Annotated in this window: 54 protein-coding genes and 1 tRNA gene (1 of these 55 only partly in view); 25 read left to right on the top strand and 30 right to left on the bottom strand. The window is 51.1% G+C overall.

The genetic code is table 11. From position 1 onward, the window contains the following. Positions 1 to 164 carry the end of an FG-GAP repeat protein gene (locus ABWW03_RS01355; protein ID WP_353405885.1) on the top strand. It extends 1,060 nt beyond the left edge of the window, so the window shows 164 of its 1,224 coding nt (coding positions 1,061-1,224); the start codon falls outside the window, past its left edge; its stop codon occupies positions 162 to 164. 13 nt (positions 165 to 177) lie between these two features. Here the strand turns inward: ABWW03_RS01355 and ABWW03_RS01350 are convergent, their stop codons facing one another. The 5 genes from ABWW03_RS01350 to ABWW03_RS01330 form a co-directional block, all read right to left on the bottom strand. Beyond that, positions 178 to 540: a VOC family protein gene (locus tag ABWW03_RS01350; protein WP_353405884.1), complete on the bottom strand. Its 363-nt coding sequence runs from the start codon at positions 538 to 540 to the stop codon at positions 178 to 180. A gap of 126 nt (positions 541 to 666) precedes the next feature. Further along, positions 667 to 990, bottom strand: coding sequence for a hypothetical protein (locus ABWW03_RS01345; protein ID WP_353405883.1), 324 nt, complete (start codon positions 988 to 990; stop codon positions 667 to 669). 9 nt (positions 991 to 999) lie between these two features. Further along, complete coding sequence (locus ABWW03_RS01340; RefSeq protein WP_353405882.1) at positions 1,000 to 1,917, bottom strand: winged helix-turn-helix transcriptional regulator; 918 nt, start codon at positions 1,915 to 1,917, stop codon at positions 1,000 to 1,002. Between the two features lie 11 nt (positions 1,918 to 1,928). After that, positions 1,929 to 2,999 carry a DUF3549 family protein gene (locus ABWW03_RS01335; RefSeq protein WP_353405881.1) on the bottom strand — a complete coding sequence of 357 codons (1,071 nt, stop codon included), beginning with the start codon at positions 2,997 to 2,999 and terminating at the stop codon, positions 1,929 to 1,931. Positions 3,000 to 3,030: 31 nt separating this feature from the next. Next, entirely contained in the window at positions 3,031 to 3,501 is a 471-nt protein-coding gene (locus ABWW03_RS01330; RefSeq protein ID WP_353405880.1) for a YchJ family protein, read from the bottom strand. A gap of 181 nt (positions 3,502 to 3,682) precedes the next feature. On the opposite strand from ABWW03_RS01330, the gene ABWW03_RS01325 reads away from it, so the two are divergent. From ABWW03_RS01325 to ppnN, 6 genes are all read left to right on the top strand, one after another. Then, the gene (locus ABWW03_RS01325; RefSeq protein WP_353405879.1) at positions 3,683 to 4,831 is read left to right on the top strand and encodes a 1-acyl-sn-glycerol-3-phosphate acyltransferase; all 1,149 of its coding nucleotides are present in this window, start codon (positions 3,683 to 3,685) and stop codon (positions 4,829 to 4,831) included. Between the two features lie 274 nt (positions 4,832 to 5,105). Continuing rightward, positions 5,106 to 7,235 carry an ATP-dependent DNA helicase DinG gene (gene dinG / locus ABWW03_RS01320; RefSeq protein ID WP_353405878.1) on the top strand — a complete coding sequence of 710 codons (2,130 nt, stop codon included), beginning with the start codon at positions 5,106 to 5,108 and terminating at the stop codon, positions 7,233 to 7,235. A 24-nt stretch (positions 7,236 to 7,259) separates the two neighbouring features. Beyond that, positions 7,260 to 7,613, top strand: a complete 354-nt coding sequence (locus ABWW03_RS01315; protein WP_353405877.1) for a YqcC family protein — start codon at positions 7,260 to 7,262, stop codon at positions 7,611 to 7,613. Beyond that, the gene (locus ABWW03_RS01310) at positions 7,613 to 8,791 is read left to right on the top strand and encodes an MFS transporter (RefSeq protein ID WP_353405876.1); all 1,179 of its coding nucleotides are present in this window, start codon (positions 7,613 to 7,615) and stop codon (positions 8,789 to 8,791) included. The genes ABWW03_RS01315 and ABWW03_RS01310 overlap by 1 nt, the downstream gene beginning before the upstream one ends. Positions 8,792 to 8,815: 24 nt before the next feature. Further along, a complete protein-coding gene (locus ABWW03_RS01305) occupies positions 8,816 to 10,036 on the top strand; it encodes a multidrug effflux MFS transporter (protein WP_353405875.1) in 1,221 nt (406 codons plus the stop codon). 114 nt (positions 10,037 to 10,150) lie between these two features. Then, on the top strand, positions 10,151 to 11,515 hold the full coding sequence (gene ppnN / locus ABWW03_RS01300; RefSeq protein WP_353405874.1) for a nucleotide 5'-monophosphate nucleosidase PpnN: 1,365 nt from the start codon (positions 10,151 to 10,153) through the stop codon (positions 11,513 to 11,515). A gap of 79 nt (positions 11,516 to 11,594) precedes the next feature. Here the strand turns inward: ppnN and rsgA are convergent, their stop codons facing one another. From rsgA to argS, 4 genes are all read right to left on the bottom strand, one after another. Continuing rightward, positions 11,595 to 12,638, bottom strand: a complete 1,044-nt coding sequence (gene rsgA / locus ABWW03_RS01295) for a ribosome small subunit-dependent GTPase A (RefSeq protein ID WP_353405873.1) — start codon at positions 12,636 to 12,638, stop codon at positions 11,595 to 11,597. Between the two features lie 380 nt (positions 12,639 to 13,018). Next, the gene (locus ABWW03_RS01290) at positions 13,019 to 13,435 is read right to left on the bottom strand and encodes a hypothetical protein (RefSeq protein ID WP_353405872.1); all 417 of its coding nucleotides are present in this window, start codon (positions 13,433 to 13,435) and stop codon (positions 13,019 to 13,021) included. Positions 13,436 to 13,743: 308 nt separating this feature from the next. Further along, positions 13,744 to 14,715 (bottom strand): NAD(P)H-dependent flavin oxidoreductase, encoded by a 972-nt coding sequence (locus ABWW03_RS01285; RefSeq protein ID WP_353405871.1) that lies wholly within the window; start codon positions 14,713 to 14,715, stop codon positions 13,744 to 13,746. 191 nt (positions 14,716 to 14,906) lie between these two features. Next, a complete protein-coding gene (gene argS / locus ABWW03_RS01280; RefSeq protein ID WP_353405870.1) occupies positions 14,907 to 16,634 on the bottom strand; it encodes an arginine--tRNA ligase in 1,728 nt (575 codons plus the stop codon). Positions 16,635 to 16,925: 291 nt separating this feature from the next. Between argS and ABWW03_RS01275 the strand changes: the two genes are divergently transcribed. The 3 genes from ABWW03_RS01275 (at position 16,926) to ABWW03_RS01265 (ending at position 21,903) form a co-directional block, all read left to right on the top strand. After that, on the top strand, positions 16,926 to 18,041 hold the full coding sequence (locus tag ABWW03_RS01275) for an efflux RND transporter periplasmic adaptor subunit (protein ID WP_353405869.1): 1,116 nt from the start codon (positions 16,926 to 16,928) through the stop codon (positions 18,039 to 18,041). After that, entirely contained in the window at positions 18,038 to 21,202 is a 3,165-nt protein-coding gene (locus ABWW03_RS01270) for an efflux RND transporter permease subunit (protein WP_353405868.1), read from the top strand. The genes ABWW03_RS01275 and ABWW03_RS01270 overlap by 4 nt, the downstream gene beginning before the upstream one ends. 110 nt (positions 21,203 to 21,312) lie before the next feature. Continuing rightward, a complete protein-coding gene (locus ABWW03_RS01265) occupies positions 21,313 to 21,903 on the top strand; it encodes a hypothetical protein (protein WP_353405867.1) in 591 nt (196 codons plus the stop codon). Positions 21,904 to 21,925: 22 nt separating this feature from the next. On the opposite strand, the gene ABWW03_RS01260 is transcribed toward ABWW03_RS01265, so the two are convergent. Continuing rightward, positions 21,926 to 23,176 carry a CaiB/BaiF CoA transferase family protein gene (locus ABWW03_RS01260; RefSeq protein WP_353405866.1) on the bottom strand — a complete coding sequence of 417 codons (1,251 nt, stop codon included), beginning with the start codon at positions 23,174 to 23,176 and terminating at the stop codon, positions 21,926 to 21,928. Positions 23,177 to 23,265: 89 nt separating this feature from the next. Then, positions 23,266 to 24,450, bottom strand: coding sequence for an acyl-CoA dehydrogenase (locus ABWW03_RS01255; RefSeq protein WP_353405865.1), 1,185 nt, complete (start codon positions 24,448 to 24,450; stop codon positions 23,266 to 23,268). Between the two features lie 187 nt (positions 24,451 to 24,637). Here ABWW03_RS01255 and ABWW03_RS01250 point away from each other — a divergent pair, with 187 nt between their 5' ends. Beyond that, on the top strand, positions 24,638 to 25,507 hold the full coding sequence (locus ABWW03_RS01250; protein ID WP_353405864.1) for a LysR family transcriptional regulator: 870 nt from the start codon (positions 24,638 to 24,640) through the stop codon (positions 25,505 to 25,507). Between the two features lie 95 nt (positions 25,508 to 25,602). Here ABWW03_RS01250 and ABWW03_RS01245 read toward each other — a convergent pair whose 3' ends face one another. Together ABWW03_RS01245 and ABWW03_RS01240 are read right to left on the bottom strand one after the other, a co-directional pair. After that, the gene (locus ABWW03_RS01245; RefSeq protein ID WP_353405863.1) at positions 25,603 to 26,454 is read right to left on the bottom strand and encodes a hypothetical protein; all 852 of its coding nucleotides are present in this window, start codon (positions 26,452 to 26,454) and stop codon (positions 25,603 to 25,605) included. 242 nt (positions 26,455 to 26,696) lie between these two features. Next, positions 26,697 to 27,104, bottom strand: coding sequence for a hypothetical protein (locus ABWW03_RS01240; protein ID WP_353405862.1), 408 nt, complete (start codon positions 27,102 to 27,104; stop codon positions 26,697 to 26,699). 168 nt (positions 27,105 to 27,272) lie between these two features. Between ABWW03_RS01240 and dinB the strand changes: the two genes are divergently transcribed. Both dinB and ABWW03_RS01230 read left to right on the top strand, forming a co-directional pair. Then, on the top strand, positions 27,273 to 28,340 hold the full coding sequence (gene dinB, locus ABWW03_RS01235; protein ID WP_353405861.1) for a DNA polymerase IV: 1,068 nt from the start codon (positions 27,273 to 27,275) through the stop codon (positions 28,338 to 28,340). Between the two features lie 207 nt (positions 28,341 to 28,547). Beyond that, positions 28,548 to 29,528 (top strand): hypothetical protein, encoded by a 981-nt coding sequence (locus ABWW03_RS01230; RefSeq protein WP_353405860.1) that lies wholly within the window; start codon positions 28,548 to 28,550, stop codon positions 29,526 to 29,528. Between the two features lie 71 nt (positions 29,529 to 29,599). Here the strand turns inward: ABWW03_RS01230 and ABWW03_RS01225 are convergent, their stop codons facing one another. Further along, entirely contained in the window at positions 29,600 to 31,036 is a 1,437-nt protein-coding gene (locus ABWW03_RS01225; RefSeq protein WP_353405859.1) for a coniferyl aldehyde dehydrogenase, read from the bottom strand. Positions 31,037 to 31,525: 489 nt separating this feature from the next. On the opposite strand from ABWW03_RS01225, the gene ABWW03_RS01220 reads away from it, so the two are divergent. Further along, entirely contained in the window at positions 31,526 to 31,948 is a 423-nt protein-coding gene (locus tag ABWW03_RS01220) for an ExbD/TolR family protein (RefSeq protein WP_353405858.1), read from the top strand. Between the two features lie 107 nt (positions 31,949 to 32,055). Beyond that, positions 32,056 to 32,622 carry an isochorismatase family protein gene (locus tag ABWW03_RS01215; protein WP_353405857.1) on the top strand — a complete coding sequence of 189 codons (567 nt, stop codon included), beginning with the start codon at positions 32,056 to 32,058 and terminating at the stop codon, positions 32,620 to 32,622. 38 nt (positions 32,623 to 32,660) lie between these two features. On the opposite strand, the gene ABWW03_RS01210 is transcribed toward ABWW03_RS01215, so the two are convergent. Continuing rightward, entirely contained in the window at positions 32,661 to 34,385 is a 1,725-nt protein-coding gene (locus ABWW03_RS01210; RefSeq protein ID WP_353405856.1) for an amidohydrolase, read from the bottom strand. A 285-nt stretch (positions 34,386 to 34,670) separates the two neighbouring features. On the opposite strand from ABWW03_RS01210, the gene ABWW03_RS01205 reads away from it, so the two are divergent. The 5 genes from ABWW03_RS01205 (at position 34,671) to ABWW03_RS01185 (ending at position 38,680) form a co-directional block, all read left to right on the top strand. Beyond that, entirely contained in the window at positions 34,671 to 35,360 is a 690-nt protein-coding gene (locus ABWW03_RS01205; RefSeq protein WP_353405855.1) for a nitroreductase, read from the top strand. A gap of 12 nt (positions 35,361 to 35,372) precedes the next feature. Beyond that, the gene (locus tag ABWW03_RS01200; protein WP_353405854.1) at positions 35,373 to 36,311 is read left to right on the top strand and encodes an AAA family ATPase; all 939 of its coding nucleotides are present in this window, start codon (positions 35,373 to 35,375) and stop codon (positions 36,309 to 36,311) included. 24 nt (positions 36,312 to 36,335) lie between these two features. Then, positions 36,336 to 37,820: a VWA domain-containing protein gene (locus ABWW03_RS01195; protein ID WP_353405853.1), complete on the top strand. Its 1,485-nt coding sequence runs from the start codon at positions 36,336 to 36,338 to the stop codon at positions 37,818 to 37,820. A gap of 79 nt (positions 37,821 to 37,899) precedes the next feature. After that, a complete protein-coding gene (locus ABWW03_RS01190) occupies positions 37,900 to 38,229 on the top strand; it encodes a glutaredoxin family protein (RefSeq protein WP_353405852.1) in 330 nt (109 codons plus the stop codon). 13 nt (positions 38,230 to 38,242) lie between these two features. After that, positions 38,243 to 38,680, top strand: coding sequence for a bifunctional diaminohydroxyphosphoribosylaminopyrimidine deaminase/5-amino-6-(5-phosphoribosylamino)uracil reductase RibD (locus ABWW03_RS01185; protein WP_353405851.1), 438 nt, complete (start codon positions 38,243 to 38,245; stop codon positions 38,678 to 38,680). A gap of 57 nt (positions 38,681 to 38,737) precedes the next feature. Here ABWW03_RS01185 and ABWW03_RS01180 read toward each other — a convergent pair whose 3' ends face one another. Beyond that, positions 38,738 to 39,544, bottom strand: a complete 807-nt coding sequence (locus ABWW03_RS01180) for an SDR family NAD(P)-dependent oxidoreductase (RefSeq protein ID WP_353405850.1) — start codon at positions 39,542 to 39,544, stop codon at positions 38,738 to 38,740. A 10-nt stretch (positions 39,545 to 39,554) separates the two neighbouring features. Then, on the bottom strand, positions 39,555 to 40,541 hold the full coding sequence (locus ABWW03_RS01175; protein WP_353405849.1) for a zinc-dependent alcohol dehydrogenase family protein: 987 nt from the start codon (positions 40,539 to 40,541) through the stop codon (positions 39,555 to 39,557). Between the two features lie 100 nt (positions 40,542 to 40,641). Here ABWW03_RS01175 and ABWW03_RS01170 point away from each other — a divergent pair, with 100 nt between their 5' ends. Next, complete coding sequence (locus ABWW03_RS01170; RefSeq protein ID WP_353405848.1) at positions 40,642 to 41,538, top strand: LysR family transcriptional regulator; 897 nt, start codon at positions 40,642 to 40,644, stop codon at positions 41,536 to 41,538. A 101-nt stretch (positions 41,539 to 41,639) separates the two neighbouring features. Here the strand turns inward: ABWW03_RS01170 and ABWW03_RS01165 are convergent, their stop codons facing one another. From ABWW03_RS01165 to ABWW03_RS01120, 10 genes are all read right to left on the bottom strand, one after another. Further along, positions 41,640 to 43,469, bottom strand: coding sequence for a M2 family metallopeptidase (locus ABWW03_RS01165; RefSeq protein WP_353405847.1), 1,830 nt, complete (start codon positions 43,467 to 43,469; stop codon positions 41,640 to 41,642). Between the two features lie 191 nt (positions 43,470 to 43,660). Further along, a complete protein-coding gene (pth, locus tag ABWW03_RS01160; protein ID WP_353405846.1) occupies positions 43,661 to 44,245 on the bottom strand; it encodes an aminoacyl-tRNA hydrolase in 585 nt (194 codons plus the stop codon). A 27-nt stretch (positions 44,246 to 44,272) separates the two neighbouring features. After that, a complete protein-coding gene (locus ABWW03_RS01155) occupies positions 44,273 to 44,539 on the bottom strand; it encodes a hypothetical protein (protein ID WP_353405845.1) in 267 nt (88 codons plus the stop codon). Next, positions 44,536 to 45,006: a nuclear transport factor 2 family protein gene (locus ABWW03_RS01150; protein WP_353405844.1), complete on the bottom strand. Its 471-nt coding sequence runs from the start codon at positions 45,004 to 45,006 to the stop codon at positions 44,536 to 44,538. The genes ABWW03_RS01155 and ABWW03_RS01150 overlap by 4 nt, the downstream gene beginning before the upstream one ends. A gap of 162 nt (positions 45,007 to 45,168) precedes the next feature. Next, on the bottom strand, positions 45,169 to 45,801 hold the full coding sequence (locus ABWW03_RS01145) for a 50S ribosomal protein L25/general stress protein Ctc (RefSeq protein WP_353405843.1): 633 nt from the start codon (positions 45,799 to 45,801) through the stop codon (positions 45,169 to 45,171). Positions 45,802 to 45,900: 99 nt separating this feature from the next. Further along, complete coding sequence (locus tag ABWW03_RS01140) at positions 45,901 to 46,830, bottom strand: ribose-phosphate pyrophosphokinase (RefSeq protein WP_353407106.1); 930 nt, start codon at positions 46,828 to 46,830, stop codon at positions 45,901 to 45,903. A gap of 158 nt (positions 46,831 to 46,988) precedes the next feature. After that, a tRNA-Gln gene (locus ABWW03_RS01135) sits at positions 46,989 to 47,063 on the bottom strand. 17 nt (positions 47,064 to 47,080) lie between these two features. Next, positions 47,081 to 47,929, bottom strand: a complete 849-nt coding sequence (gene ispE, locus ABWW03_RS01130) for a 4-(cytidine 5'-diphospho)-2-C-methyl-D-erythritol kinase (protein WP_353405842.1) — start codon at positions 47,927 to 47,929, stop codon at positions 47,081 to 47,083. A 15-nt stretch (positions 47,930 to 47,944) separates the two neighbouring features. Continuing rightward, complete coding sequence (lolB, locus tag ABWW03_RS01125; protein WP_353405841.1) at positions 47,945 to 48,556, bottom strand: lipoprotein insertase outer membrane protein LolB; 612 nt, start codon at positions 48,554 to 48,556, stop codon at positions 47,945 to 47,947. Between the two features lie 2 nt (positions 48,557 to 48,558). Continuing rightward, a complete protein-coding gene (locus ABWW03_RS01120; protein ID WP_353405840.1) occupies positions 48,559 to 50,295 on the bottom strand; it encodes a tetratricopeptide repeat protein in 1,737 nt (578 codons plus the stop codon). Positions 50,296 to 50,539: 244 nt separating this feature from the next. On the opposite strand from ABWW03_RS01120, the gene hemA reads away from it, so the two are divergent. The 4 genes from hemA (at position 50,540) to ABWW03_RS01100 (ending at position 54,622) form a co-directional block, all read left to right on the top strand. Then, complete coding sequence (gene hemA / locus ABWW03_RS01115) at positions 50,540 to 51,811, top strand: glutamyl-tRNA reductase (RefSeq protein ID WP_353405839.1); 1,272 nt, start codon at positions 50,540 to 50,542, stop codon at positions 51,809 to 51,811. A 79-nt stretch (positions 51,812 to 51,890) separates the two neighbouring features. Beyond that, complete coding sequence (gene prfA, locus ABWW03_RS01110) at positions 51,891 to 52,973, top strand: peptide chain release factor 1 (RefSeq protein ID WP_353405838.1); 1,083 nt, start codon at positions 51,891 to 51,893, stop codon at positions 52,971 to 52,973. An 18-nt stretch (positions 52,974 to 52,991) separates the two neighbouring features. Continuing rightward, positions 52,992 to 53,834, top strand: coding sequence for a peptide chain release factor N(5)-glutamine methyltransferase (gene prmC, locus ABWW03_RS01105; protein WP_353405837.1), 843 nt, complete (start codon positions 52,992 to 52,994; stop codon positions 53,832 to 53,834). Between the two features lie 47 nt (positions 53,835 to 53,881). Continuing rightward, positions 53,882 to 54,622, top strand: a complete 741-nt coding sequence (locus tag ABWW03_RS01100) for a HesA/MoeB/ThiF family protein (protein ID WP_353405836.1) — start codon at positions 53,882 to 53,884, stop codon at positions 54,620 to 54,622. 23 nt (positions 54,623 to 54,645) lie between these two features. Here the strand turns inward: ABWW03_RS01100 and ABWW03_RS01095 are convergent, their stop codons facing one another. The 3 genes from ABWW03_RS01095 to ABWW03_RS01085 are packed head-to-tail and all read right to left on the bottom strand — an operon-like array spanning position 54,646 to position 56,946. Beyond that, positions 54,646 to 55,323 (bottom strand): Crp/Fnr family transcriptional regulator, encoded by a 678-nt coding sequence (locus ABWW03_RS01095; RefSeq protein WP_353405835.1) that lies wholly within the window; start codon positions 55,321 to 55,323, stop codon positions 54,646 to 54,648. A gap of 2 nt (positions 55,324 to 55,325) precedes the next feature. Next, entirely contained in the window at positions 55,326 to 56,432 is a 1,107-nt protein-coding gene (locus ABWW03_RS01090; protein WP_353405834.1) for a S1C family serine protease, read from the bottom strand. Positions 56,433 to 56,460: 28 nt separating this feature from the next. Further along, complete coding sequence (locus ABWW03_RS01085; RefSeq protein WP_353405833.1) at positions 56,461 to 56,946, bottom strand: YhcB family protein; 486 nt, start codon at positions 56,944 to 56,946, stop codon at positions 56,461 to 56,463. Positions 56,947 to 57,160 lie beyond the last annotated feature (214 nt).

The raw sequence follows: 57,160 nt of genomic DNA, 5'->3' as shown, positions 1-57,160 counted from the left end.
CTTGGACGTATTCCTCAAAAGTTTTGGCCAATGATGGTGCTGTTGGTGACCGTTTGGGGGGGAATGTCGCACTTTCAGAAAATCATGCCATTATCGCTTCACCCAATCGAGCGGATAATGGCAAAAAATCTGGTGCCGTTTATATTCAGCGTCTGGTGAACTAGCGTTGTCGGCCTGTCAGTCGGAAAACACAATTTTATTGTGATCAAGGTCTCTTATGTAGGCCGAAAAGCGAGGTCCGCGTTGACCGGGTTGGCCTTCGCAGCGGCCGCCCAATTGGAGGGCTTTTTGATACAGGCGCTCAACCTCATCAATAGAGCCAACACTCAACCCAATCATTGTGCCATTGCCATGGGTGGCAGGCCCTTCGTCGAAAGGCTTGGCCACGGCAAAGGCCGAGTCTTTATCCTCACCTTGCCAAAAGGTCATTCGCTCTGTCGCAAAGGTTTGTTGAAACTCTGTTTGTTCAAACAGTGAGTCATAGAACCTAACGGCAGCTTCCATATCATTGGTGCCAAGAACGACGTAGTTTATTTTCATTGCTCGTATCCTTCTCCTAAAGTGAGGAAAACGATACCAAGTCGTATTGACAGGATGTGTCAGCAGGCTCTGGGGTTCTGGTTTGCTTAACGCCAGGAAGACGGGTAACTGATGCTCGAAAATTGCTTATTGAAATAGACCATTTTCTACTGCGTAAGCGAGAAGTAAAAAAATAAATGAGGCCAAAAACGGAAAAATGTGGAAATCATTGGAATTCAGGGTTTCATAGCCTTTGTTCAGTTCTTTGAAATAGGAAAAGAATCCCAGGGCGCAGCTAAAGGCGGATAAGGCCAATATATGCTTGCTTGCACCTGAAAAGATCAAATCTCTCCCGTATTTCATATCATAAAAAGATACGTTGGTTTTCGAAACAATCACCACCCCAAGCACAACGAAACAGATGCCGAGAAAAAAATGAAGGTATTTTTCTTTATTTTCTTTATTTTCCATTGTTTTTTATTAAACAGGTAAAAGCGTATCCGCTCGTGGTATTTTCCCGCAGCTCTCACAAACCAGTTTCTGCTGTAAACGGGTTCCGCAGGGCGTATGCACCAATTGGCTGCTAACACTTTCATTGCTATCGGCCAATATCCACTGTCGAAGTTCGCTGATAAATCGCCCGGCCATCAGTCCTTTTTTACTGAGTTGGTAGTTATAGCGTGGAGGGTTTTCCTGGTATTGCTCTTTGTTGATGAGTTCTTGTTCCTGCAACCGTTTCAAACGGGCATTCAGGGTGCTGGGAGCAATGTTTAAGAGTTTCAGGAAATCGTCAAAGCGGGATACGTTCAGCAAATTGGCGATGATGATTAATAAACACCAGCGGTCCCCAATGATATTCGCGACGACGCTTTGGCCGTTTTTACTATTGAGCGCGCTGTCTCTTGGGCGTTTGCTTTGACCGTTGCTGCTGAGGGTTTGCAGTTGATTGAGCTCTTGCAGCTCGTTTATGCCATGGTCACGTTTCTGCCAGGCGATGTCTTTGTCATGCAGTTCGGCATTGCAGTGTTCGCAAATCAGTTGGGCGCGAAATTCATGGCCGCATGTAGTGTGTTTGAGTGACCGAGGCGGCTCTCCGCTCCAAGCGGCTTCCAGCTCGCGAGCAAGCAGTGAGGCGTTCAATAGACCTAAGCCACGTTCGCTGAAGACGTACAAAAAGCGACGAGGGTGATCGCTGGCTTGCTTAATCAGAATGTCATGTCGGGTTAATTCTTCCAGGCGACGCGTTAATGTGGCACGGCTGATACCCGTGTGCGTTCGGAACTCATCAAAGCGGCAGCAGCCCTGAAAGGCCGCTTGCAGAATGCTGAGTGTCCAGCGGTTGGCGATTAAATCCAATCCGTCGGCAATGGTCTGCAAGATGTGACTGGGCGCTTTCATAATACGAGGGCTTAGTGCGTTGGTTCGGCTGGGGAGTCGGGTTTTGCTTGGGGTTTGGGTTGCGAGAACAAATGCCCGATGGCCTGGCTGAGGGTTTCCGAGCGTTCGGGTGAGCGTATATAGCCCAGCAGGGGTTCTCTCAGTGTGGCTTGGAATAGCAGCTCTTGCATCACAGCGGCAAACACGTCGTGACCGGCGGCGGCCAAGTGCTCCAGAAATACCAGAGCGTATTTTTCACTGACGAGTTGTTGGCTGCAACGACTGCTCAAGCTCACCAGCATTTCCACATCCATCATCACCGGGCTGGATAAGGCCAAATTCAGGGCAGCTTCAATGCGGGCGTTATCCTGGCAGTAGCTGATGCCGCGGAGCAAGGCAATTTGTTCGGCTTTATCCTCGCTGTTCTTCAGTTTTTCCAGCAGGGCGTCGGCCACAATTCCGTTGATGGCATGGTGCTCCAGGCAGTGACAAAAGCTGCACAGCACCGGACTGGGTAATTGTGGAATGGCCGCGCAAATTTCGTTCTGGTGGTCTTGCCAGCGACAAGCGAGATCGGCCAGGCCTTGGATACCCAACTGTTGCCAGTCATCCCCTTCGGGTTTGGCAAAATAGTTCAGGACCGTGCTCATAAACGCGCTGTGTGGTTGTTTCAGTTGCTGGCTGACAACGGCGTGGAGGTTGGCCTGTTTCTCGTCACTGGGCTTGAATACATAGGGGTTGCCTTCCAAGACAGCGGTTAATTGCTCGTCTTTTTTCGCAGCTTCCAGATTGCTGCTTAGGGCGGTGAGCAGGTGCTTTAAAAATTGATCGCGGCTGGCGAGATCGAGCTTGCCCTGTTCATCCAGAGGGAAGCGCAGACACCAGAGTTGCACCTGCTGTTTGCGCTGATCATCTGCGGGCCAAAAAGCCAAGCCTATATAGGCGTGTTTCAAATAGGGCTGTGGGTAGGCAGTCTGTCCGTCTTCAAACTGCTGCCATTGTCCGGGGCTGAGTTTGCTGATGCGATGGCCGGCGTCAAACCAGCGACAGTGCACCTTCATACTTTCAAGCAGTTGGTAAAGGGTGCTTACAGGGGCGCTCATGTTGATCTTCCTCTCACGAACTGATCGCGGGCTAGGCGCAGCAGCGTTTAAATTTTTTGCCGCTGCCACAGGGGCAGGGGTCGTTGCGGCCGGTTTTTTTCGGTGCGCTTTGGGGTGTCTGCCCTTCGACATAGAGCCATTTACCATCGACTTTGGCGAAGTCGGAAAGTTCATGGTGGGCACGTCGTTCCTGAGTGCCTTTAGGGCGGTAATAGGCAATAAATTCGACACGGCCTTCCTTGTGCGTCGAGCCACCTTTGCGGCATTGCAAAACCTGCAGGCCGAGCCAATCGTGAGATTCTACCCATTGACGGGTGTCGGCAGCCTGACCTTCGCTGTGCTGCCAGGTGGCCATCAGGTAATCGATGTCGGCCAGAACATGGGCAGTGTATCGCGAACGCATCAGGGCCTCGGCGGTTTGAGCCGATTGTGTGGCGATAACGGGTTGGCAGCAGTCTTCAAAGCGGGCCTGGCTTTGGCAATAGCAATTGCTGGCCGACATGGGTACACCCTCATTGTGAAAAGCCCGGCATTCTATCATGAGAGCTCCGAGATGGCTTGAAAGGACGCTATAGACGCCTATATCGGCGGCTTTGACGTATAGCTTTTGCGGCGCCTTTTCGGTATGTTGGCAAGCTTTGGCCAGCCGCTTGTTGGCCGCTGTTTGTCGCTACAGGAACACTATGAGCAAGTTTGACGATATTCGCCCCTATAATGATGCCGAAGTTCGCCCCACTCTGGATAAAATCCTTCACGATCCGGAATTATTACAAGCGATCGCCGCATTTCGCTTTCCCCGTTTAAGCGGTTTGATTGGAGGCTTGCTTCGCCCGGTGATTAAGTGGGCGCTGCAGCGTCGATTGTCCAAGGTGAAAAATGTTGAGGACTTCCAGGCCGAAGTGAAGGCCTATATGGATAAAATGATCGCCAGCACCTCGCGCGGTTTGACGGTGTCGGGTATTGAGAATCTGGACCCTAACAACGCGTATCTGTTTATCAGTAATCACCGGGACATCGCCATGGACCCGGCCTTTGTGAGTATGGCTTTGTACAAAAATGGTTTTGATACTGTGCGTATCGCCATCGGGGACAATCTGCTGACCAAACCGTATGTGTCTGACCTGATGCGTTTGAACAAGAGCTTTATTGTGAACCGCTCGGCAACGGCGCCGCGAGAAAAGTTGAAGGCGGCCAAGCATTTGTCCAGTTACATTCATCACTCTATCGATGAAGAGAAAGCCAATATCTGGATTGCCCATCGTGAAGGGCGGGCGAAGGATGGCCTGGATGTGACCAACCCTGCGGTAATCAGCATGATTGCGCTCAGCAAAGGTAAGCAGCGCAGTTTGAGTGAATACATCAATGAACTGCATATTGTTCCTGTGGCCATTTCCTATGAGCTGGACCCTTGTGATGCCATGAAAACCAATGAGCTGCATTGCCAGGCTCAGGAGGGGGCTTATGAGAAGGACGAGCACGAGGACATCACCAGTATTGCCCAAGGTATTGTCGGGGATAAAGGCCGGGTGCACGTGGCGTTCGGTGATGTATTGCGCGGTGATTTTGAAAATACCGACGATGTTGCCGCAGAGATTGACCGACAGATTCGTTTTGAATATCGCCTGTTCCCGAGTAATTGCTTCGCCTATGAAAAACTGCATAAGAAATGGCCGATGATCAAAGTGGGCCCTGATGCGACGGATTTCAAAGCCGATGCCCACCGCACCGAACAAGCTGAATTCGAGCAGCGATTAGCCGAAGTGCCCGAAGCACAACGAGATATTTACTTGGCGATGTACGCCAATCCGGTCAGCAATAAGCTGTCAAAATAGTCTCTTTTACGCCGCCATCTGCGGGCGAATCCCAGAGGGCGCGCCACAATCGACATGGGCGTTGCGATTCATGCGCCCCAGGTGGCTTAGGCGCGCTCGAGCATGAGGCGGCTCAGGCCACATTCCAAATTTCCCCGCGCCCTCACATCGCTTCCCTTTTCGTCCAGGCCGTCAGCCTCCGGCTATTCGTATCGCCCCAAACAAGGTAGAATGCCCTACCTGATATATATCCAGTAGTTTCTCTGGTTCCACAAGTTAACATCAAATTTGTTCCATGCTCACAAATGATCTCAAGCGCCAGATCCAGGGCGCGTACAGCCAGTTTTTAGAGACCAAAGGTCTACAGCCGCGCTATGGGCAAAAGCTGATGATCGCGGACATCGCCCGCACATTAGGCGGCATCGTGCTGGATGATAATGATCAGCGCCATGGCGATGGGCATATCTGTGTGGTGGAAGCGGGTACCGGAACCGGTAAAACGGTAGCCTATTTGCTGGCGGCCTTACCGATTGCCAAGGCGCTGGGGAAAAAACTCGTGGTGTCCACGGCGACCGTGGCCTTGCAGGAACAAATCGTCAATAAAGACCTGCCCGACGTGCGTAATAACAGCGGGCTGCAATTCAGTTTCGCGCTGGCCAAAGGGCGTGGGCGCTATCTGTGCTTGAGCAAACTGGACAACCTCTTACAGCAGGCCGAGGGGCCTGTGCCCGTCGACCCAAGTCAGGCATTGTATGAAGAATACGCCAGTGGTGTGGACGAGCAGTCGATCAAAATTTATCAGAATATGGTCGATGCATTGGCGGCGAACGAATGGGATGGCGACAAAGATGCCTGGGCCGATGGGGTGGAAGATGATATCTGGCGTCGTGTCACGACGGATCATCGGCAATGCACTGGCCGACGTTGCTCCAATGTTTCCAGTTGCAGCTTTTTAAAAGCTCGAGACAATATCGGCAATGTCGACTGTATTGTGACCAACCACGACCTGGTGTTGGCTGACCTGGCTCTGGGAGGCGGCGCCATTTTGCCCGCACCGGAAGACGCCATTTACATTTTCGATGAAGGCCATCACCTGCCAGATAAAGCGCTGGGGCATTTTGCCCACCACAGTCGCATGCTCTCGACCTCGAAGTGGTTGGAGCAAAGCAATAAACAATTGGCGGCGATGTTGGGCCATATTTCCGGAGCGGGTAATGTGGATCGTTTTGCAGAACAATTGCCGGCAGCCATGCTGGATGCGCGCCAGGAGCTGGATCGTATTTACCCGGATTTTCAGGCGCTGACGGACACCCTTGATGACGATGATCGCCAGTTGCGTTATCGCTTTGAAGGCGGTGTTATCCCCCCTGAGCAGCGTCAGCAGTGTGAAGAAATTTACCGCGCCTTTGATCGCTTGCAGGATTTATTGGGAAAAATTGCCCGGGAACTGGAAGAGGCCATGGAGGACAGCTACTGCGAAGTCCCCAAAGTGGACCTGGAAAACTGGTACCCACTGGTCGGCACCTGGCAAGCGAGGGCGGAGGCAAACGCGGCGTTGTGGGAAAGTTTCGCCATTCCCGATAAAGACGGTGTGCCACCGACCGCGCGTTGGATTACGGTGGTGGAAATCAGCGGTTATATCGATTTGGAAGTGTGTTCCAGCCCGATTCTGGCGTCGGGAACCCTCGCCTATGGTTTGTGGAGCCGCTGCTGTGGTGCGGTGGTAACCTCAGCAACACTGACGGCGTTGCAGACGTTTGATCGTTTTCGTATGCGCGCTGGCACCCCGGCCGACAGCTGTTACGATTCTGTTCCGAGTCCGTTTGATTACCAGGGCAATGGCTTGCTGGCGATTCCGCCTGAGGCGACGGATGCCGGTAATGCCATGGCGCATTCCGACAGTATTATTGAATTGTTGCCCAAGCTGCTGAAAGAGGAATTGGGCAGTTTGGTACTGTTTTCTTCGCGTCGACAGATGCGCGAAGTGTTTGAAGGCCTACCGATTTCCTGGCAGGGCCGAATTTTGATGCAGGGCGAAAAGTCCAAGCAGGAAATTATCAACGCCCACAAAAAAGCTGTCGACCGTGACATGCAGAGCGTGATTTTCGGGCTGGCCAGCTTTGCAGAAGGTATCGATTTGCCCGGACAATATTGCAGTCATGTGGTGATTGCTAAAATCCCTTTTGCGGTGCCAGATGATCCCGTGGAAGCGTCTTTGGCGGAATGGATTGAGGCTCGTGGTGGCAACCCTTTTATGGAAATTACCGTGCCGGATGCTTGTGTGCGTTTGATTCAGGCCAGTGGTCGGTTACTGCGTACAGAATCGGACACCGGGCAGGTGACTTTATTGGATAAGCGTTTGCTGAGTCGTCGATATGGACAAGCCATATTAAATTCCCTGCCACCGTTTGCACGTCGTTTTTAAATCACAATGTAAGGAGTTGACCTGATGTCCCGCAACGAGAAGCAAGCTGCCGAAATGGCGGCATTATTGCTTGATTTGGAGGCGACATTGCGTCAGCTCAATTTGTGGCAATCGGAATCACCGTGTGCAGAGGCTCTGGCCAGCACTCAGCCGTTTTGCATCGATACCTTGGAATTTTCCCAATGGCTGCAATTTATTTTTATCGCTCGCATTCAATTTATGTTAGCGCAGCAAGCACCGTTACCTGTGGTTAGTGGCATCACCGCTATGGCGGAAGAGGTGTATCGTCAACAAGCTGAGGTTTCGTCGGTGTTGTTGCCGGTGCTGCGGGCGATAGATGGTTGTTTGGGGCAGGGCGTTGAACAGGCGCGTCACTAATGAATGCTGAAGTGAAAGAGTCGCAAGCCTTGCAATATTCGGGTTGGCGTTCGCCCTATGTGTTGCTGGCCTTGATGACCATTGCAATGCCGCTGGCGTTTTCCACCTGGTATGCCTTGCTGAATAATTTCGTGGTGGAACGCGCTCAATATACCGGAGCGGATATCGGCCTTCTGCAAAGTGTGCGTGAAATTCCGGGCTTTTTAGCGTTTACCGCGGTATTTGTATTGTTGGTATTGCGCGAGCAGCGTTTTGCCATTTTGGCTCTGCTGACATTGGGCTTGGGAGTGTCCTTAACGGGCTTTTTCCCGAGTAGCATGGGCTTGCTGTGTACGACGTTTCTTATGTCGGTGGGGTTTCATTATTTTGAAACTCTCAAGAAATCTCTGGCCTTGCAGTGGTTGCCGAAAGATCAGGCGCCGGCCCTATTGGGCAAGCTGTTGGGCTTAAGTTCGGCCAGTTCTCTGGTGGTGTATGGGTTCATTATCTGGCAGCCCCTGGGCTATGAGTCAACTTACCTGCTCGGAGGTGGCTTGTGTATTGTGCTGGCGCTTTTTATGTTTCTGGCGTATCCACTGTTTCCTGAACGGGAGCCACAGCATAAACGCTTGTTTCTGCGTCGCCGTTACTGGCTATACTACGCATTGGTATTTATGAGTGGTGCTCGCCGACAGATTTTTATGGTGTTTGCTGGTTTTATGATGGTGGAGAAATTCCACTACGACGTCAGCGATATCGCCACCCTGTATCTGATCAACCATGCCATTAACAGTGTGATTGCTGCACCCATCGGGCGTTGGATTAATCGTGTCGGTGAACGTACCGCCTTGAGTGTTGAATACATCGGTTTGATCCTGGTGTTTATCAGTTACGCGTTTGTCGACAATGCTGAGTTGGCCGCCGGTTTATACATCATTGACCATCTGTTCTTTTCAATGGCAATCGCCATCAACAGTTATTTTCAGAAAATTGCCGACCCGAAGGACATCGCCGCAACCTCGGGTGTGAGTTTTACCATCAATCATATTGCGGCGGTTGTCATCCCGGTGAGTTTCGGTCTGTTGTGGATGACATCCAGTGCTGCGGTGTTTCTGCTTGGGGCAGCGATGGCGCTGGGTTCTTTGATGTTGGCTCGCAAGATTCCGTCTGTGCCGGGCCTTGGAAATGAAGTGAGATAGGGCGAACAGGCCCTCGGAGTAAACGTGTTTAATAAACCCCAAAAGCCTTTGGAACTGCCTGAATTTATCGCACTTATGGCGTTAATGACGGCGCTGGTGGCACTTGCTATCGACGCTATGTTGCCTGCGCTTGCGCAAATTGGTGATGAGTTGAATGTTGACAACCCCAATCAGGTGCAGTTGATTATTGCGTATCTCTTTTTGGGCTTGGGTGTCGGCCAGATTGTTTTTGGTCCACTGTCTGACAGCATCGGGCGCAAACCGACGATTTACATTGGTTTGGGGATTTATCTGTTAGGCTGCCTGTTGTCGATGTTTGCTGAAGACTTTGACACTATGCTGATGGGCCGTTTGTTGCAGGGCTTGGGGCTGGCAGGGCCGCGAGTCGTTACTATGGCCATCGTTCGCGATTTGTATAAAGGGCGAGAAATGGCTCGCGTCATGTCGTTTATGATGACGATTTTTATTCTGGTGCCCGCTCTGGCGCCGAGCCTTGGGCAGTTGGTGCTATGGCTGGCTGACTGGCGCATGATTTTCAGTTCCTTTGTGATTCTGGGGGTGTTGATCTGGTGTTGGTTGGGGCTGCGCCAGCCGGAAACCTTGTCTGCAGATCAGCGCCGTCGTTTCCATATTATCGATATCGCGAAAGGGTTTGCGTTTGTCTTCAAACAGCCAACTGCCATTGGCTATACCGCTGCGGCAGGTTTTGTTTCCGGCTCTTTTGTTGCGTTTTTATCCACTTCCCAACAAATTCTGGAAATACAGTTAGGGGGCGGTAAATATTTCCCCTTGTTGTTCGCCTGTTTGGCTCTATGCCTGGGGGCGGCGTCGGTGGTAAATGCTCGCATCGTGGTGCGTTACGGGATGCGTCTGATCAGCCGCAGAGCCATCATTTGTGTGATGGCAATGGCCTGCCTGTTTGGTATGGGTGTTTGGGTTTTAGGTGAGCCGAATCTGTTGGCGTTTATGTTGTTCCTGGGCGTTTTACTGTTTTGTGTGGGATTGGTATTTGGCAACATGAGCTCGGTTGCAATGGAACCGTTGGGCAAGCTGGCGGGCATCGGCGCGGCGGTGGTGGGCTCTGTGTCTACGCTTATCTCCTTTGCGCTGGGTGCGGTAATCGGCAGTTATTACGAAGGGAGCGTGATGCCGCTGGTGTTGAGTTTTGCGGTCTGTTCCGCCCTGGCCTTGATAATTATCACAATTGCCGATAGGCTGGAATCACCTCAGGAAGCTCAGCAATAGAGCGAGTAGATGTAACCGAGTACATATTTAGAAAAAATATTTAAATTTTACAAGTCTCTACCGTCTGTCATATTGATCGCTCATGCTGGCTCTGTATTAAAAGGAGTATTACGTATGAGTGATAAAATCAAATACGCCAGTGTCCGGCCGACACGCAGCATGAACCTGCTTTCCCACCGTGAGATGGAAAGTCTGATGGATTCTCACCCCGAAGTGCATCGCTTGTTTCGCGAGTGCGCTTTGGCGATTCTTAATGCGGGCTCGGAAGATGATGATCCCGAGCTGCTGCTCAATAGTTTTAAAGATTTCTCCATTGAACTGTCACCGCAATCGCGTGGCGTAAAGCTGGAAGTTCGCAATGCCCCGGCCAGTGCGTTTGTGGATGGCGTGATGATTCGCGGTATTCAGGATCAACTGTTCGATGTGTTGCGCGACATTGTGTTTACGCACAATAAACTCAGTGAACACGGGAACTTCGACCTCAGCAATGCCGAAGGCATCAGCGATGCGGTATTTAGAATTTTGCGTAACGCTGGTGTGGTCAAACCCGAGCGCATTCCTAATTTGGTGATATGTTGGGGCGGTCATTCCATTGACCGGCTGGAGTACGACTACAGCAAAAAAGTGGGTTATCAGATGGGTTTGCGCGGTCTGGACGTCGGTACCGGTTGCGGCATCGGAGCTATGAAAGGGCCGATGAAGGGGGCAGCGGTAGGCCATGCCAAGCAGCAAATTCACAACGGCCGTTATGTCGGTATTACGGAGCCGGGCATTATTGCCTCGGAATCTCCGAACCCCATCGTCAATGAACTGGTGATTTTGCCAGACATTGAAAAACGATTGGAAGCCTTTGTGCGTATGGCCCACTGTATTATCGTGTTTCCCGGTGGTGCCGGCACCGCAGAAGAGGTAATGTATCTGCTGGGCATCTTAATGCACCCGGATAACCGAAATATCGAAGTGCCGTTAATCTTCGCGGCACCGGAAGAAAAGCCCGAGTACTTTGCGGATCTGGACCGTTTCATTCGCTTCACGTTGGGTGATGATGCCGCGCAATATTATGAGATTATTACGGGCCAACCCGAACAGGTTGCGCGCTTGGCTAAGCAGGGCGTTGAACGAGTGAAGCGCCAGCGTCGTCGCTCTCACGAGTCCTATGTTTACAACTGGCAGCTGACCATTCCCGAATCCATGCAGCAACCTTTTATTCCTGACCATGAAAACATGGCGGCGCTGGCGCTGAATAAAAATGTCGCGGCCCATGAGTTGGTTGCTAATATGCGCAGCGCCTTCTCTGGAATTGTTGCAGGTAATGTGAAGCCCTACGGTATCGAGCAAATTCGTGAGCATGGTCCTTACCAGCTCAAGGGCGACGCTGATATCATGCAGGCGATGGACGCTTTGCTGAGAGATTTCGTCAGCGCAGGTCGTATGAAATTAAAAGGTGAGTACACACCTTGCTATGAACTGAGCCATTAATTCGCTTGGTTAATTCCCGTTAACAAGGCCTTATCAGGCACGGCAAAAGCCGTACTTGATAAGGCGGCTTGCGTTTACCTTATTGCCCTTTTTTACGCCGCGCGACATCGTTTTTCACGCTGCGATAAAATCGACCCAGCGACCGATCCTTAGCTCGCTTTTCAGCGAGAGACGCACGGTTGTGCGCCTGTTCGCGTATCAGCTTGCTGTAATTGCTGAGTCGGCGCGGGTCAATTACTCCCGCATCGATGGCTTGCTGAACGGCACAGCCGGGTTCGGATTCATGTTGGCAGTCGCTGTAACGACAGTGTTCTGCCAAATCGTTGATGTCAGCAAACGTACTTCGAACGCCGTCTTCACAGTCGCTCAGTTGCAGTTCACGCATTCCTGGTGTGTCGAGCAGGACTGCGCCATTTTCCATAAAGTGCAGGCTGCGTGAGGTCGTGGTGTGTCGCCCTCGGTCATCGTCACCACGTGCGGCCGCCGTCTTCTGTGAAGATTGATTCGACAAGGTATTAATCAAAGTGGATTTGCCGACACCCGAAGACCCCAGTACCGCGACGGTGTTTGCGCTTCGACACCAGAGTCTGAGCGCTTCGACGCTGAGTTGATCTTTTGCGTTTACCGCTTCCACGACGAGAAGAGGATCGAGCGCTTGCACCTGTTCTACCAATATCTGTGGATCTTCACACCGGTCGGATTTAGTCAGCACAATCACCGCTTCGGCACCTGCGTCTTTCACCAGAGCCAAATACCGTTCTATCCGATTGAGAGAAAAGTTTTGATTCAGAGCCGTAGTGATAAAGACGGTGTCGATGTTGGCCGCAATGTACTGCTCCGACACTTTGCTTCCCGCAGACTTTCGTGAAAACAGTGAGAGTCGGTCGAGCCGACGATAGAAGCTGCCATCACTGTTCAATAACACCCAGTCGCCCACGGTCAGCAAAGGCATCTGTGTGGTCAGATTTAACGGTTGTTGGCCCTGTTCACTATAGAGTTCGAAGTGGGAGCGATGTTGTGCAGCAATCCTGGCCGGCCGAAATTCGGTGCATTCTTCCAGGCTGAGTTGCTGTTGAAAAAAAGGTGACCACCCCAGCTGAGGCAGTGAAAAAATTGTAGTCATAAGAACCCCTGACGCATGCGTAGCTTAGCGTCCAATCGATGATTCAATAGGGGCGATAATGCCCCGGTTCAGGAACCGGGCAGAGAAGTCAGCTTATGTCAGTATCAGCTGTTTGCCCGGAAGGTGTTGACGACAATCATGTTTACCCTCCAGCGTGGTATTGCTTAATCAAAGCGCAAATCTATCAAAAACACTCAACTTGTCAAGAGCAGGAGGATGAGAAAGGTCGAAAGCAAATGACAAAGGAAAGAAGGAAGTGAGAGGTGGAATGTATGATGTTTCGAAGAATGTGAAAAAACTGGCAACTGAAATGATGCCTGTTACTCATAAGAGAAACAGGTACCCAGTTGCCAGTGATAACTGTCGCGGCAGCAGAGCAATTAACGCTTGCCGAATTTATTGTCCAATGCCAATTGATCGTCTTCTTTGTACAGCAACATGATCAGTGTGGCGAAGAAAACGGTCGTGGATGGGAAGAACAGTGGTTTTGGATCTGCAGCCAGGTACATGCCCAGTGGGTCGAGAATGTATTGCCAGATTGCAAACAAACCAAAGCCCAGGATAACGGCCTGGGCGGGGTAAACGTATTTACGAAACAAGCCCACAATAACCAACAAACCGACAACGATTTGCGCGACGCCCATCAGCAAGACAATTTCATCCGCACTGACTAGGCCGCCGTAATATTTTTCAGAAACGCCTTTGGCTTTGTCGGGCGCCCCAATTTTTATTGCGCCCCAAATTAAGAGTAATAAGCCTGTTGAGACTCGGGTACACAGCAAGGTCCAAGCTTTCATAATTTAATCCGCACCAAAATTTATGACTGTAGGAATTTTTAACGGGCGAAGTTTTGCTGAGCTTACCTCGCTGTGCAAGGCTTTGTTTAGATTCAAAATGAATGAGCTTATGGTGAAAATATGCGACGAGAAGGGATGAGAAATTTGTGATAAATGCGTGATGATTTGGGGGCTAGAGCAGAGTCAGAATGAAACTGCTCGAACCGATGGGACGCCGCCCTTCATACCCCAAGGTAGCTATAAAGCCCCCTTCCTGCTTTATAGCCCCCATCGGTTTCGGGCGACTTTATTACTTTTATGTGCTCCTTTTAGCCCTGCAAGGCGTTTAATCGCGCCAGGGCTGCTTTGTATTCTCGACCAAGTTGTTCGATGAATTCTCCCGCTGGCTGAACATCCTTGATTGCACCAATGCCTTGCCCGCAGCCCCAGATATCACGCCAGGCTTTGCTCTTCTGATCGCCGCCGGAACCGAAGTTCATTTTCGAGGGATCACTTTCGGGAAGATTATTGGGGTCAAGACCTGCGGCTTCAATGGAAGGCCTTAAGTAGTTGCCGTGCACACCGGTGAACAGATTACTGTAGACGATGTCTTCCGCGTCACAGTCGGTGATCATTTGCTTGTAGCGCTCGTCCGCATTGGCTTCGGTGGTGGCGATAAAGCTTGAACCGATATAGCCCAGATCAGCACCCATGGCCTGGGCGGCTAAAATGGCGTCACCGGTGGCGATAGAGCCTGACAGCAGCAATGGGCCATCAAACCATTGGCGAATATCCTGGATTAAGGCGAGAGGGGACTGCACACCCGCGTGGCCACCCGCACCTGCGGCCACCGCAATCAAACCATCCGCACCTTTTTCAATGGCCTTTTTGGCGAAGGTGTTATTGATGATGTCGTGCAGGGTAATGCCGCCGTAAGAGTGAATCGCGTCGTTGAGTTCCACACGAGCACCCAGAGAGGTAATAACAATTGGGACCTCATACTTCACACAGAGCTCAATATCCTGCTCCAATCGATTGTTAGAGCGATGTACGATCTGGTTAACCGCGTAGGGTGCAGCCGGCTTGTCAGGGTTTTCCTGATTGTAGCGGTCCAGTTCCTCGGTGATATGAATAAGCCATTGTTCGAATTCACCTTCCCCACGGGCGTTCAGGGATGGGAACGAACCCACCACGCCAGCCTTACACTGCGCCAATACCAAATCAGGATTGGAAATAATAAACATCGGTGAGGCCACTGCGGGTACAGATAAGCGACCTTTAAGAATCTCGGGTAGTGCCATGGGCTTGTGTCCTTTGCGAAAAGTCAGCGCTTATAAAACCCCAGTTGAGAGTGACTCGCAATGGCCAGATGCGTCATTGCCTTGGCAAAAAATAATAAAAATGGTCAAAAGTGAAACTTGGCGGGTCAGGGAGGTCTTCAGTGTGCTTATTCAACGGAAATAAAAAACCCGGCCTTGGCCGGGTTGTTGTATTACATCTTTTCCATAGTTTCGATGCCAAGTAAGCCGAGGCCCGTTCGCAGGATGCTGGCCGTGGCGGCGCACAGTTGAAGGCGGCTCATCTTGTCTTCCTCGCTTACTCCGTCTTTCAGGATTGGGCAGGCCTCGTAGAACTTCATATACAAGCTGGCGGTTTCATAGAGGTAGGTACACAGAATATGTGGGTAGGCTTCTTTGGCGACTTGTTCAATGGCTTCGTCAAAGCGCAGCAGTTTCAGGGCCAATGCCTGTTCTTCGCTCGCCTTCAGAGTCAGGGTAGCATTGATCTCGTCAGCATTCACCGCGGCACGACGGAAAATACTTTGAATACGCGCATAGGCGTATTGCAGATACGGTGCAGTATTGCCTTCGAAACTGAGCATCGATTCCCAGCTGAAGATGTAATCGTTGGTGCGGGTCTTTGACAGGTCAGCGTATTTCACCGCGCCGATACCCACTTTGCGACCAATCTCAGCACACTCGTCCTCGCTCAGGTCCGGATTTTTTGACTTGACCAATGCACTTGCGCGCTCAACCGCTTCGGTGGTCAGGTCGGCGAGTTTGACGGTGCCGCCGCTGCGGGTTTTAAACGGTGTGCCGTCTTCGCCCATCATGGTGCCAAAGGCGTGGTGCTCCAGGCTGACGTTGTCATCAACAAAACCGGCCTTGCGGCCCAGGATAAACATCTGCTTCATGTGCAGTGATTGACGTGCATCGATAAAGTACATGATACGGTCGGCGTTTAGCGCTCCGACGCGATGGCGCATGGCGGCTAAATCGGTAGTGGCGTACAGGTAGCCGCCACCCTTTTTCTGGATAATGACCACTGAAGGCTTGCCTTCTTTGTCGGCCAACTCTTCCAGGAAGACCACGATGGCCCCCCCATCTTCGACGGCCAGGCCTTGAGCTTTCAATTCACTGACCACATTGGCCAGATCGTCGTTGTAAAAGCTTTCACCTTTCACATCGTCGCGGCTCAGGGTAACGCCCAGTGCCTCATAGAGTTCTTCGCCGTGCTCCAGAGAAACGTCACGAAACTGTTCCCACAGCTCGAGTAATTTGGCGTCACCACTCTGCAGTTTCACCACATAATCGCGCGCTTTATCGGCGAAGGTGGCGTCATCGTCGAAGTGTTTTTTCGCCTGCTGGTAGAACTGTTCCAGATCCTTCAGGGCTATGCTGGCGGCCTGGTTTTGCCCGAGTTGTTCTTCAAGCTCGGCAGTCAGCATGCCAAACTGGGTACCCCAGTCGCCGACATGGTTCTGGCGAATGACGTTATGCCCCATAAACTCCAGCACACGAGCAAGGCTGTCACCGATGATGGTGGAGCGCAGATGACCAACGTGCATTTCTTTCGCCAGGTTCGGAGATGAGTAGTCGACCACGACGGTTTGGGCCTCGTCGTTGCTGCGCGCATTGCTGTCTTGTTGGGTCAGTTGCTCGGCCATCCACTGTGGGCGCAAGTGGATATTGATGAAGCCTGGGCCGGCAATGTCCGTTTTCTCGGCCAGATCATCAAGCTTGACCTGATCCAAAATCTCCTGGGCAATGTCGCGCGGCTTTCGGCCCATAGCTTTTGCGGCGCCCATGGCACCGTTTGCTTGATAGTCGCCAAATTGCGGATTTTTACTGGGCGCAACATGAGGCGCACAGTCAGCCGGGATGCCGGCCGCCAACATGGCTTCGGCAAAACGCTGGTTCAGGATTTCACGGATATTCATAACTCGTCCAAGCGGGCAAAAAAAGAAAGGCGAGATTGTAACTTGCGGCTATATAGATGCAAGCTAAGCAACGGTAAAAGTCAATCCTTCGATACTTTATCAGCATGTGCGAATATGCATTCGAAAATTGCATAAATATGCCTAAAATGCCGCGATTGTCTGTATCTCTGCTAGAATTAGTAGGTTTTGTAGCGCTTTACATTTATTGGCTTGCGGTTTCGCTTGCTGACGCTAAATTACTAGCCTCAAACTTACCCTTCTTTTTTATGTTGATGCTCTTGGTTCATAAGTATGCAGAGTCTTAGTTCCCTATGGGAAAGTAAAAATTATCGCATCGCGTCGGTCATCGCTTTGTTTTCAGCGTTGTGGATGTTGTCGGGCTTGGTGATTAGCTCGGATTCCGAAGAGGCTGAGCGTGAAGTGAAAGCCGACGATAAGCTGACCACTGTGCAGGTTCAGCGATTAAAAAGCGAACCCTATGCCCTCCAGGTGCGAGTACGTGCCCGCACCCAGGCCCATCGTATGGTTGATGTGCGTGCCGAAGTTGAAGGCCGTGTGGCCCAGCAGCCCGTGGTGAAAGGTGCCCAGGTGAAGATTGGCGATACCATGTGTCAAATTGCCATGGAAGATCGTCAATTGCGTTTGGATGAAGCCAAAGCTTCTGTGCAGCAAGCCCAGTTGGAATATGACGGCGCCCTGCGTTTGAAGTCGGGTGGCTATCAGTCCAAAACAGCGATTGCTGGCGCGAAAGCTCGATTGCAGACCGCAAAAGCGAATTTGCAGCGCAGTGAGCTGGATTTGGCCAATCTGAATATTAAGGCGCCTTTTGATGGCGTCGTGGATCTGCGTCCGGTTGAGCTGGGCGACTATATGCGCAAAGGTGACACCTGTGCCCGCGTGATTGATCTTGATCCTCTGGTGTTGGCTGGCCAGGTTTCTGAAACCGATGTGGCTCGTTTGCAGGTAGGTAGTGAGGCGCATGCCAAACTGCGCACAGGTGAGCAGGTGACCGGTCGCATTCGTTATATCGGTCGCGAGTCTGACACCGTTACACGTACTTTCCCCATTGAAGTTGAAGTGCCCAATGCCGAAGGCAAACTGTTGGCGGGTATTACCAGCAAACTGGTGATTCCGGTCGGTTCTGTGGAAGCTTTTCATATTCCGGCGTCATTGCTGACACTGGACGACGATGGCCAGGTCGGTGTTCGCATCGTGGATGAAACCAAAGTGGTTCAGTTCTATCTGGTGGACATTATTGGTAATGATGACAACGGTGTTTGGGTGCTCGGAATTCCGGAATCTTCTCTGTTGATCACTGTTGGCCAGGAGTACGTGGCCAAAGGTGAAAAAGTCGCTTACCAATTTGCCGGCGGAGCTAAGGCAGAGGAGCAGGCGGCCAGTCTATGAAATTTCTTGATGTAGCCGTAGGTCGCTTTCGGAGCACCTTGTGCGTATTGTTTCTGATCGTGCTGGTTGGCATGTTTTCCCGCGAGAAAATGGCGGTGGAAATGCAGCCGGACGTCAGCCTGCCGTTTGTGATTGTGTCTGTTTTTCAGGAGGGTATTTCTCCTGAGGATGGTGCTCGCTTATTGCTGCGTCCTCTTGAGCAGGAACTGCGTACGCTTGAAGGTCTCGAAGAGCTCAGTGGTACCGCGCGTGAATCTACCGCGTATATTCTGGTGGAGTTTGAATCGGATAAAGATATCAAACTGGCTGTGACCGAAGTGCGTGAAGCCGTTGACCGTGCCAAGGCCAAGTTACCCACCGAGGCGGAAGAGCCGGTTGTGGAAGAGGCATCGGCCAGTGATTTTCCAGCGATTGTTGTAACCTTCCGAGGCGATGTTTCTGAACGTACTTTGTTTAAAACGGCGCAGAATCTGAAGCGTCAGTTCGAAGGTTTGCCCGATATTCTCGAAGCCAATATGGTGGGGCACCGTGAAGAAGTGGTTGAGGTGATCATTAATCCCGATCAGCTTGAACACTACGGTATTACCAGTACTGAATTGATCAATGCCGTCATCGGCAACAACCTGTTGGTGCCGGCTGGTGAGTTGGACAGCAGCCAGGGCCGTTTTGCAATTAAGGTTCCCGGTCTGATCGAAACCGCTCAAGATGTTTACGGTATCCCGATCAAGTCCACCGCTGATGGTGTCGTGACACTTGGCGAAGTCACGGATATTCGCCGAACTTTTAAAGACCCAAGTCGTTTTACCAGCGTAAATGGTCAGAGCGCCATTGCCGTTGAAGTGACCAAGCGCCGTGATGCGAACCAGATTGCTGTGACTCGAAAAGTCCAGGCGATTGTGAATGAGAATGCCGCCAATATTCCCAAGGGCGTCACCGTTGAATACATTCTCGATCAGTCCGAATTTGCCCTGGGCATGATCGGAGAGATGGAAGGTAATATTGTGACCGCCATGTTATTGGTGATGGTTATTGTTGTTGCCGCACTGGGATTCCGCTCGGGCCTGCTGGTGGGTTTGGGTATTCCGTTTTCCCTGCTGTTCGCCATCATTATTATTTCCTATATGGGGTACACCTTTAACTTTATGGTGATGTTCGGCATGTTGCTGGCCCTGGGGATGTTAATCGATGGGGCCATCGTCATTACCGAGTTTGCTGATCGGAAAATGGCTGAAGGCTTAAGCGCGAAAGCGGCCTATCAGATTTCAGTGAAGCGTATGTTTTGGCCGGTGGTGGCTTCAACCGCAACCACTCTTGCCGCGTTCTTACCGTTGATGTTCTGGCCGGGTGTGGCGGGTGAGTTTATGGGTTATTTGCCCACCACCGTCTTTGCCGTTCTGACCGGCTCTTTACTGTATGCACTTTTATTTGCGCCTGTATTGGGGTCATTAATGGGCCGCAGTGAAATGGAGCAGGACGTCCAACAGTATTTACGTAAATTGGAAACGGAGTCGCCCACTAAAGTGGCGGGTGTCACGGGCGCCTATGCTCGCTTGTTGACGACTTTATTGCGACGCCCCGTGGTGATGTTCGGCGTCAGTCTGTTTACATTGATCGTTATCTTTATGGCCTATGGTGCTGGCAATGCCGGCGTTGAGTTCTTTACGGAAACCGAAGAGAAGTATGGCCAGGTGGCGGTGCGTGCCCAGGGTAATTTATCCGTAGAAGAAGTGCGCGATATTGTGCAGGAAGTTGAACGCCGAGTGATTGCGACCCCGGGTGTGGTTTCAACTTATTCGGCCAGTGGTAGCGGCGGTACCCAAGGTGGTGGCGCGCGTCCTCCAGAAAAAGACCAGGTGGGCACCTTACTGGTTGAATTGGATGACCCTCAGAAACTGACCAAACGAACCCGTGAAGTGTTCGCCGATATTAACAAGAACACCAAAGACATTCCGGGTGTCCTGGTGAGTGCGAATGCCTTTGAAGGTGGCCCGCCGGTGGGTAAGCCGATTCAAATCCAAATCGCTTCGCACAACCACGACAAACTGGTGGCAACTGCGCGTCGTATTCACCATGCATTGGACACTGAGTTTGAAGGTTTGCGTGATGTGACTGACACGACCCCCTTGCCGGGTATTGAGTGGGAATTAAAAGTGGACCGCTCCCTGGCCGCTCAGATGGGTGCCAATATTGTGGAAGTGGGCCGCGCGGTTCAGCTGGTCACCAACGGTGTGAAAGTGGGTGAGTATCGTCCCGACGATGCCGACGAAGAAGTGGACATCCGTGTGCGTTATCCGGATGCCGAACGCGGCATGATGGCATTGGATGATCTGCGCGTGAATACCCATTCCGGTTCCACGCCAATTTCCAGTTTCGTCAGTCGTGAAGCTCAACCCAAAGTGGATAAAGTGAAGCGGGTCGACGGCATTGAAATCATGATGGTACGTGCAGACGTGCAACCCGGGGTTCTCGCCGATAACAAGGTGAAGGAGATTGAAGCCTGGTTGGCCGAGCAGCCAAGAGATTCCGAGGTGAAAGTGGAATTCCGTGGCGCTAATGAAGAACAAAACAATTCGGCGGCTTTCCTGTCGGTGGCGTTCTCTCTGGCCCTGTTCCTGATGTTTGTCTTGTTGGTTACCCAGTTTAATAGCTTCTACCAGGGCATTCTGATTCTATCGGCTGTGATTATGTCTACGGCGGGTGTAATGCTGGGCTTGCTGATTACCCAACAGACCTTCAGTGTGATTTTGACCGGGGTGGGTATTGTGGCCCTGGCAGGTATTGTGGTGAACAACAATATTGTGTTGATCGATACCTACAATCATGTCCGTCAGCAGGATTCTGAACTGACTCCGGCCGAGGCCGTGGTACGTGCTTGTGCACAACGTTTGCGTCCGGTGTTTCTGACGACGGTCACAACGGTTTTGGGTCTCCTGCCGATTGCTCTGGGAACGAGTGTGGACTTTGTGGGGCGCGAGATTGTTTCGGGTGGTGTGATTGCCTCATTCTTCGTGCCATTGGCCAGTGCTGTGGTCTACGGTTTGGTGTTCTCCACGATTCTGACCTTGGTCGTGACTCCAGTGCTGCTGGTATTACCTCAGCGGATCGTATATCTGTTCCGTCGTTATGTCCTGCCCAGCGGGCGAAAAGGACAGGCGGCTTAAGTCCGAAGTGGTCGCGACAAGCCCGGCGTATGCCGGGCTTTTTTATGCGTCTTGATACTCTCGCTCAAGCAATATGGAAATTTTCCGCTATAACTATAGTAAGAAAATATGTGGAATCTCCGATGCTGGCCCGTTGTATATTCATCTTCTCTCTCCTGTTCTATACCACTGCCTCGAAGGCGGCTGACCCCTACCTGTGGTTGCCCACCAGCTACAAGGGGAAACTGCCGCAGTTAAAACAGGCGGTAGAGGTGGCGAGGGAGAACCCTCGTTGCAGCCGAGTGCTCAAAGGTACGGTGAATGTCGACTTGAGCAGTCAGCAGGTTCCTGTATTCAAAATACTTTGTCGGGACGATGAGCGTAAAACCTTCTCACTGCTGCTTGATGGCACCAGTTTCAAAACCTACGACCGCACTAAATCCCGTTTCCATAAAGGTCCCAGTGAGCGCTCTATGCGTGAATTCTGGACGGCTTGTAATAAAGCCGTGGCGGATATGTATGAAGATTTTCGGACCATTCGTGTGCTGACTCGGGAGCGCCCGGAGCCGACACTCTACAAAGATGCGACGGTAGGGATTGCGATTGATTTCGATGCGGTGAGTTTAATTGGCGAGCGTCTGGCGTTTCGAGCGGAATGCATTTTTACCAGCGGCACCAGCTACCGCTTGAAGCTGACAGGGCGTGAGGAAGACACTCCCTAGCCCCGTCGCATCATATGGCGATTTAGATGCAGCCCTTTTCCCTCAGGCGATTGAGTTGCGCGGTATCCATTCCCAGCATTTCAGAAAGTACATTGTCAGTGTCGCTGCCTAACAGTGGCGGCGCTTTTTGGATATCAATCGCAGTGCGGCTGTATTTGATGGGGCTGTTACACAGGGCAATGCTGCCTGATAAAGGATGCTCAACATCAATTTGCATCTGGCGATGTTGAATCTGAGGGTTGGTAAAAACCTGTTCAATAGTATTGATCGGGCCACAAGGGACACCGCGAACGGAGAGTTCTTCCAGCCAGTATTCACTGCTCTGCAGCACCATAATGTCAGCCACTTCCTGGCAGACAATATCTCGGTTCTGAACACGGGCAGGGTTTGTGGCAAAGCGTTCGTCCTGCATTAGCGCTTCGCGGCCAGCCAACTGCAGCAGCTTTTCAAATTGACCATCGTTACCTACGGCTAAAATGATAAAGCCGTCTTGAGTGGCAAAGGCCTGATAAGGAACGATGTTTGGGTGGGCATTGCCCATGCGCTGCGGAACGATACCTCCGACCAGATAATTACTGGCTTGATTGGCGAGTACTGCCGTTTGAACATCCAGCAGGGCGAGATCAATGTGTTGTCCCAAACCGGAACGCTCACGTTCCAGCAAGGCCCCCTGAATTGCAATGGTGGCGTACAGACCCGTAAATAAATCGGTCACAGCAACGCCTACTTTTTGTGGGCCGGCACCTGGCTCACCGTCTTTTTCGCCGGTGATACTCATTAAGCCGCCCATGCCCTGAATCATAAAGTCGTAACCCGCGCGTTGAGCGTATGGGCCATCTTGGCCGAAACCAGTAATAGAGCAGTACACCAGGGCAGGATTAATTTCTTTCAAGGCATCGTAATCCAGCCCGTATTTTTTCAAGCCGCCGACTTTATAATTTTCAATCAGCACATCGCATTTTGCGGCGAGCTGTTTAATGATTGCCTGACCTTCGGTCTGGGTAATATCGATAGTAATGGAATCTTTTCCACGGTTGGCCGCAGTGTAGTAGGCGGCTTCGGCGGTCTCTTCTCCGTTCTTATCTTTCAGGTAGGGCGGTCCCCAGCGTCGGGTGTCGTCACCCACCTTTGGGCGCTCAACTTTAATCACTTGTGCACCGAGATCGGCCAGTGTTTGTGCGCTCCATGGGCCGGCAAGAATGCGGCTCATATCGAGAACGCGGAAACCACTGAGTGGGCCAGTTTTTTGGGATTCGGAAACCTGGCTGGACATGACTGCTCCAAAAATAAAATAAGTACGTCGTGCGCGAATGCGCGGAAGTAGGGGGCGGGCTATGAAGCCCGCCTCCGATAGGGTCTTGCTTAGAAGAACGCCTGCAGGCCGGTTTGAGCGCGGCCAAGAATCAGTGCGTGAATGTCCTGGGTGCCTTCATAGGTGTTCACCACTTCCAGGTTGCACATATGGCGCATAACCGGATACTCATCAGAAATACCGTTGCCACCGTGCATATCACGAGCTTCGCGGGCAATTTCCAATGCTTTTACGCAGTTATTGCGCTTCATCATAGAGATCAGCTCAGGCGCCAATTGACCAGCGTCTTTCAATTGAGACGCGCGTAAGCTGCCCATCAGACCCAGGCTGATGTCAGTTTGCATGACTGCCAATTTTTTCTGGATCAACTGAGTTTGTGCCAATGGGCGACCAAACTGCTTGCGGTCCATGGTGTATTCACGAGCGGAGTGCCAACAAGCTTCTGCGGCACCCAGAGCGCCCCAGGAAATACCTAAACGAGCGGAGTTCAAGCAACCGAATGGGCCTTTCAAACCCTGGACACCCGGCATCAGGTTTTCGTCTGGAACGAATACATTGTCCATAACGATTTCGCCTGTGATGGAGGCACGCAAGGCCAGCTTGCCTTCAATCTTCGGTGCGCTTAAACCTTCCCAACCTTTTTCCAGAATAAAGCCACGAATTACGTCGTCTTCAGTTTTGGCCCACACGACAAATACATCGGCGATTGGGGAGTTGGTGATCCACATTTTGGCGCCACTCAAGCGATAGCCGCCATCAACTTTTTTGGCGCGAGTGATCATGGAGCCTGGATCAGAGCCGTGATCGGGTTCGGTCAAACCGAAACAGCCAATGTATTCACCGCTGGCCAGTTTCGGCAGGTATTTTTCTTTCTGTTCTTCACTGCCGTAGCTCCAGATCGGAAACATAACCAGGCTGGATTGTACGGACATCATGGAACGGTAGCCCGAATCCACACGCTCAACTTCACGGGCAATCAAACCGTAGGCAACATAGCTCACACCAGGGCAGCCATAACCTTCCAGAGGCGCGCCCAACAGGCCCATCTCGCCCATTTCGCGGAAGATATTGATATCGGTTTCTTCCTTTTGGTAGGCCTCACGTACGCGAGGCAGCAGCTGCTCCTGGGCGTATTGGTGGGCAGAATCACGCACCATGCGCTCTTCTTCAGTCAACATTGAATCCATCAGGAATGGGTCTTGCCAGTTAAAGCTGGCCCAGGGGGACTTCGCCATGGTGTGCTCCGCTTGAGTGTGGTTTCGCTAATTAAGGCATTTATCCAGGCTGTATAAGTCATAGGTAAATGCTTCACGTGTAATGTAATTATACTCCAGCTGTGTGCATATATAAAATATATCGTTTATATTGTTGGCATATATTTTATATATGGTTTGTGTTCGTGAATCGATCTTGCGAGGGCCCATGGACAAGCGACAACTACAAATATTTCGCCAAGTAGCGATCAGTCAGAGTTTCACCAAGGCTGCCTTGGAATTGCATATGGCTCAACCGGCGGTCAGTATCGCCGTGAAGAAATTGGAAGAAGAATTATCGACCCCTCTGTTTAATCGCATTGATCGTCGAATTGGACTCACGGCCGCCGGAGAAAAGCTCTTGTTTCGTGCCGAGCGAATTCTAAGTGAGTTTCAGCAGGCGAAAGATGAGCTTAAAGAATTAGAAGCCTTAATGAGTGGTCAGGTTCGTTTGGATACACCGGCGATGTTGGGTTCTTATTACTTACCGGAAAAGCTGATTGGCTTCCGGCAGGCTTATCCTGGTATCGATTTGCATATTACGGCTGAAGGAACCCAGCGTGCCGAGCAAATGCTGTTGGATGGCTCAACGGATATGGCCATTGTCAATGTGCGTCAGCATTCAGAGTTGATCGAATCCAGCTACCTATTAAAAGAAGAAGTCGTGCTTTGTATGGCGCTTGATCACCCTTTTGCAAAAAAGAAGGCCATTGATTTTCATGATATTAAGGATGAGCCCTTGTTGGTTTATCACCAGGGTTATCACTTACGTCAGATTTTGAATCACCTTGAAGCGCAAGCCGGTCATAAAGCAAACATTATTGTAGAGACGGATATTCTGCGTTTGATGGTCAGTATGGTCGCGTCTGGGCAGGGAATGTGTCTGTGCTTACGACGTCTGGTCGAAGAGGAGCAAAAACTCTTGGCGTTACCTTTCAATGAACCACAATTCATCGAAATGGGCATTGGGTGGAAAAAAGGGGGATATTTGTCACCGGCCAATCGGGCTTTTGTGGACTATCTGATTGGGGATGCCTGAGCGGCGGTGGGGAAGTCGGGATATAATGTGCTTGGACAAAAACAAGGGACATAAAAAACGGCGCCGAAGCGCCGTTTTTGCTCAGATCGCTGTAATTACTTCTTAGCAGCTTTCTTTGCAGGGCGACCACGACGAGAAGCAGGCTTCTTCTTGGCAACAGCTTTCTTGGCTGGAGCTTTTTTAGCAGCAGGCTTCTTCTTGGCAGCTGGTTTCTTCTTAGCCGCAGGCTTTTTCTTAGCAGCAGCGGCTTTTTTGGCTTTAGCAGCGGCTTTCTTCTCAGCAGCTTTTTGCTTAGCTGCAGCTTTCTTCTCAGCGGCTTTGGCTTTAGCGGCAGCTTTCTTTTCAGCAGCTTTGGCTTTAGCAGCGGCTTTCTTAGCAGCAGCCTTCTCGCGAGCAGCTTTCGCTTTGGCAGCAGCCTTGGCTTTAGCAGCGGCTTTCTTAGCAGCAACCTTTTCACGCTCAGCTTTCTTCTTGGCAGCTACTTTAGCGCGAGCAGCCGCTTTCTTATCTGCGGCTTTTTGCTTGGCAGCGGCTTTCTTGTCAGCAGTTTTCTGCTTCTTGGCCATTGCCGCTTCAGCTTTGGCAATTGCCTTAGCTTGGTCGTTGGCGCTCTTGTTGGCAGCTTTAATCGCTTTCAACTCAGCTTTGCTGGCAGAAACCGCAGCTTTTGCTTCAGCAGCGGCTTTTTTGTCAGCAGCTGCAGTTTTAGAAGCAGCAGCCAATTGCTTGGCTTGAGCAGCAGACTTCTTCTTCTTACGAATTGCTGCAACCTTGTTACCAGAAGCTTTCGCTTTGGCAGCGGCTTTAGCAGCGGCTTTTTCCAGTTTGGTGGTTTCTTTACCCAGGTCAGATTCCTGCTTGGCACGAGCCTTAACCAGTTGGGCTTGGATTTTGGCCAGTTCTGCTTCTAATTTAGCGACTGGGTCGTTAGCTTTGCGAGCTGCCATCTTATTTTCCTTTGAATGTTAATAAATCTAGCACTGAAACTTCATTTGAGTGGCTGGCCAGCCCGCTTACTATGCGGATCTGATCGTAAAAATATCCAGCCGACTACGACGCGTGTATAAGGTACGTCTTTACTGACAAAATTCAAGAGTTTATGGTCAAAAAAATAGCATATTTTGGCATTTATTGGCCGTTTTTCTTGAATTCACATTAATTTTAGAAAAAAAACAGAAAATTTCATTTTTTATAGCGGGCCATTGGGCAAAAAGCGGTTATCGCTGTTCGCTTTAATCCATAGCAACATGTCTTTGTTCAAAGGCATTTTGCTTTGTCGCATGAATTTAACAATATATATGACAGGCGAGTCAGCGCCAGCCTGCCAGCTGGAAATTTGCTTCTCGGCGAGGGTCAAAAACTCGATTAAACTGAGCAATTGAGCTTCGGTAAAACGTCCGATGGTGTTCAGCCAACTTTCACGATCCACTTTCATCATCGCGCTGTGGATTTGCAGCGCTTCGGCATCAAAATATTCGGCGATGGGCTGCTCAGGGTGCTTTTGCCGTTGCTCGATAATATTCAGTAACACGTCATGGTTCAGCGTATAGCTTTTCTTTTGGGCGTCGGCATTTGGATCCCAGGATTCTACGCTCATAGTTGAGTCTCTTTAGTTTTTACTTAGATCGGCTAGTGAAATCTGTCTCAATGAAAGCCTGACTGAGTGTTACAATAATAAACAGTCGGCCGATACTTCCTATTATATACCCGATTACGGTCAAGAAACCCCATAACTCTCTATATTACAGGGCCTATTCGTTACGCGATGAAACAACAGCGCCATATTATTCACTGCGATGCCGATTGTTTTTATGCTTCAGTCGAAATGCGGGATGATCCGGATTTGCGTGGCCGCCCTTTGGCAATTGGTGGTGAAGCGAAGGGCCGAGGTGTTGTTGCAACCTGTAATTATGAAGCTCGTCGGTTCGGGGTTCGTTCAGCGATGCCAATGGCGTATGCCCGCAGACTTTGTCCTGGTATTCTGACCATGCGTCCCAATATGGAAAAATATCGGGATGTGTCCCGGCAGATGCAGGATATTTTTTATCGCTATACGGATATCATTGAGCCCCTTTCTCTGGATGAAGCATTTTTGGACGTCAGTCTGGGCGTCAATGAGGGGCGTTTTAAAGATGCCAAAAGTGTTGCTGAGGCAATTCGCCAAGACGTCAGTTCAGAATTACAGATAACCGTTTCGGCTGGCGTCGCTTCCAATAAGTTCATTGCCAAGGTGGCCAGCGATTGGCAAAAGCCCGATGGATTGACGATTGTCAGTGACACTGAACAAGCTGAATTTGTTGCAGCGCTTCCGGTGAATAAAATTTACGGCGTTGGAAAAGTTACCGAGCAAAAACTGCTGTCCATGGGAATCACTCACTGCCATCAACTTCAAACGATGGATCTCGAGCTTTTGCAAAAGAAATTTGGCAGTTTTGGACAGCGTTTATATGATTTATCTCGTGGGCGAGATCATCGAGCTGTCGAGCGCAGCCGTCGACGAAAATCACTCAGTGTAGAGCATACGTTTGCCAGTGATTTACCCGATTTAGATGCCTGTATTGAGCAAATTCCCGAGCTGCTGAACAGCCTGCAAAAGCGCCTGACGGCTCTGGATGACAGCTATCTCATCGCCAAGCCCTTTGTGAAGCTGAAGTTTCATGATTTTTCATCCACAACTGTGGAAAAGCAGGGGGCTGATTACTCACTAAACACTTATCAAGACCTGGTGGCCGAGGCGTTTGAGCGCGCTTTCCAGCCTGTTCGCTTATTAGGGTTGGGAGTCCGGTTCCGTGAGCCCGAAAGCGAACCGCCACAAAGTGACCTTTTTGCGTAAAAAAAGACCAGTCCCGGTGCTGGCTCATTCGGAGTTGTCCACTTTTGACCGTTTTCAGTCAGCACAATTCGCCGATTCTGAGCCCGGCTTTGCTTAATCTTAGTTTTTTCCCAAGTGGCGCTACTAATTCGCGCCGAACTCATTATAATCGCCCACCTTTTTGAGTGGCCCTTTTGGGTTCGGTGTTAGTGAAAGCCGGGAGCAGGTGTGTTTGTTTTTACTGTGAGCTGTGAAGCGAGCCAAGATGTGTATGTGGGCTCAGCGAAAGATTCGATTGAAGCTCAATGGGCCGCGATTGTGGCGGCTGCGGATGAAGGTCAAGAGGGGACGTTGCAGGCGGCTATTCGTTTGCACGGTGTTGAAATGTTCACTGTAGAAGAGTGGGCCTTTGCTGAAAATAGCCGGGAATTACGCGAGCTGTTAAGTGAGGCGCGGGAAGCTCTGAGTGCCAAGCCGATTAAGTTGCTGCGCGGCCCAGATGCTGCGCCAAAACGCAGCGGCGCAACTCAGGTGAGCAGCGATATTCGCGAACTTTTTTCTATGGCGAAAGCCGAGTATGAAAGCGAGCTCGTAGAAGAGCTGATTCCCGCTGAGGAGCTGGAGAAAAAGTCAACATCGAGAGCGCCTACAAGCTTACCTGAGAAAAAAGAGAGCTCAGGGTCCTTGAGCAGTGCGGCATCATCCAGTGAGAAGCTGGCCAGTGGTCGCAGTGGCTCTGCGAGTAAGGAAAAGCGCATCAAGGAAGCCATTAATGCCGAGCGCGAGCAGCGCGCGGTGTTACGTCAGCAGCAAGCCAGCCAGGAAGCCAAAGAAATGCAGGCGATCTTGTTGCAAATCGAACAGCGTCGTTTGGCCCAAAAGAAAAAGCCTGTTGCCAAGTCGAAAAAGAGCAAGAATTCTTTACGCTCAGCGGTGAGCAGCAAGCCGCCCAAATCCCCATCGACTGCAGCAAGCACTGCCACAGCGTCTCGTCGTAAGACGGCTGAAGCCAGTGTCGCTGTTGCGAAAGGTCGCACGGGTTCCAGTATCAAAGAGAAGCGCATTAAAGAGGCGATTGCCCAGGAAAAAGCGGCCATTGACGCAGCCAAGCGTCAACAGGCAGAATCGCAGGCTGATGAAATGGCTGCGATTTTGAATCGCTTGGATGAGCGTAATAAAGCCGCTGCGAGTTACAAACGCAAGCTGTAGCATTCGCAGTCGGCTGAAACCAAAAAAGGGCCATGAAGGCCCTTTTTTGGTTTGTTTAGCTTATATGATTCCTAGCGCTTGCCCAGCATCATACGCAGCATAAATTCCATGGTTTTCCCGAACGGTGCAACCATATACTTGGTACCGGGAGCTGGCGCTTGCTGGAAAATGGGGCGCAATTTGGAAAACTCGATAAAGCCTTCTTTGCCGTGGTAGTGGCCCATACCACTGTTGCCAACACCGCCGAAAGGAATGTCGTGTTGTGCAACGTGCATCATCACATCATTCAAGCTGACACCACCGGAAATGGTGTTCTTAATCACTTTGTCTTGTAGCGACTTGTCTTTACTGAACAAATAAAGAGCCAATGGGCGTTCGCGCACATTAATGAACTCGATAACCTCTTCGATATTACGATAGGTTTTCACCGGCATAATTGGACCGAATATTTCTTCTTGCATTACGGTCATGTCGCCGGTGCTGTCGAGAACCAGAGTGGGTGGAATTTTTTCCAGTTCATCGCTGGGGGGAACATCTCCCAACAAATTGATGATTTGTGCACCTTTATCCCTGGCATCGTCGAGAGTTTGAATTAAGCGGGAATACGCTCGGGTATCGATAATGGAGGTGAAATCTTTGGAGTCCAGTTGCGGATAACGCTCGGGCACAATTTTCTTGGCGTGCTCAACGAAAGCCTGGGCTTTGCTTTCAGGCAAAAAGACATAGTCCGGCGCCACACAGGTTTGGCCGGCGTTATAGAGCTTGCCTTGGAGAATACGTTCACAGGCCAGCTCAATATCGAAGTCTTCAGCGACGATACACGGTGATTTACCGCCCAGTTCCAGGGTGACCGGGGTTAGGTTCTTGGCGGCTTTTTCCATGACCTGACGGCCGACACCCGGAGAGCCGGTAAAGACGATGTGGTCGTAAGGCATATCGGTAAAATCATTGGCGCTGACACCAGGAAGTATGGCGAGCGTGTCTTCACCGAATTCCTTATTGACGAGGTCGGCCAGCAGGCGACACAGGTTTTGAGAATTGGCCGCCATTTTAATCATCGCGCGGTTGCCGGCGGCAAGAACGTTGGCCAGCGGGCTCATGCACAGAAACAGAGGGTAGTTCCACGGTACGACAATACCCACCACTCCTTTAGGTTGCGGTAGAACTTTATTTTTACCACCGAAAAACCAGATGGATGTGTGGCGCTTTTGTGGCTTCATCCAGCTCTTGAGTTGTTTGCGGCAGTATTTGACGCCATCGATTGAGCCAAACAGTTCGAGGAATTCGGTTTCGTGAATGGAGCGGTTGCCGTAATCCTTGTTGATGGCCTCGGTGATGGCCACCCGGTTCTCTTTCAGGATGTTCTCCAACTTCTGCAGATTCGCCAGGCGCTCTTCATAGTTAGGGTAAGGGTTTTGTAGGTAAGCCTGTCGTTGTTTCTCGTAGACTTCCTGAACGCGCTGGGCGGATGCGTCGACGTTCATATGTGGGCTGGCTGCCTGATTCATGGTGCAGGTCTCCTGAATATAGCTATGTGTTGTGTTCAGTCGTTCTATTGATGTGGTGTCAATCAATAGCCTTTTCTTCTCTATTATGGGGACCTTGATGGCCACCGAGGCCGAGCGGAAGGCTACGGCCATGTTTGCACAGTACCAAATAATTGCACAAATGTACTAAAACAGGCTTAAGGAATTCAATCTTTGGCGTGATTAGGTAAACTTCAGTGCTTAGAAGTGGGTCTGATATCCCCGGTTTTCAGCTTTAGGTGACTTGCTACTTGGCCTTGGCAAGCAAAACGGCTAACATGTCATCCTTGCTGGCACTAGCTGCCCAAGGCGATGATAAAACAGCAGAATTTTCCCACCAGATAGCTGTCTAAAAGTTGTGCAATCATATGGCCAAATCCAATATTTCCTGTACTCAGGTGTGTGGTTGGTCCAGGTTGTTGGTAGGGGAAATCAAGCAGAGTAAATCAAGAGTAGAATAACGGAGCTATAATGAGCCGTCGTAAGAAGAACAAAGTAGAAGTTGAAGAGAAAGCGGATATCGACCTGACGCCCATGCTGGACGTGGTTTTCATCATGTTGATCTTCTTTATTGTAACGGCTTCATTCGTGAAGGAAGTGGGTATTGGGGTCAATATTCCACCTGAGAATGACAATCCTCCGCCACCAGATGCACCGCAGAACATCTTGGTTGAAGTCAGTGCTACTGATGAAATCTGGATGGAAGGCCGTCGTGTTGATGTACGCGCTGTACGTGCAAACATCGAGCGTTTACACGCAGAGAACCCGAAAGCTTCTGTCATTATTAAAGCTGATGGTAAAGCGAGCGCTGAAAAGTACATCGCTATTGCCGATGCGGCTCGCGAAGCGAACGTTTATAACGTTTCACTGGCACCGGATATTAAAAAGCGCTAAGCGGTTCATTAATAAGGTGTTAGTAAAACAGGAGCTTCGGCTCCTGTTTTTGTTTCTGGCTTTTGATTAATCGCGCTACCACGTTTGTGTTTCAACGGAGAAATGCAATGAGTTCTTCAGGCTTTGAATTTCAGACCGATATGCCGGCGCTGTTGTTGATTGACTGGCAGCAGGCAATTGATCATTTTAGTGAATTTTCTCGTAGCCATCCGGAGGCGGAGCAGCACAGCGCTGAACTTCTGGGTTTCTGGCGGCAGCAACAGTGGCCCGTGTTGCATATACGCCACTCTTCCCGTTTTACGCAATCCCCTTACCATAGCAGTTCACCCTGGTTTGAGTTTAAACCCGACTTGGAACCTGTGGTGGGCGAGCTGCTTGTTACCAAGCAGGAGAATTGTGCGTTTGCTCAAACGGATTTAAATGAGCTTCTCCATGAACATAAGATTACCGAGTTGGTGTTTATGGGGGTGTTGCTGAATCACTCAGTGGACGCGACGGTGAGGATGGCCGCGGGCCTGGGGTTTCGGAATTATCTGATTCCCGAATGCTGCCCGGCCATGGCAATGAAAACCCTGGCGGGCAATGAATACTCCGCAGAGCAAATTCACGATATTTTATTGAGTAATTTGGCCGGGGAATATTGTCAGTTGTTGAGCCGCAAGCAAATTCTTTAATGACGAACTTGCTTGCGTCCGCTTGTGACTGACGGTATTTATGGGCTTTCAGCGGATTGGAAGCGTGGTACGCCACCGATAAACGTTTCTTTCACCTGGACGTTTCGCAGCGCGTCCGCGCTAATGAGTGGGTCACGATCCAGCACAATAAAGTCCGCGAGTTTTCCGGCTTCAATCGAACCGCGATCGTCTTCTGCAAATATTTGCCAAGCGGCGTCAATCGTCATTGCGCGTAGAGCATCCATTGGGCTGATCGCTTGTTCTGGACCCAGTACATCACCGCCTGCGGTTTCGCGGCTGACAGCAGACCAGGCGGCGAGGAATGGTGTCATCGGCACGATAGGGGTGTCCAGGTGCAGAGTAAAGGGAACTCCACGCGCTTTGGCTCCCGCCATTGGGCTGATGCGAGCGGCGCGTTCTGCTCCCATAAACAAGGCTTTGTGACGGTCTCCCCAGTAGTACACATGGCTATTAAAAAAGCTGGGGGTCATGCCGAGTTCGGCAAACTGATCGAGCTGATCATCACGGGTCATTTGCGCATGAATAATGATGGGGCGTGCATCTTCTCTTGGGTGTTTTTCTTGGGCAAGGCGATAGGCTTCGATGATCAAGTCGATGGCGGCGTCACCATTACCATGCAGTGCAATTTGCCATCCGGCTTTGTGAAAATCTTCGACGGTCGCGAGCAGTTCCTCTCGTTCCATTGTGGGATAGCCTCGATAATCGTCGTCTTTACCTTCGGCTTGTACATGATAAGGGTGACCAAGAAAGCCGGTATAACCTTGGATGGAACCGTCGGTGATCAGCTTCAGGGCGCCCAGTTTTACCCGCTCGCTTTCAATATTATTTACGCTTAACTCTCCGGCGCGAATCGCGCGTGCAGCTTCAAGGTCGGGCCACATAACAACGCGCTGTGGGTAGATGCCGAGCTGGCCGAACGTCGATACGGCTTGAATAAATTTCTTATTGGCGAGCCCGACTTGCGCTGAGGTCACACCTTGACGTAAGTACTCGTCACTGGCGTAGCGGGACATGGCGTAAAACTGTTTGGCGCCAAAGTCGAGTGCGTTCATGACCAGAGGATATTGAGCATTTTCTTCGACGAGGCCGGCAAGCTGGCCATCTTCGCTAAGCGCAATGACGCCGCCGACAGGGGCTTGGGTGGTGTTGTCATAGCCGACGCTTTCAAACGCCATGCTATTGGCAATGCCCATATGTCCCGAGACGTGACTGACATAAATATTATGTTCCGTGGAAACACTGTCGAGTTCAAGCCGTGTTAAAAAACGCTGTTCGGCGACTTGAGTGTCATCAAAACCAAAAGCGTAGACCCAGCTGCCTTTAGGGCTCTGTTCTACTTGTTGTCGCAGCAGTTCGAGGGCGTCCGCAATGGTTTTCACCCCGCCGATTGGGGGGCTGTTCAAGTCGGCTGCCACGGCTGCGAGGCCGGAGCCGGGGAAGTGTCCGTGAGCGTCGATAATGCCCGGCATCATCACTGCGCCCTTCATATCACGAGCCGTGATTCGGTCATCGATGCGTTTTTTGATGTCGCTGTTGCTGCCGACAGCAACGATGCGATCTTTTTTGATGTACATGGCTTCTGCAATATGGCCATTTGCATCCATCGTCAGAATCCGGGCATTGATATATGCCTGTTCATCGTCAGCTTGGGGGTTGAAGTGCATGTAAATGGCAACCGCGATGACCGTAAGCAGCAATACAATACCGGTCAAGGCCTTGGCCAGGGTTTTCAGCAGCGACATAGGTGCCTCTTTATTGTTATGGGGTGGCTATGGTAAATCCCAAGGCTATCAAATTTTGAGGCTCTCTACTTGGCTAATAGTGACAGTTGTTGGCAATCGAAAGTCCGATTGCGGTCATTGGCATCAGTGGTCGGTAGAAAAGACGTTTTAGACATAGACAAACCGCTTAGGGGCGTTAAGGTAGGAGCATTATTTCAGTGGTTGGGGCTTTTCAGTCGAACTGGCCATTGTATGAAGCCGCAACAATTTGAGATGCAGAGATTAAGAGAAGGATTGGATATCAGTATGAGTATCACACCACAGCAAAGTGATTTATATGCCCTGCTGGAAGGGCGTTACAGTGTGCGGGGATTTACCGAACAAGTTATCGAGAAAGATCTCCTGGAAACTATCTTTCAAAAAGCACAACAGGCGCCTTCAAACTGCAATACCCAACCTTGGCAGGCCTATGTGATTTCCGGTGAACGCTGCCGTAGCTTTGCCAAGAGCTTGGCGGAGGCTGTGGTCAGTGGTGCGCCCTCTAAACCTGATTTTGATGTGACGCTGGGCTTTTTCGACGAGTATCGCCAGCGCCAGGTAGATTGCGCCTATGCTTTGTATGGTTCAATGGGAATCGAGCGAGGTGACAAGGCGGGGCGGGGCGCGGCAATGCTGCGTAATTACGATTTCTTCGGTGCACCTCATGTGGCATTTATTGCGATGCCAAAAAGCTTTGGTATTGTGAATGCATTGGATGTTGGGATTTACCTGCAAACCTTGAATTTGGTAATGGAATCATATGGTGTCAGCAGTTGTATTCAAGGCGCCTTGGCCTACTATCCAGATTTGGTTCGCAAAGAGTTGGGCTTGCCAGAAGATGACAGCATGCAGATTCTTTGTGGCATTTCTTTCGGCTATGAAGACACCCACCATGCCGCGAATAAAACCCGTACCGTTCGAGCCGAGTTGGCTGAGAACGTTGCTTTTTACGATTAATGTGAGCTTGGCATGATTATTAAACACGCCGATAAAATAGCTTCTCCGGAAGTCTTGCAAGGTGCTTTTGAGCAGCGCGGATATATTTGCAGTGACGCGATTGCCACGGCGGTCTACCTGGCTTGCCACCTGCAAAAGCCTATTCTGGTTGAAGGCCCTCCGGGAGTCGGTAAAACAGAACTGGCCAAAGTGACGGCTGAATATTTGGCCGCGCCTTTGATTCGCATGCAGTGCTATGAGGGTTTGGACGAGGCCAAAGCGCTGTATGAATGGAAGTATGGTAAGCAATTGCTGTATACCCAGGTGTTGAAAGATCAGCTGGGGGATGTGATGCGTGGGGCGAGAGGGTTGGATGAATCGGTTGAGCGCTTGCATTCCTTTGGCGATATTTTTTATTCCGAGCAGTTTTTGGAAACACGTCCTTTGTTGCAGGCTTTGCGCGAACCCGACGGTGCCGTGTTATTGATCGATGAAATCGACAAATCAGATCAGGAATTTGAAGCCTTTTTACTTGAACTGTTGTCGGACTATCAGGTTTCCATTCCTGAAATCGGTACTGTAAAAGCCAAAAGCAAACCGATTGTGTTTCTCACCAGTAACAACACTCGAGAGCTGGGTGATGCTTTGAAGCGACGTTGTTTACACTTGCATATTCCGTTTCCGGAAACCCATTTGGAAAATCAGATTATTGCCAGCCAAGTGCCTGATATGGACGAAAATCTGCGAGGGCAATTGGTCGATTTTGTCCATGAGTTGCGTCAGATGGCTCTGAAAAAAGTGCCCGCTATCAGTGAATCCATCGATTGGGCCAGAGCTTTGCTGTTGTTGAACGTCGATAATCTTGATGAAAAATGGGTGCGAGATACCTTGAGCCTGTTGTTGAAATATCAGGATGATATCGAGATTGTGGAGCCTGAGCTGCGCAAAATTATGAACCAGATTAACGCCTAGCTATTCATTCGACAGGTCTAAACCGTGCAGAAAGTGTTTGCAGATTTTATTCATACCTTGAGGCAGCAGGGAGTACCGGTCTCTCCAGCGGAAACTCTGGATGCATTAAAGGTGGCTGAACTTTTGGGGGTGCAGGAACGCCATCAATTGCGCCATGGATTGGGGTTGGTTCTTGCCAAAAACCAGCAGGATAAACAGACCTACGAACATTACTTCGATGAGTTTTTTAAATTTACCGAAGTCACACCCAGTACCAAAGGGGAGGATTCTGAAGGTGAAAAGGGCGAAGACGGTATTCACGAGCCTTCGGAGCCAAATCAGGACCTGTCAGCCAATGGTGACGGACCGAGCGATATTTCAAGCAGCTCCGGGCAGGGTGGTGGGGAGTCCGAAGACGCTGGTGAATCAGAAAGTGAATTGATGCTCTCGGGTGATTTGGCTGTTCAAGCGCAATCTCCCTTAGGGCAGATGCTTCAGGCCGGTGATGCTGCTGAGATTGCCATGGCGATTGCCCGTGCGGGACAGCAGGAGGGGGTTCAAAATATTCAGCTGTTTACTCAAAAGCCCCTGTTCAGTTATCGCATGATGAACCAAATGGGAAATGAGGCGCTGAATCAGGAGTTGCTTGAACTGGATGCCAGTAATGAGCTTGCCCAGCAACGTTTGGCGTCGCGTCTGCGTAATGCGCAGGCGCATTTGCAGGAACAGGTGCGCGATTATGTTGAACAGCAATATCTCTTGTATGCGGAAGCCAAGGGACAGCAATTGCGTGAGAATACCCTGCAGAAAGTAAAGCTCACCAATATCGACAATCACTATGCGCACCAAATGGCAGATTTGGTGCGCAAGGCGGCCAAACGTCTTGCCAGTTTGCACAGTCGTAAGCGTAAACTGCGTAAGCGCGGCTTGTTGGACGTGCGTAAGACCATTGCTGCCAATGCCGCTTATGACGGGGTGCTGTTTCATACGCGCTGGAAAACAACGGTTGTAGATCGCCCTAAGATTATGGTGATTTGCGATGTCAGTGGTTCGGTCAGTCGAGTAGCCCGGTTTTTGTTGTTGTTTGTTCACAGTTTGCAGGAAGTATTGCCTAGGACTCGATCTTTTGTCTTCTCTTCCGATATGGGCGAAGTGACGAATCTCTTCAAGGATCAAAGCCTTGAGGAAGCGTTGAGTGACATTATGACAACGTGGGCGAATCAGTCCACCAGTTACGATAAGGCTCTGGCTGATTTTTCCGAACAGGCATTGCAGGATGTTGATCAGAAAACCACGGTCATTATGTTGGGAGATGCGCGCAATAATAATGGCAATGGTCGAGCGGATATCTGGCAAAAAGTTTATCAACAGGCCGGTCGAGTGTTATGGTTAAACCCCGAGCATATTAATAGTTGGGATACCGGCGATTCCATTATGGCGAGTTACCGTCCCTACTGTTCGGAATTGCATTGTTGCAACTCTTTGCGTGACCTTGAACGCATTCTGGGTAACTTGTTAAAACACAGTTGAAGCAAGCGCCGTTGTTTCGCTACTTACGTCTTCGTTCTTGGTTCTTCTGATCTGCGGTTTACTGATACAGGTTTGAGATTTGAAAAAGCTATTGATCATTGTGGTTCTGGTGCTTCTCTATCAATTCAGAGAAGATATTTTCAGTTTCCACAGCCCGGCGCCGGAATACGCGGCCATGCACCAAGAGAAGGTTATTCTGTATGCCACGAGCTGGTGCGCTTATTGTGCAAAGACCCGAGAGTTTCTCGAGGCGAAGAATATTCCTTACCATGAATATGATGTCGAAGTTTCCAGTGAAGGCTATGAACAATTCAAAGCGCTGGGCGGGCGAGGTGTGCCATTGGTATTGGTTAACGGAAAGGTCATTAAAGGTTTCAACACGGATAGAATTTTGGCTTATCTCAAGTGAGAGATAGGGTGTAATGACAGAGAATCCGCATCGTTCATTTATGCTTCACGCTCTGGCACTGTCCCGCCAGGCTTTACCCGCTTGTTGCCCGAACCCTCCTGTTGCTTGTGTACTGGTGAACGAAGGAAAGATCGTGTCGCAAGGTTATACGCAGGCGATCGGCGGGAATCATGCCGAGGTAGAGGCCTTGAATGCCTACTCTGGTGATTACTCAAGTGTGACAGCGTATGTGACGTTAGAACCTTGTTCTTTTGTGGGGCGTACCGGTGCCTGTGCTCAGGCATTGATTGATGCCGGAATTCAAAAGCTTGTGGTTGCCATGCTGGACCCGGACCCGCGAAACAATGGCAAAGGTATTGCTATGTTGGAGGCTGCTGGAGTCTCGGTTGAACTCTCCTGTTGTGAACAGGAAGTGGCTGAATTTTTGTCCCCTTATCTGGGCCAGTCCTGAGGCCGTCTTTCTGAAAAGGCGGCTTATTCAGAAAGGCGGCTTTGGTTGTTGTGAGGCCTAGTAGAATTTCCTTAACACCTCTTCAATAGCGTCCATCAGTTCGCTGGATGTATTTGCTGAGGTGTGTTCCATGGGCAACGCTGCAAATTCACCCATATCATTATCGAAATAGTCACCGTTATGATGTTCAGCATCTTCTTCCAGAGCCATGCGCAAAATGGCTTTCGCACCAATGCCGATGTCATTACCTTTTACACCAAAACCTTCTTTTACCATCTTGCTGGCCAGCAAGGAGCCTGGGTTAAGGGCGAGCAGTTTCGGTGATGCCTTATTGAGTGTTCTCGCCAGGTACCGAGTCCATAGGCGTATCGCCAATTTGCTTTGGGCGTACGCTGTCATATCGTCAACTCGAGTTTTACCCAGCACTGCCTGAGTATCCACTTTTGCCTGTGCGGCCGAAGAAAGATTAATAACTCGCCCGGAGTGGCCCATTAAAGGCAACAGTTCGAGGGTGAGGTAATAGGGAGTGATCGTATTCACCACAAGACGAATGTCCAGGCCCTCGAGCGTTACCGTTACCGGGGTTTTGAGTACACCGGCATTATTGATGAGAACATCCAGAGTCTGATGATCTTTTTTTATGCGTTCGACCAAATGTTTGGCTTCCTGTGGGCAGGAAAGGTCGGCTTGATAGCTGTAAACCGAGCCATCGTTGCTCAACTCTGCCAGTATTTTCTCGGCTGCAGCTATTTTTTCCGGGTTTCGGCCGTGCAGAAGTATTTGATGGCCCAATGCAGCAAACATTTTTGCCGCCTCCAGGCCAATACCGTCAGTTGCGCCGGTAATTAGAATTTTTTTGCTCATAATGATGTCCTTATATATCGATAACCACTTTCCCCATCGTAGCACCACTTGCCAGTCGAGCGTGGGCTTGGCCAGCTTCGGTTAATGAAAAATGCTGTTCATCAACTATAGGGCGTAAAGCGCCGGCTTCGGCAATATTGCTTAGCTCGCGCAAAATATGGCTGTGTTGTTCGCGGTATTTATTGTGCAGCATTGGAATCAACATAAAGACGACGTGTAGAGACAAGCCTTTAAAGTGTGCTTCGCCGAGATCCAGTTCCGCCATGGCGACCGTCGTGACAACTTGGGCATTTAACGCTGCAGCGGAAAATGAATTCAGCATATTCAAACCGCCGACGGAATCAAACACCACATCAAAGCCATCACCTGAGGTGTGCTTGGTAACATAGTCCTCTACCGAATCGGTTTTATAGTTAATGCCAATGGCGCCGAGCTTCTCAATAAGTGCAAGCTGAGGTGCTCCGCCACCGGTTGAAAACACTTCGGCGCCCATATGTTTGGCAAGTTGCAGGGCAACATGACCGACACCGCCAGAGCCGCCATGTACCAGAACTTTTTGTTGCGAAGTTACACCGGCACGTTGTAAACCTTCATAGGCAGTGATGCCAACCAAGGGGAGTGCTGCGGCTTCACGCATGCTGAGGTTTTTGGCTTTGCGGGCGATAAGTCGAGCGTCGGCGACGATATATTCGGCCAGTGTGCCGGGCAAGTCTGCCAGGCCACCCGCGCAACCATAGACTTCGTCACCAGGTGAAAACTCGTCCACACCTTCTCCTACGGCTTCGACCGTACCGGCGAAATCCATTCCTAAAATGGCAGGAAGCGGAGGAGCAATAGGGAGTTCGGCGCCCATTGCCCGGATCATGGTATCCACAGTGTTGACGCTGGTAGCCGCTATATTCACCAGAACATGGCCTTCCTGTAGTTTGGGCTTACTGACTTCGGCAAGTTCAAAAACACCTTCATCGCCAAACTGTTGGATAATCATTGCTTTCATAGCGGGCTCCTCAATAATTGATGAGGGCAGTATATGGCTTGCTGCTTTTGTTGATAATATTCAATAATGTTTAATCACTTTATTGAATTTGTTGATAATCATGAATGTTGAGCATTTGCGACTGTTCGTTCGAATCGCGACAAGCCAAAATATCAGTCAGGCCGGTCACGAACTTGATTTGTCACCAGCCGTAGCCAGTGCCCACATCAATAAGCTGGAACAGGCTTTAGGTGTGCGCTTGATTCACCGTACGACTCGTAAGGTATCGCTCACCGAGGACGGCATTGCTTTTTTACCCCACGCTGAAGACGTTCTGGCCAGCGTGGACAGTGCTCGGGCGTCAGTTGGGGCCGGAACCGTCAGTCCAGGTGGCACCCTGCGAGTTGCTGCGCCAGCGTCATTTGGGCGTATGCACTTATTGCCGGCGATGGGAGAGTGGCTGGCGCTCTACCCGGATTTAAACGTTGATCTCAAACTGTCAGACACCATTGTCGATTTGGTTGAGGGCGGCTTTGATGTCGCCATAAGAAATTCGGAGCTAAAAGATTCCACTATGAATGCACGGAAGCTGGCGGCAGACAAACGTATTCTCTGTGCCTCGCCTGCCTATATTGAACAATACGGTGAACCCCGTCATCCCGATGAACTGCAAAAGCATCAATGTATTACCTTAATGGGCTTGGAAACCTGGAAGTTTCGGGGCGAAAAAAATGACATCACAATCAAGGCTAAAGGTCGTTTTCGAACGGATAATGGTGAGGCTGTGAGAGATGCTTGTGTGAACGGTTTGGGGCTCACAATTAATTCTACTTGGAGTGTGTATGAGCATTTAAAACGGGGAGAGCTGCAACCGCTCATGCAAGATTATCCTCTGCAGTCGCAAACTGCGATTTGGGCGGTGTACCCAAGTTCCCGTTTATTGGCGCCCAAGGTGCGGGTATTCATCGATTTTCTGGTCGAGCGCTTTTCGGGAACGCCTTACTGGGACCATCAATAAAAAAGCCAGAGCGAGGGGCTCTGGCTTTTTTATGTTGCGGTTTTGCTCATCAACTTATTTACCGTCGAACAAAGACCTTTATTCGATGGTGATTGAGCACATTACCAGCCGCACTGACGGCCTTTGTTTTGCTCGTCCAACCACACTTTCAGTGGTGCGAAGTAATCGATAATCGCGGAGGCATCCAACTCACGTTGACCGGTAACGGCTTGCATGGCGTCCTGCCATGGGCGGCTGGAACCCATCTCCATCATGGCCTTTAAGCTCTCGCCAACTTCTTTGTTGTTGTAAACCGAGCAGCGATGCAATGGGCCTTGATAGCCGGCTTTTTCACACAGAGCGCGATGGAACTGGAACTGCTGAATAAAGGCCAGGAAGTAGCGGGTGTAAGGCGTGTTGCCGGGCACGTGGTATTTGGCACCTGGATCAAAGTCTGCTTCGCTGCGTGCAACAGGAGGTGTAATGCCCTGATACTTTTCGCGCAGTTCCCACCAGCCTTTGTTGTAATCGGCCGGCTTCAGGTCACCGTTAAATACCTGCCAGCGCCATTTGTCCACCAATAAACCGAAAGGCAGGAAGGCAATTTTATCCAGTGCTTGTTGCATCAGGAAACCCAGGTCTTCAGATGCAGGTGGCTCTTTGTCGAGTAAACCGATTTGCACCAAATAGCTTGGCGTAATGGACAGGCCGACAACATCACCTAGGGCTTCATGGAAGCCATCATTGGCACTGCCACGGAATAGAATCGGTTGTTTGTTGTAAGCGCGCTGATAATAGTTGTGGCCCAGCTCATGGTGAATCGTTTGGAAGTCTTCGCCATTTTTCTGGATGCACATTTTGATGCGCAGATCGTCAACGTTATCCACATCCCAGGCACTGGCGTGACACACTACGTCGCGGTCGCGAGGCTTGGTAAACTGGGAGCGTTCCCAGAAGGTTTCGGGCAATTCTTCAAAACCTAATGAGCTGAAGAATGCTTCACCGGTTTTTACCATGTCCATTTCGCTCATGCCGGACTTTTCGATCAACTCCGTCAAGTCGTAGCTCTGCTCAACACCTTCGGGTTTAACCAGCTCGTAAATATTGCCCCAGGTCTGGGCCCACATATTGCCCAGCAGGTGCGCGGGAATTTTCCCGTCGGCTGGTACTACATCGCTGCCGTAGTGTTCACTCAGCTTGGTGCGAACATGGCACTGCAGAGAATCGTACAGCGGTTTTACTTTTTCCCATTGGGCGTCGGCATCGGCCGCGAAAGCATCGGGATCCATGTCGTAGTTGGAGCGCCACAATACGCTCAGGTTATCAAAGCCCAGGTCTTGGGCACCTTTGTTGGCGATGCTGACTTGTTCTTCATAAAGAGGGCGCATTGGTGGTGATACTTCACGCCAGCCTGCCCACAACTCTTTCAGCAATTCTGGGTCGCGTTGATTGGCAAAAACAGCGCTCATTTCACCTAAGTTGTAACAACGCTCATCGTTACAGTATTTCCCTTTGCCATACATGCCCTGCATTTTGGAACCAATTTCAGCAAGGCGTTTGGCCTGTGCTGGGTCGTTGGGGGCCGGGAAGCTCAGGGTGAGTTTCAGGGCGTCCATCTGGCGGCGGCTGGAGCTGTCCAATTCGACCTTATCGTAGCTGGCGGCCTCTTTGGCCAGCTTAACGCTCAGCAGGCTGAATTCGGTAGCCGCTTTGGCTTCCAGGTACTGCGAGTCGTCGTTGATGTAGGTGGCGGCAATCCAAGAGGCTCGGGCGTAGTCTTCCAGAGACTGACCTAATTCTTCGTTGGCCTTTTCCAGAAACGCTTTGGCCTGTTGGGCGGTTGGGGCCGCTGCTTGTTGATTTTCTTTTTGAACCGTTGTTTCGGTTGCCTGTTCGTTGCAGCCAAACAAGGCTAGCGCCGACACGCATGTTACGAGGGCTAATGGCTTCATAGTTATCTCCGCTTCTGGGCACTTAATCGGTAGAGCCCTAATTAGTTGAACCTTTAATTAAACGAATAATGCACGATAGCGCTCAGTTGTGAGGCGATATTGTTGTGGGATTACTGTGCTGTTCAGCTCAACAGAGTGCTAATCAGGATGAGCTGCGATATAACGGAGGTGTGAAGCGCTGCCAGCAAGCTTTATTTCTTGCTGTGCAGCTCTTTCATGGCATCGTTCCACTGTCCCTGTGCAGCTTGAGGCAGAACCTTGCTGGCGTCATAGATGGCGTCGTCGATGGCCTGGCGGTCGCTGCCGGAAGGGCGTTTGAGGACATAATTGGCGACTTCCTTGGCACTGCCAGGGTGGCCAATACCGAGTCGCAAGCGGGCGAAGTTGTTATTGTTACCCAGCGCCTTGATGATATCCCGCAGGCCGTTGTGGCCACCGTGACCGCCACCGATTTTCAGGCGGGCGACACCGGGGTCCATGTCCAGCTCATCGTGTGCCACCAGAATTTCTTCCGGTGAAATTTTAAAGAACTTGGCGATGGCGCTGACGGATTGGCCACTGCGATTCATAAAAGTTGTGGGCTTCAGCAGGCGAATGTCTTTGCCGTTAATGCTGATGCGGGCTGCCTCGCCATAAAATTTGCTTTCCGGGCTGAACTGACCGCCGTACTGGCGCAACAATTCATCCACGAAGTCCGCGCCGGCATTGTGGCGTGTGCCTTCGTATTCGCTGCCGGGGTTGCAGAGCCCGACAACCAGGCGAATGGGATTGTTCATAAGGTTCCTCGTGCTGTGGTCTTAGGCTTAGAAAGACCACCAGCGATATATCATCAAAATAACCAGCAGCAGAGAGACCAAGCTTGCCGGGTAGGTTTTGTGGCCAATGTCTTTACCTTGATTCACCATGTGGATCGAGTAGGCAATGGCGGCATTACTCAGGGCAAACATGGCGCCGAGAAACGCGCTGGTTTCCCGTTGTCCGCTTGATAACAGGCCAAACAGCGCGGCCAGAGCAATAAGCGAGCCGACGGCGCTGGCGATCAGAGCCAGATAGAAGGTGAAGCGTTTCATGGTGTTTGGCCGTGTTGTTTCATGCGGGCGGTAAATTCCCCAGCTAATGCGTTGGGAATGGGAAACGCCAGATTGTATTGTCGCAAGCGCCAGCCGTCTTTAGTCAGACTCAATACACCTGAGCCGCGTACTACGCCGTATTTTTCATTGTTGAGCAGTTCATCAAACCACGCCAACGTGCCGTCTGCACTGAGGATAATGTGACGTTCCTGTGCGGTGTAGAGCCAGCCGCGTCCTTTATTGAAGTAGGGCAGAGCGTAGGCCTTAAAGTCGGACTTGCTCCAGCGTTCGCTGGCATCGGTGCCCAAGTAGACCATGTCATCACTCATCAGCTCAAAATACGCTTGGCCGTTCGCTTCAGCAGCATATTGATGGAAGCGGTCCAGGGTGTTATTCACGGCTTGCTGGGCATCAGCCTGTGCGTAGGCAGTCAGGGTACAGCAACACAGTAGTAACAGTCTCAGCATCGTCGGTAGGCTCGAGTCGGTAAAAAATGCAGTCTATAAGAAACTTCTACGGGATCACAGTCGTTTGAGTGTGCCAGATCCGCTTTGGTGGTCGTGGGTATTTTTCGGGCAATAAAAAAGCCGGCAGAAGCCGGCTTTTTCGAAGAAAGAAAACGTAGTCGATTACTCGGCTGCTTCTTCTTCGCCACCTTCTTCTTCGTCAGCTGCGCTGCCCTTAGGCTTGTTAACAACAGCAACGGTCAGATCGTGATCGGAGCCATGGCTCAGAGCAACAGACTCAACACCTTTTGGCAGTTTCAGATCAGAGATGTGGATTACAGAACCGGCTTCCGCTTCTGCGAAGTCAACTTCGATGTACTCAGGCAGGTTGGCTGGCAAACAAGTGATTTCCAGTTCGGTCATGCTGTGAGCAACGGTGCAACCCTGCAGCTTAACCGCTTTGCAAGAGTCTTCGTTAATGAAGTGCAGTGGTACTGTCGTCTTCAGCTTCTTGGTTTTGGATACGCGCAGGAAGTCGGCGTGCATAACCAGAGCTTTTGATGGGTGACGCTGCAGATCTTTCAGAATGACATTCTCAGCTTTGCCATCGATGTCCAGCTCGATGATGTGAGAGTAAAACGCTTCGTTTTCCAGCTGCTTGATCAGCTCATTGTGAGCAATCGTGATGTTAGCTGGCTTTTTCTTACCACCGTAAACGATAGCAGGAACTTTGTTTTCCAGACGACGCAGGCGGCGGCTCGCACCTTTTCCCTGCAGGTCTCGGGCTTGGGCATTCAATTTAAAATCGTTAGACATGATTTTTCCTCATCTGTCTTCCGCTGCTCTCCGCGACCAGAATCGCAGCGGGGTTAATATACTCAGCGTATGCTGAGGTGTTGCTTGAGCAGGATGTTCTTAGCGGAACATCGCACTCAAAGATTCTTCGTTGGCCAGACGGCGCATGGCTTCAGCCAGCATGCCTGACAAGGTTAGCTGGCGCACCGTGCCCAGCTTTTCAATCTCGCTATTCAATGGAATAGAGTCAGCGACGACCATTTCATCGAGAATTGAATTGTTCAAATTCTTTAGTGCATTGCCTGACAGTACTGGGTGAGTACAGTAGGCAACAACTTTGGTTGCACCTTGCTCTTTCAAGGCCGCAGCGGCATTACACAAGGTGCCTGCAGTATCCACCATGTCGTCGACCAGCAAACAGGTACGACCGTCCACTTCACCAATCAGGTTCATCACCTCGGCGACGTTGGCGCTTGGGCGACGCTTATCGATAATGGCCAGGTCGACATCCAGCTGTTTCGCTACGGCTCGGGCGCGTACTACGCCGCCAATGTCTGGAGAAACCACCACCAGGTTTTCGTATTTCTGGCGATTGATGTCATCCAGCAAAACCGGGGAGGCGTAGACATTGTCCACTGGCACGTCAAAAAAGCCCTGGATCTGTTCTGCGTGCAGATCAACCGTCAATACTCGGTCAACGCCTACACCGACCATCATGTCGGCAACAACTTTGGCACTAATCGGTACTCGGGAAGATCGTACGCGACGATCCTGGCGAGCATAGCCAAAGTAGGGCACTACCGCTGTAATGCGGCCTGCAGAGGCGCGACGCAGTGCGTCCACCATGACGATCAACTCCATTAGGTTGTCGTTTGTGGGTGCGCAGGTCGACTGCACAACGAAAACTTCGCGTCCGCGTACATTCTCGTTAATCTCCACCGCGACTTCGCCATCGGAAAACTGACTGACTGTAGCGTCACCCAGAGGGATGCCCAGGCGGTTGACAATTTTCTTTGCTAATTCCGGGTTAGCGTTCCCGGTAAAAACCATTAAATCGGCCACGGTATTTCCTTAGCGTTGGTGTTCACGGTTAGTTTGCCCTGCTCTGTCTATTGGGCAAATTCAGGGGCGCGCATTCTACCTTGTTTTCGGGGGTGATTAAAGAGGGAATTGCTGGAAATTTGAGCGTTTATCAGGGAGATAAAAGATGGCTGGGGTGGAAGGATTCGAACCTTCGCATGACGGGATCAAAACCCGCTGCCTTACCGCTTGGCTACACCCCAGTAAAGGTGTTGAGCATTTAAAGTAGTGTCAGGATTGGCGATTCCTGAATGCCTCGGGCAACAAAGCCATCGAGATGTTCAGGTTTTTGCTTAAGTATCGCTTCAGCCGCTGTTTGATCAGCGAAGCTGGCGAAGACACAAGCGCCAGTTCCCGTCATTTTAGCTGGTGCGAATTGACTTAGCCAATTCAGCGTTTCAGCGACCTCAGGGTAGAGTGAGCTGACCAACTGCTGGCAGTCATTTTGACCACCCTGCTCAAGAAAGGCCGCTACTGTAATGGCCGAACTGTCTCTTGTCAAATTTTTATTTGAAAAAATTTCCGCGGTTGAAACATGGCTGTTTGGTGCCAACACGACATACCATTTCTCTTCTAATTCAATGGCTTGCAGTCGTTCGCCTACACCTTCAGCCCAGGCGCTTTGCCCGTTAATAAAGACGGGAACGTCAGCGCCGAGCCGTAAGCCCAGCTTGCATAATTCCGCTTTGCTTAAGCCGGTTTGCCACAGATGATTCAGTCCAACCAGCGTGGTGGCGGCATCGCTGCTGCCGCCTCCAATGCCGCCGCCTGCGGGTAGCCGCTTGTGCAAATGGATGTCCACGCCCTGTTGTTGCTTGTCGTGTTCCTGCAGCATTCGGGCGGCGCGATAGACCAGATTGCTTTCCATGGGAATGTCTGGAAAGTCGGGTGTCAGGAGAACTTGCTGGTCCTGGCGACGACGAAAGCTCAGTTGGTCACCGTGATCCAGTAGTTGAAACAGGGTTTGCAGTTCGTGGTAGCCATCGCTTCTGCGGCCCAGAATGTGCAAAAACAAGTTGAGTTTGGCGGGGGCGGGCAGCTCTAAGTCCCAGTGTTGCCGTGTATCCAATGTCTCTTTACCGCCCTATTGCCAGCGTTTAACCACAAGGGTGATGTGAATTTCGTCGCGCCGCAGCTTTATTTTTTCTGGCAGCGGGGTGCGGTGGCGGCTGTAACGTTGGTATTCAATATGCCAGCCATTTTGTTCGAGTTGTTGCAGCAAACCGTTCGACCATTCACCTTGATGGGGGGTTTCTGGGGCGGCGAGTCCTCGAACCCAATAGGGCATTTCCCGTTGTGGCAACGGCCAGCCCAAAGCCTCTTCGGCCTGTCGATTGGGGTCCTGGGCAGAGCTTTCATCGGCACCTTGTACTTGCAGTGTGTGCTGATCGCCGGTGATGGTCGTGCTGCCCTGACCGAGGGGGCCGCTGACTTGCAAGCGGAACTGATCGTTTTTCTGTTGCCAGTCGATGAAGCCTGAGCCGTTTTTTTGTGGGCTTTTCAGGCCAATTTTCCCTCGCAGCCGCCAGTTGCTTTGTTTGGCTAATTGCTCAAGGCGCGCGCTTTGTTCAACAGAGGTCTGTTGCTGAAGAGGAGCGTTGGCCTGATCAGGTTCAGTCTGTTGGTTAACATGGCTACAGGCGGCCAGATACGCACCGGCGCTGACTAAGCAGAATCGAAGCGATGGTTTTAGCATGTTTACTCCGACGTATTTGGGGGCTGGTTTGCCTTCAAACGTTGCATAACTTCCTGCAATATTCCACTGCCGGGGTTGAGCTTAAAGCCGGCTTGCCACACCGCTTCGGCTTCATCCTGACGGCCCATTTGCCAAAGTACTTCACCCAGGTGGGCGGCAATTTCATGGTCAGGGTAGGCTTCCATAGCGCGGCGCAAATGGCCTAAGGCGGGTTCAAGATTGCCGCGAAGATATTCTATCCAGCCCATGCTGTCGATAATGGCCGGGTCATTGGGGTTGAGGACGAAGGCACGGTGGATCAGCTCGAAGGCTTCGTCTTTTCGGTCGCTGCGAGTGGCCAAAGTGTAACCGAGTGCATTCAGTACGCTGGCATCGTCCGGTTTGTTTTGTAATATAGCGCGCAGATCGGCTTCCATCGCGGAGAGCTGATCCTGTTTTTCATAGCTCATCGCTCTTCCGTAAAGCAGATGGCGATTGCTAGGGTCTTGCGCCAGTGCTTTATTCAGCAGGGCAATGGACATATCGCTTTGGCCATACTTGTTAAAAGCTTCCACGGTCACCAGCAAGAAGCGTTGGGCCAGCTTGGGAAATTGTTTGGCCGAGCGCTCCAGCAAGGCAATGGCTTCGTCGCTTTGCCCTTGCTCGACGAGAAGGTCACTGCGAAAGACCCATGCGGGAAGGTAATTAGGATCGCCTGCTCGAACTTCGTCGAAGTAGCCCATGGCGACATGAGGTTGCTGGCGGTTCATGGCGATGCGGCCAAGGTAATAGTTCGCCATGGAGTAGCTGTGTTCTTTATCCAGCAACAGGCTGAACTGCTCCTCGGCGGGGTTGATTTTGCCCAGCTCGTAAAGCACCAGCGCATAAGCCAGTTGCAGCTCGGTATCCTTGGGGTAATCTCGATAAAGGCCGGCAAACTCGCTTTCGGCTGCGGCGAGATCGACATTGGCCATCAGGCGGGCGTATTGCACGCGCAGGCGTTTGTTCTCAGGTTGCTCCTTTAAGAGTGCCTCCAACCGGGATTTTGCTTCCAGAGTGCGCTTCAATCTTTGCAGGGCTTTGACTTCAACAATGGCGGCACTGGTGTAGTTCGGGTCTTGTGCGAGTGCGCGTTGGGCCAGCGCCAGAGATTGATCTGGAGCCTGTTGTTGCAGCAAGATGGCCAGGGCGGTAAGTAACTCGGTGTCTTCCCCCTCTTCTTCCAGCCAAGATTGAATCAGCTCGGCCATGATGCCGAGATTGGCACCTTCACTGTTGCTGGCCTGGCTGGCGATGGTCAAATGCAGGGCTTGATTGCCTCGTTGTTCCAGCTTGCGGGAATATTCCAGTGCTTCGACAAAACGTTTGGCGTTGATCAGTTCGGTTGTCGCAATAAACAGTGCTTCTTCACTATTGGGGTCAAGTTCGCTCCACAGCATGGCTGCTTCAAGGGCGGCTTGGGGCTTGCGCAGTTGGCGTGCAATCTTGGCACTGTGCATGGCCAATCCGGTATCGCGGGTCTGTTGGGCCTGTTCCAGATAGTTGTCCAGAGCAATATCGGTGTTGCCGCGCCGCCCGGCAAATTCGGCGACTAACAATGAGTACAGGGTGTCCTGTGCGAAGGGGCGCTCGGGAATGGGTTCGGCGGGCTGTTCTTCGACTTTCTCTACAACGGGTTCCGGCTCGGGCTGGGGTTGCTGGCTGCAGGCGGCGAGGCCCAGGCTGATGAGGCCGGCAATAACGCTATATTGTGTTCTCACTACTTATGCTCGTATTCGGCCTCGGAGTCTGGTGACGGAGGCTTGTGACAGTTATTGCTCTACTATAGCAACATAGTACCTCGGCAATATAGTACCTTGGCAATATAGTACCTCGGAGCACTAATCTGGATGAGTTCTAATGGCTTATATTGGCGGGGAGTTTATATCGCAGTAGCCTTGCGGCTGGCTTTAAGGGACAATAGCGGGCTGTTTTAGCCGATAATTCCCCGTTCTTAAGGTCGATATGCTGCTTGCTCTAGGCATTAATCACAACACTGCGCCCGTTGATATTCGCGAGCGTGTGGCCTTTGCGCCAGACCGGGTTGCCGAAGCTCTGCAAGCCATGTGTGATGCCCTCTCCATCGAAGAGGCAGCGGTTCTGTCGACCTGTAATCGTACCGAGTTGTATACCTGGGGCGAGATTCACAGCGCTGATGTTTTGCGGTGGTTGGGTGAATTTCATGAATTATCCCACAGCGCACTGGAGCCTTATCACTACGCCTTAAGCAATGCCCAGGCCATTGAGCATATGATGCGAGTGGCCGCAGGATTGGACTCCCTGGTACTGGGTGAACCGCAAATTCTAGGGCAGATGAAAAGTGCGTATTCTGATGCTACCGACGCCGGCACGGTAGGGCGCGGATTGCACTACAGCTTTCAGCAAATCTTTAACGTTGCCAAGCGGGTACGCAGTGAAACCGAGATTGGTGCCAACCCGGTGTCGGTTGCTTTTGCTGCCGTGAGTCTGGCCCAGCAAATCTTTTCCGATTTAAAAGAAGACACCGCCTTGTTGATAGGGGCGGGTGAAACCATCGAGCTTGTTGCCAGGCACTTGCACAATAATGGCATCAAGCATCTCATTGTGGCGAATCGTACTTTGGAGCGAGCTCAGCTCTTAACGGATGAGCTTAATGGCGAAGCCATTTTGTTGTCTGATATTCCTGAGCAATTGCCGCGTGCGGATATTGTGATTTCATCGACGGCCAGTCAGTTGCCATTGTTGGGTAAAGGCGCTGTTGAAGCCGCCTTGAAAAAACGCAAACACAAACCCATGTTTATGGTGGATATTGCGGTGCCGCGAGATATCGAAACCCAGGTCGATGAGCTGGATGATGTCTATCTCTATACCGTGGATGATTTGCGTGCGGTGATCGATGAGAGCCGGAAGTCCCGTGAAGAAGCGGCTAAAAAAGCGGAATTGATTGTTGCGGAAGGCGTGGCACAGTATCAGGCGGAAATGCGGGCGCTTGAAGCGGTGTCAACCATTAAAGCTTACCGCCAGCAGGCTGAGCATTTGCGCGATAAAGAGTTGGATAAAGCCTTGCGGGCTTTGGAGTCCGGTGCTGATGCCGCACAGACCATGACTCAGTTGGCGCGAGCGTTAACAAATAAACTAATTCATTCTCCTACGACAAAACTCAAACAGGCCAGTGCTGATGGCCGAGCTGAAGTGATTGATATTTCCCAGGAATTGCTGGGGATCGATTTGTCCAAGGAACCATCCAAACCACATTAGCTGTCTGGCATTGTGGCGACGGGCGCAAAGCAGAACCATTTGCTGCGCCAGCAGAATACCCTGAGAGTTTAGCGACATTATGAAACAGTCTATTTTAGATAAATTGGATCACTTGCAAGATCGATACGAAGAGGTCGGTGCGCTATTGAGTGATGGTGAAGTGATTGCTGACCAGAATCGTTTTCGCGAGTTGTCGAAAGAGTATGCGGAAATTGAGCCGGTGGTGAAATGTTATGGCGGCTACACCACCATTCTTGACGATATTGAGGAAGCAAAATTACTGTTGAAAGACGGTGATGCCGATATGCGAGAAATGGCTCAGGAGGAGTTGAAGGATGCGGAGTCTCAATTAGAGCCGATGGAACTGGAGCTGCAAAAATTATTACTGCCCAAAGATCCGAATGACGATAAAAACGTGTTCTTGGAAATTCGTGCGGGAACCGGTGGTGATGAAGCAGCCATTTTTTCTGGCGACCTGTTTCGAATGTACAGCAAATACGCCGAGACCCGGGGTTGGCGCGTTGAGATTATGAGCCAGAGCGATGGTGATCATGGCGGCTACAAGGAAGTCATTACTCGTATCTCAGGTCAGGGGGTGTATTCCCAGCTGAAGTTTGAGTCCGGTGCCCATCGGGTTCAGCGTGTACCGGAAACCGAATCCCAGGGGCGAGTCCACACCTCAGCTTGTACAGTGGCAGTCATGCCTGAGGCGGACGAAACCGAAGAGGTCAATATTAATAAAGCGGATTTGCGCATTGATACCTTCCGGGCATCGGGCGCTGGCGGCCAGCACGTGAACAAAACGGACTCGGCGATTCGTATTACTCACATTCCAACGGGTGTGGTCGTTGAGTGTCAGGATGAGCGTTCTCAACATAAGAACAAAGCTCGTGCTATGTCCCTGTTGGCGGCACGCCTGAACAATGCACAGGCGGAAAAAGCGGCTCAGGAAATTGCCGATGAGCGCCGTAATTTGGTGGGCAGCGGTGATCGTTCTGAGCGAATTCGTACTTATAATTATCCGCAAGGGCGGGTAACGGATCATCGCATCAACTTGACACTGTACAAGTTGGCGGAGGTGATGGAGGGGCGTTTGGATGATGTTGTGCAGCCGCTGGTGAACGAATATCAGGCCGATCAACTGGCGGCCTTGGCTGAATAAACAGGCAGGGTGCCTTCGGTGATTACAATCGCCAGTCTTTTAAAAAGCGCTCGTGATGAGTTGAGTGCGACACAGAGCGACACGGTTCAGTTGGATGCTGAGTTGCTGTTGTGTCACAGCTTGCAATGCGAGCGCAGTTATCTTTTTACCTGGCCCGAAAAACCGCTCGACGACAAGAGTGTTCAGGCTTTTCGGGAGCTGCTGGTTCGCCGCCTCAATGGAGAGCCGGTTGCCCATATTATCGGTCGACGTGATTTTTGGGATTTGCAGTTAGCGGTGAATAACAGCACGCTGATTCCGCGTCCGGATACCGAAACGCTGGTTGAAGAGGCGCTGGCTTTTTTTCCTAAGGGCGTCGACAGCGTTTTGGATTTGGGTACCGGTACCGGAGCCATTGCATTGGCTTTGGCAAGTGAGTGGCCGACTTGTCATGTGGTGGGGGTGGATAGCAGCCCAGCGGCGGTTGCTTTAGCAGAGCAGAATCGCCGAACCAATCGAATTGAGAATGTCGAGTTTATTCAGAGTTGTTGGTATGAGAGCCTGGCTGACGACTCTTGCTTTCAATTGATTGTCAGCAACCCCCCTTATATTGATGAGTCAGATCCACATTTGCAGCAGGGTGATGTGCGTTTCGAGCCACGCTCTGCTTTGGTGGCTGCTGACCAGGGGATGGCTGATTTGGATGTTATTATTCAGCAGGCCCCTGACTATCTGAAGGCAGGGGGATGTTTGATGTTGGAGCATGGCTATCAACAAGCAAGTGATGTTCGAAAGGCCTTGCTTGCTCGTGGTTTTGGTGCGGTTGGCAGTCAAAACGATTTGGCCGGGAATGAGCGCATCAGCTTTGGCCGTTGGTCCTGAAGGTCCGATCCTGATTTAGTGTTGTAACGCCTCGGAAGCGATTGCCTATGAAAGACGAGCAGCTATTACGTTACAGTCGGCATATTCTTTTGCCTGAGATTGATATCGCCGGACAACAAAAAATATTGGCCTCCCATGTGGCAATTGTCGGTTTGGGTGGTCTTGGCTCTCCGGCAGCAATGTATCTCGCGGCTTCAGGGGTGGGCACGCTGACCTTGATCGATTTTGATTCGGTAGAGCTCAGCAACCTGCAGCGTCAGATCATACATACCAACGACAGCATCGGCTGCGCTAAAGTGGATTCTGCGGCTGAGCGAATCGCCTCACTGAATAGCGATGTGCAACTGCATACGGTGGCAAAGCAATTATCGCCCTCTGAGCTTCATGCCTGTTTTGATTCGGTTGATCTGGTTTTGGATTGCACAGATCGTTTCTCTTCTCGCTTCGCCATTAATCAAGCTTGCTTGCATACAGGCACGCCTTGGTTGTCGGCGGCGGCAATCGGGATGGATGGGCAGTTGCTTGGTTTTGCTCCGGCTCAGCAGGGGACGCCATGCTACGCCTGTTTATACGATGACGATGGTGACGAAGGTCGGAGCTGTTCGGAGGAGGGGGTGCTGTCTCCGTTATTGGGGGTCGTTGGCAGCTTGCAGGCTACTATGGCCTTGCGTTGGTTGGTAGAAGGACCGGTTAATGTGGGTGAGTTGATGAGATTTGATGCTCGGGTTTTTTCCTGGCAACACTTGCGCTTACCTGCCAAGTCGACGTGTTCCGTGTGTGCCCAGTAAATTTGAAAATATAGGCGGCCGTGTCAGGGCGCTAGCTTGCGAATAGCATCAAGTTGATGAATCAGAATGCGTCCACTGCTGCGCCCAATCCAGCCTTGATCCCGCCAGGGTTTTAATTCTCTCTGCACGCTCTGACGTGTCACACCGAGCATATTACCGATATCGGTTTGTGACAGAGGAATGTTAATGCTGATGCCGTCTTCCTCTTCCTTGCCGTGGCGTTCAGCGGCATCGATAATTAAATGCGCCAGGCGTTGCTTCAAGCTGGCCTGGGACAGAGCTTCAACCTGATTCAGCAGGTTGGCGATAATCATGCACAACTTTTGGGTCAGGCGAGTGAATATTTCCGGGTGTGCCTGGCTTAATTCGTTGAAATCGCTGTGGTTCAGGCTGCGCACAATGGTTTTTCCGCGAGCCAGAGCGTTGAAGCCGCGAGTGGGGTCTTTTGCCAGCAGTGGAATCTCGCCAAAGCATTCGCCTGGTCCGTGAAAGGTGGCCAGGTATTCTTCACCTTCTTTATTACTGCGTTTTAAAACAATTAACCCGCTTTCAACCTGATATAAGGCTTTGGCCTGGTCACCGGGTTGGTACAGAGGTTCGCCACTGTTGAGTTGTCGGCGTTCCATGCGTTGATAGATTTTTTCTTGAATATCGGGAGAGAGTTCCTCAACCCAGTCGTGGCCGCGATGAAAGTGGGACATGCTTATTCCTCATCGGGACGACGTAAACCAACGGTCAGGATGGTGCTCATGGCCTTGCCGTTGCGAATAAAATCGATATTGATTTGACTGCCTGGGCGAAGGCGATTGATGTATTGATTCAGGTTGGTGTTGTTCACCGACAGGGGGATGTCGTTAATGCCGGTAATGAAGTCGAAGGCTCGCAGGCCTGCTTGCTCAGCGGGGCTGTTTACTGACACCTGGGTGACGATAATGCCTTCATTGGTTTGGAGTTTGAGATCTCTCGCGACATCCTGAGAAATCAAATCTGCAGAAAACCCCAGCCAGCCGCGCACTACGTAACCGTATTCGACGATGTCTTCCAGTGCCTGCATGGCATAGTCAGCGGGAATGGCAAAACTGATGCCGGTAGCTTTGCTGTTGTTCAGGATGGCCGTGCTGATGCCAACCAGATTGCCATAGGCGTCAATCAGGGCGCCGCCGGAGTTGCCGGGGTTTACGGCGGCATCGGTTTGAAAGAAATACGTGTAAGGGCTGAATTGCTGCAGGCCTCGATCGGTGGCACTGATGATGCCCTGGCTCACGGTCTGGCCAACACCCCATGGGTTGCCAATGGCCAGTACCACATCACCAATCTGCATTTCTTCTGAGCGCCTGGCCTGTAGAGGTTTCAGGTTTTCCCTTGGTACTTTTAATACTGCCAGGTCGCTTTTCGGATCTGTACCGACAAGTTCGGCAAACTCAATGCTGCCATCGGAGAACTGCACCAGAATTTCATGGGCGTTGTCGATAACATGGTAGTTGGTGAGAATGTAACCATCACTGCTGGCGACCACACCGGAACCCAGAGGGTTGTTATTGTTGATGTCACTGTATTGTTGGAACAGGGGATTGTTGAGCAGGGGGTGATCAGGGAAATTGCGTTTCTGGCTGGTGCTGATGTTGACCACGCCTGGTGCGGCAATTCGAACGGCTCGGGAATATGAAACGGGGCCTTGCTGTTCGCTTGTTGGTTGGCTGATGTGTAAAAAGCCGGGTTCGCGCAGCTGAGGGAACAGGAAGAGCAGGGCCAGCGCAATGATGACGCCTGCAAAAACCGGTAGGCCAACAAAATCCAGCAATTTTTTCAACGTTGCCTTCCCCCGTGGCCTGATTGATTTAGGCTTTTTCTTCTTCTTTGGCTTCGCTTTCTTCCGGCTCAGCTGTGCCGTGTTTCTCAAGGCCGAAGTCTTCGCTCAGGGTGCCCTTGTCGCCTGGGTTTTTCGGGGCCCAGTCTTTAGGTTGTTCCTGAAGTTCGCCCATGGCCTGACTTTCCAGTGCCGGTTGGCTGGTGCCAGCTTCCAGAATCTGGCGGCTGATATCCGGGTTGGACAGTTTTAGGGCGCTGTTAGCCAAGTGCTCATGCACGGCTTTGTAGCTCTGGTTCATGTTGTTAACCAGATCGGCGGTTTCAGCAAAGTGCTCCGCCACTTCGTGTTGGTAGTCGCGTTGCTCTTCTTTCAATTGCTCCAGCTCTTCTTTCAGCGTTTCGGTGGCTTTGCTTTGGGGGCTGGTGCTACGGCCAATGGCTAGGCCTATAATGCCGCCGGCAAGCAGCATGCCGACAGCAACAATAATCAGGTGGCTCAGGTCGAACTCGGTCACAGATGGTCTCCTTAACATACATCACTAGCTAGGCGGCTTATATTCCGCCTAGCTAGGACCCGTTGATGGTAATTTGTTTCCCGCAGAGGTATTTAAATTAGTATCAACCGATCCTGACTTCTATTATATAGGATAAATGGCTACTGTGTGGATTTGGACTTTGGTGGCATGGCTCGCGCTTGCTTCTCGGGGGGCGGCTGGGTAAAGTGGCGCG

The organism is Pseudoteredinibacter isoporae (assembly GCF_040372805.1).
GTDB classification, from domain to species: Bacteria; Pseudomonadota; Gammaproteobacteria; order Pseudomonadales; family Cellvibrionaceae; genus Pseudoteredinibacter; species Pseudoteredinibacter isoporae_A.
The sequence above is the reverse complement of the archived record's forward strand: the minus strand, read 5'-3'. Positions and strand labels throughout refer to the sequence as shown.

Coding starts and splice junctions, on each gene's coding strand:
- ABWW03_RS01350 (WP_353405884.1), bottom strand. CDS start 540: ATGAAAATAAACTACGTCGTTCTTGGCACCAATGATATGGAAGCTGCC.
- ABWW03_RS01345 (WP_353405883.1), bottom strand. CDS start 990: ATGGAAAATAAAGAAAATAAAGAAAAATACCTTCATTTTTTTCTCGGC.
- ABWW03_RS01340 (WP_353405882.1), bottom strand. CDS start 1,917: ATGAAAGCGCCCAGTCACATCTTGCAGACCATTGCCGACGGATTGGAT.
- ABWW03_RS01335 (WP_353405881.1), bottom strand. CDS start 2,999: ATGAGCGCCCCTGTAAGCACCCTTTACCAACTGCTTGAAAGTATGAAG.
- ABWW03_RS01330 (WP_353405880.1), bottom strand. CDS start 3,501: ATGTCGGCCAGCAATTGCTATTGCCAAAGCCAGGCCCGCTTTGAAGAC.
- ABWW03_RS01325 (WP_353405879.1), top strand. CDS start 3,683: ATGAGCAAGTTTGACGATATTCGCCCCTATAATGATGCCGAAGTTCGC.
- dinG (WP_353405878.1), top strand. CDS start 5,106: ATGCTCACAAATGATCTCAAGCGCCAGATCCAGGGCGCGTACAGCCAG.
- ABWW03_RS01315 (WP_353405877.1), top strand. CDS start 7,260: ATGTCCCGCAACGAGAAGCAAGCTGCCGAAATGGCGGCATTATTGCTT.
- ABWW03_RS01310 (WP_353405876.1), top strand. CDS start 7,613: ATGAATGCTGAAGTGAAAGAGTCGCAAGCCTTGCAATATTCGGGTTGG.
- ppnN (WP_353405874.1), top strand. CDS start 10,151: ATGAGTGATAAAATCAAATACGCCAGTGTCCGGCCGACACGCAGCATG.
- rsgA (WP_353405873.1), bottom strand. CDS start 12,638: ATGACTACAATTTTTTCACTGCCTCAGCTGGGGTGGTCACCTTTTTTT.
- ABWW03_RS01290 (WP_353405872.1), bottom strand. CDS start 13,435: ATGAAAGCTTGGACCTTGCTGTGTACCCGAGTCTCAACAGGCTTATTA.
- ABWW03_RS01285 (WP_353405871.1), bottom strand. CDS start 14,715: ATGGCACTACCCGAGATTCTTAAAGGTCGCTTATCTGTACCCGCAGTG.
- argS (WP_353405870.1), bottom strand. CDS start 16,634: ATGAATATCCGTGAAATCCTGAACCAGCGTTTTGCCGAAGCCATGTTG.
- ABWW03_RS01275 (WP_353405869.1), top strand. CDS start 16,926: ATGCAGAGTCTTAGTTCCCTATGGGAAAGTAAAAATTATCGCATCGCG.
- ABWW03_RS01270 (WP_353405868.1), top strand. CDS start 18,038: ATGAAATTTCTTGATGTAGCCGTAGGTCGCTTTCGGAGCACCTTGTGC.
- ABWW03_RS01260 (WP_353405866.1), bottom strand. CDS start 23,176: ATGTCCAGCCAGGTTTCCGAATCCCAAAAAACTGGCCCACTCAGTGGT.
- ABWW03_RS01255 (WP_353405865.1), bottom strand. CDS start 24,450: ATGGCGAAGTCCCCCTGGGCCAGCTTTAACTGGCAAGACCCATTCCTG.
- ABWW03_RS01250 (WP_353405864.1), top strand. CDS start 24,638: ATGGACAAGCGACAACTACAAATATTTCGCCAAGTAGCGATCAGTCAG.
- ABWW03_RS01245 (WP_353405863.1), bottom strand. CDS start 26,454: ATGGCAGCTCGCAAAGCTAACGACCCAGTCGCTAAATTAGAAGCAGAA.
- ABWW03_RS01240 (WP_353405862.1), bottom strand. CDS start 27,104: ATGAGCGTAGAATCCTGGGATCCAAATGCCGACGCCCAAAAGAAAAGC.
- dinB (WP_353405861.1), top strand. CDS start 27,273: ATGAAACAACAGCGCCATATTATTCACTGCGATGCCGATTGTTTTTAT.
- ABWW03_RS01225 (WP_353405859.1), bottom strand. CDS start 31,036: ATGAATCAGGCAGCCAGCCCACATATGAACGTCGACGCATCCGCCCAG.
- ABWW03_RS01220 (WP_353405858.1), top strand. CDS start 31,526: ATGAGCCGTCGTAAGAAGAACAAAGTAGAAGTTGAAGAGAAAGCGGAT.
- ABWW03_RS01215 (WP_353405857.1), top strand. CDS start 32,056: ATGAGTTCTTCAGGCTTTGAATTTCAGACCGATATGCCGGCGCTGTTG.
- ABWW03_RS01210 (WP_353405856.1), bottom strand. CDS start 34,385: ATGTCGCTGCTGAAAACCCTGGCCAAGGCCTTGACCGGTATTGTATTG.
- ABWW03_RS01205 (WP_353405855.1), top strand. CDS start 34,671: ATGAGTATCACACCACAGCAAAGTGATTTATATGCCCTGCTGGAAGGG.
- ABWW03_RS01200 (WP_353405854.1), top strand. CDS start 35,373: ATGATTATTAAACACGCCGATAAAATAGCTTCTCCGGAAGTCTTGCAA.
- ABWW03_RS01185 (WP_353405851.1), top strand. CDS start 38,243: ATGACAGAGAATCCGCATCGTTCATTTATGCTTCACGCTCTGGCACTG.
- ABWW03_RS01180 (WP_353405850.1), bottom strand. CDS start 39,544: ATGAGCAAAAAAATTCTAATTACCGGCGCAACTGACGGTATTGGCCTG.
- ABWW03_RS01175 (WP_353405849.1), bottom strand. CDS start 40,541: ATGAAAGCAATGATTATCCAACAGTTTGGCGATGAAGGTGTTTTTGAA.
- ABWW03_RS01170 (WP_353405848.1), top strand. CDS start 40,642: ATGAATGTTGAGCATTTGCGACTGTTCGTTCGAATCGCGACAAGCCAA.
- ABWW03_RS01165 (WP_353405847.1), bottom strand. CDS start 43,469: ATGAAGCCATTAGCCCTCGTAACATGCGTGTCGGCGCTAGCCTTGTTT.
- pth (WP_353405846.1), bottom strand. CDS start 44,245: ATGAACAATCCCATTCGCCTGGTTGTCGGGCTCTGCAACCCCGGCAGC.
- ABWW03_RS01155 (WP_353405845.1), bottom strand. CDS start 44,539: ATGAAACGCTTCACCTTCTATCTGGCTCTGATCGCCAGCGCCGTCGGC.
- ABWW03_RS01150 (WP_353405844.1), bottom strand. CDS start 45,006: ATGCTGAGACTGTTACTACTGTGTTGCTGTACCCTGACTGCCTACGCA.
- ABWW03_RS01145 (WP_353405843.1), bottom strand. CDS start 45,801: ATGTCTAACGATTTTAAATTGAATGCCCAAGCCCGAGACCTGCAGGGA.
- ABWW03_RS01140 (WP_353407106.1), bottom strand. CDS start 46,830: ATGGTTTTTACCGGGAACGCTAACCCGGAATTAGCAAAGAAAATTGTC.
- lolB (WP_353405841.1), bottom strand. CDS start 48,556: ATGCTAAAACCATCGCTTCGATTCTGCTTAGTCAGCGCCGGTGCGTAT.
- hemA (WP_353405839.1), top strand. CDS start 50,540: ATGCTGCTTGCTCTAGGCATTAATCACAACACTGCGCCCGTTGATATT.
- prfA (WP_353405838.1), top strand. CDS start 51,891: ATGAAACAGTCTATTTTAGATAAATTGGATCACTTGCAAGATCGATAC.
- ABWW03_RS01100 (WP_353405836.1), top strand. CDS start 53,882: ATGAAAGACGAGCAGCTATTACGTTACAGTCGGCATATTCTTTTGCCT.
- ABWW03_RS01095 (WP_353405835.1), bottom strand. CDS start 55,323: ATGTCCCACTTTCATCGCGGCCACGACTGGGTTGAGGAACTCTCTCCC.